A 49,509-nucleotide genomic window follows, 5' to 3' on the forward strand; every position below is an offset into this window, starting at 1 on the left:
GTACATAGCCGATATTCCATCTCAATTCATGTATATTGTAATCTTTTATGTTTTTATCATCTATGTAAATTGCTCCTGATGATGGCTCGATAAGCCGGTTGATCATTTTCATCGTAGTCGTTTTTCCGCAGCCGCTTGGTCCAATTAGCGTTAGGATTTCCCCTCTTTTGACCTGAAGTGAGAAATCTTTTATTGCCTGTGTACCATCAGCATATACTTTAGATACATTCTTAAATTCAATCATAACTTTCCTCCCTGTTAATTCTAAACTACCCTATGATAATTTATATTAAACCAATTTACCAGGGAATGCCTGTAAAATGGATTGGCTAATATTTTGGTTCTTTATCTTAGTAGTTCGTGCTAAAATAACGATAGAACTTCACATCGCTTAAAAATGTTAAGTATCCAAATTACTAATCATGAAAGTAGGAAAATCGATGGAATATATTTTATTTGGAATCATTGCTTATTTGTTAGGATCCATCCCTTCAGCATTAATTGTCGGAAAGGCTGGTTACAAAGTTGATATACGGGAACATGGGAGCGGGAACCTTGGAGCAACAAATACCTTCCGGGTACTCGGTATGAAGGCAGGTATCATCGTGACCCTTGCAGATATCTTAAAAGGGACTGCAGCTACATTGATTCCTCTGCTGTTTGATGCAGATGTTTACATACTTGCTATTGGTCTATTAGCCGTTGTCGGACATACATATCCCATTTTCGCCAGATTTAAGGGCGGAAAGGCAGTCGCAACTTCATCAGGGATAATTTTAGGAATATACCCGCTATTGTTTGCCTTGATGATTGCAACCTTTCTAATAACGTTATATTTATCTAAGTATGTATCCCTCTCATCGATAATTACCGGGATTATAAGCCTGTTCATTTCATTCTTTTTTCATGACATTGGACTTATTATCATTATTTCCCTGCTGACTGCCTTTGTCATTTATCGGCATAAGGAAAATATTAAACGTATCAAAAATGGAACCGAACCCAAAATAACTTGGATGTAAAACCGCTTAAGGGTAATTATATAAATTGAATAATTAGCTTGCATTCAGTATACTTAAAGTCAGTCAAAAAGCCAAAAGATGCAGGCTACTGATTAGAAATTTTAATGTTAGAGAGGGGACTCTGCCTTGCAAACTAAAATACTCCCGCTTAAACAATTGCCGACCAAAAAACAGCGGCATGAATTGTTTGGTTCTGTCCAGCCTGCTGAAAAAACCAAACCAATTGAAAAAAATCAAATGGCAGACATACAAAATACTAAAAAAGACTTTCTATTTCATTTGGATGCTGTTGGTATTTCGAATGTTAAATATCCGGTTATCATTACAAGTAAGGTAAATCCAGAATTCCAGACAAGTATTGGCACATTCAAGTTCTCCTCCAGCTTGTCCAATACGAGTAAAGGAACCAACATGAGCCGTTTTATGGAACATCTGAACCATTTTCATGAACAAGGGAATGCCGTTAACGTGGCAAATCTCAGTACATTTGCTAAAGAATTGTCGGAACGTCTTGATCAGAAAGATGCTACCATAGACGTTTCCTTTCCATGGTTCTTCGAAAGAAAGGGGCCGAATTCAGGTTTGTCAGGTTTAAACCATGCTGAAGCAGGAATTCGTGTTACCTATCATCAAGAAGATGGGTATACAGCTACCGTATCGTTATCTGGACAAATTACTACACTTTGTCCATGTTCAAAAGAAATCAGCGAATATAGTGCCCATAATCAGCGTGGTGAAGTAAGCATGGAGGCGACCTTAACCGAGAACTTTAATGAGGAAGAAACGGATTGGAAAGAAATGCTTCTCGAAGCTGCCGAAAGCAATGCCAGCGCAAGACTCCATCCAGTCCTCAAGCGGCCGGATGAAAAAATGGTAACAGAACAGGCTTATGAAAATCCTCGATTTGTCGAGGATATTGTCCGGCTGGTGGCTGCTGATTTATATGAAATGCCTTTTGTTGCAAGGTTTAAGGTTTCGTGCAGAAATGAAGAATCCATCCATCTGCATGATGCAATTGCATCCATCAGCTTTGATAAGCTGAACGACACAATCGAGTAGAAACAATGAAATTTATCTTTATTGGACTCATTAAATTTTACCGGTTGGCTATCAGTCCATATACTCCATCAACATGCAGATTCTACCCGTCATGTTCGGAATACGGTCTGGTGGCATTCCGGAGATTCGGAGCAATTAAAGGGGCTTATTTAACGATTAAACGAATCAGCAAATGCCATCCATTACATCCTGGTGGCGTGGATTTCGTTCCTGAGAAAACATCCAAGCATGATAAATAGTTTTTCTAACGAGAAAAGGAGCTGTCGTAATTGAAACTGGAGATAAGCAACGAAGCTGCAAAATGGTATAGAGAAGAATTGGATGCTGAAGACGCCACATATTTACGTTTTTTTGTACGTTATGGAGGAGTTGGAGGCAAGATTCCAGGGTTTTCTCTCGGAATAAAAAAAGATGATCCAAAGACCATTCATTCAACCGTAAAAGCAGAAAACATTCATTTCTATATTGAAGAATCGGATATATGGTATTTTGAAGACAGTGATTTGGTTATAGACTTTGATAAACAGCAGCAAGAACCTGTTTTGAAATATGTATAAGGAAAAGGCGTCCCCCTTGGACGCCTTTTATAATTTGAATTTTTCCAGTTGGTCCCATTTGTTTTCCTTTTGCAATACCTCTTTTTGGAGATCGCCAAACAAGTCATAATGCGGATATTTTTCATCTTTATGAATCCATTGTTCCTGCAGGCCATAAGTTTCACCCCAGGCTATCAATTTATCGATATCGCTGCATCCCGCCTTTGTAACTGTATTGCATCCCGGGAAACGGTCGTCAAGCCAATAATGCGTTAAAAAATCAATATTGCCATTCGCCACATTTCTTTTCCATGCGACTAACTCATTTCTCTTTAATCCAAAGGCCATCTTTAATCACCTTCAATCTGACTCATATACGCTTGATGCCATTCTGGAAATGACCTTCTTAAGGAAATTGGCCGGAATGAATCTTTCTTTACTACTGCATGCTTTGTAGTACCGCTCACGGCAGTTTCACCACTGGAGTTCAGAATTTGATAGCCATATTGAGTCCGAATTCCATCATATTGTTCGAGCCAAGTTTCAACAAAAGCTTCTTCACCATAACGAATGGGCTGTTTGAACGAAAGCTGTGCGTCGAGTACCGGTGAGACAACTCCTTTTTCCTCTATACCTGCATAGCTCAATCCCAATTCTTCAATATATTTCGTTCGGCCAATTTCAAACCAGACCAAATAATTCGCATGATAAACAACACCCATTTGATCTGTTTCCTGGTATCTTACTTCAATTGGAGTACGTACTTTCTTCACTTGCATTTCCCCCTAGTTAATTACTTCCATAATCGTATCATAAAATGGGCAGGAAACCGTAAATACTGCTTAAGCTGAAAAAAATACCTCAAATCATGTCTGGATTTGAGGTATTGTCTTCAATTTATTCATGCTGGTTGCGATATTCATCCTTAATTTCTTCACGAAATCCTTCAATGGCCTCTTCTCTTTGCTTGTTTTTCGCCATAATTTGCTCTTTCTCCTGCCCTGAAGCGGATTGCAGCGTATCATGGGACTTTTCGATATTTTGAATGGTGTCCTGTACCATACTTTGCAGTTTTTCTGCATTATCACTGCGATCATCCGGGTTTGGCTGAAATGGTTTGTCTGTCATTCATTACGCTCCTTTCTATTCCTTATATTCGTTTATCTTTTCTTAAAATCAAGATCCTATACAAAAGTAGTTAAAGTCATGGATTGAATTATAAGTCCATGTATCAAAAGAAAGATGCTGTTTCTCCCCGTATTGGAGAAGCAGCATCTTTCTTATTTTTCGTTTGCTCTTCTAACTGTTTGTTGCATCTTCATATCCATGTTATTCTCAATTCTTTCCAGGAGCATTCTATCCTGCAATATTTGCTTCCTATTCTCAGCTACCAACTCGTCAAAACTAAGCTTCTTTTTAAGAGAAATGGCAATCCACTCCTTTTTTTAAGAAGTATTGCCATTTTATTAAAAATTTATAATTAAGTATTTCTAAAAGTCAGCCAGAAGTAATAAATACAGTTATCGTTCATCAGTATTTACCTGTCGACATTAGTTCAATTTATGGAGCATCTCTTCCATAAATTCATAGTCCATCGGGCCAATTTTCCTGCTCTGCTGTACGATTCCATCTGTGCCAATGAAATAGGATGTTGGGGCAGCATATATATTATATTCTTCTGATACGGTTGCTTTCCTGTCCAGTGGAACCACATATGTAAATGAAAATTCAGCGATAAAGTCAGCAACATCCTGTACATTCTTCTCCTTATCTGTCATGTTCACTGCAACAATTTCCACCTCATCACCATATTCCTCGTAGAACTTCTGCATTTCAGGCATTTCTTCACGACAGGGCGGACACCATGTATACCAGAAGTTGAGGATTACTTTTTTACCCTGAAGGTCTGATAACCTGAATGCTTCTCCGTCCAGGGTCTCTAGTTCAAAATCAGGTGCCGGCTCCCCAGGCTCGATGCCAATACTCTCTATAGGAGCGATTGCTCCACCTTCCGCATTAGAATCACCTGATTCATTATTTATATTTGTTTTAGAGTCACCTTGTTCCTCGGTTTTTTGCTCAATGAAGTTGCCAATGACAACTCCCGCTAAAACGATAAGTATCATTAAGCCAAACATCTTTTTAAACAACTGTTTCTCCCCCATAGCATTGCTGCACATTTCATTAAGATAAATGTATTCCACCCTATCGTATGTATTAAAGAGGCGTTTGTAAAGATACATGGCTCAGTTTTCATAAATTATACACTTTTGCAGAATAGTGTTTCGATATTTGAAAATCATTGCAGAATATCAAAAAAATTGCCCCGGTAAACTAGACCGGAGCAATTTCATGACATATTATGCTTTCATTTTCTCACGAAGTACCATACGAAGAATTCCACCATGGCGATAGTAATCAATTTCCACATCGCTTTCGAATCGGGCAACAGCGTTAAATTCAGTTGTCTTCCCAGATTCGTCGATAGCAGTTACTTTCACTACATCACGAGGTGAAATCGTTTCATCGATTTCAACATTGAATGTTTCTCTACCAGTTAAGCCAAGTGTTTTAGCATTTTGACCTTTTTCAAATTGTAATGGCAGTACTCCCATCATTACAAGGTTAGAACGGTGAATGCGTTCAAAGCTTTCTGCAATAACTGTTTTAATCCCTAAAAGATTTGTGCCTTTTGCAGCCCAGTCACGGGAAGAGCCCATTCCGTAATCCTTACCGCCCATTACAACAAGACCTGTTCCATCCTGTTGATATTTCATTGCTGCATCATAGATTGGCATCACTTCGCCAGTTGGCCAGTATGTGGTATAGCCACCCTCTGTACCAGGTGCCAGCAAGTTACGAATCCGAATGTTTGCAAATGTACCGCGCATCATAATTTCATGGTTACCGCGACGGGATCCATAAGAGTTGAAATTCCTTGGTGAAACTCCTTTTTCCTGCAGATATTTCCCTGCAGGCATATCCTTTGCAATTGCCCCGGCTGGAGAAATATGGTCTGTTGTAACAGAATCCCCAAACAGTCCAATGGCACGCAAATCATGGAGCGCATCAACAGTACCCGCTGCTTTACCCAATCCTTCAAAGAATGGTGGATTCTGAATATACGTTGAATCCTGATCCCACTCAAATAACGGTTCATCTGTCGTGTCGATTTCATTCCACTTTTCGTTGGAAGCAAAAACATTTTCATATTCTTTACGGAAGATTTCAGGAGTAACAACACTATGGACTTCCTGTTTGATTTCTTCCATTGTTGGCCAAATATCATTCATAAAGACATCATTGCCATCTTTATCTGTACCAAGCGGCTCTTTCGTCAAGTCGATATCCACTGTACCGGCTAAAGCATAAGCAACAACGAGCGGTGGTGATGCAAGGTAGTTGGCTTTAACAAGCGGATGGATCCGTCCTTCAAAATTTCGGTTACCCGATAGAACAGAAGAAGCGATCAGATCACTGTCCATGATTGCTTTTTCAATCTCTTCACGTAATGGACCGGAGTTGCCGATACATGTTGTACAGCCGTAACCGACGAGATTGAAGCCTAACTGATCTAAATACGTCTGTAATCCGGCGTCTTCCAGGTAGCGTGTAACAACTTTGGAGCCTGGAGCCAGCGATGTTTTTACATAATCCGGTACTTTAAGCCCTTTTTCTATAGCCTTTTTCGCTACTAAGCCTGCACCGAGCATAACATATGGATTTGATGTGTTTGTACAGGATGTAATAGCTGCTATAGCAAGCGCGCCCGTTTTCATTGATGATGTCTTACCATCCGGATGCTGTACGATAGCCTGCTTGTCAAACTCAGATTTGTCCATCCCAAATCCCTGGTTTCCTTCAGGTGCCGTAATCGCCTTGTTGAATTCTTTTTTCATATTTGAGAGCGCAATAAGATCTTGAGGACGCTTTGGTCCAGAAAGATTTGGTTCAAGCTTTGAAAGGTTCACTTCGATTACCTTTGTATAATCAGGATCTTTTTGATCAGGTGAGTACCATAAGTCATTTTGTTTACAGTATGTCTCTACCAGTTTGATTTGATCTTCACTGCGACCTGTCAAACGAAGATAGTTCAAGGATTCTACATCAACAGGGAAAAATCCGCATGTTGCTCCGTATTCCGGTGCCATATTGGAAATAGTTGCACGGTCTGCAAGTGGCATATCCTGTAACCCTGGACCAAAATATTCTACAAATTTCCCTACTACATTTTGTTCACGCAGTACCTGGGTTACCTTTAAAGCTAAATCGGTAGCTGTAGTTCCATTTGGAAAGCTTCCTGTAAATTTGACACCGATAACTTCCGGTGCAGGGAAGTAGGATGGCTGACCAAGCATTCCAGCTTCTGCTTCGATTCCACCTACACCCCAGCCAAGGACACCTAGACCGTTGATCATCGTAGTGTGGGAATCAGTTCCTACCAGCGTATCCGGATATGCATCATATTCTCCAGCTTCATTTTCCACCCCGTGCACAACATTTGCCAGATATTCCAGGTTAACCTGGTGGACGATTCCTGTTGCAGGCGGAACAGCACGGTAATTATCAAATGCTTTCTGCGCCCAGTTCAAAAATTCATAACGCTCTGCATTACGCTCAAATTCTAAATCCATATTTGCTTTCAGCGCATTTGCTGTACCATATTGGTCAACTTGTACAGAGTGGTCAATAACAAGGTCAACCGGAACCTCCGGATTGATTTTATTTGGTTCTCCGCCTAAATCAACCATTGCCTTTCTTAATGATGCAAGGTCAACAACGGCTGGTACGCCTGTAAAATCCTGCAGAATGACACGGGAAGGTTTGAACGGAACATCTTCAGCCGTCCCCTTCTTTGTTCCCCATTTTGCAAGTGCTTCTACGTGCTCATCCTTAATCTGATGTCCATCATGCTGGCGCAGTAAAGATTCCAGCAGTACGCGGATAGAGAACGGTAAACGCCCTACTTTACCGAGCCCTGCTTCTTCGAGATTTTTTAAACGGTAGTAATTATACTTCTTGCCGTTTAAGTCAAACTGTTTTTTAGCATTGTAAGCATTGTTGCTAGTCATGTTTGTTACCCCTTTCATTTGTTTCTCTGTCTGTCACATTATCAATCAAAAAAAGGATTTCTGTGACTGTATTTCTTTCCAATTTTCAAAAAACCTGCAAGCAATAATTAATCATTAGACCTTCAATACTAATAATATAGGATTCTATCATTTAAAACAAATGATTCTTGCTATTAGCTATATACAAATATATTATGTAAATTGATAACTATTGCTTATCGGAAAATAAAAAGGTTCTTAAAACAAGTTATCATCATTTGAAGTCTCTTAGATGGTTTGTGGAAACGCAAGCTGAAATGTCGTGCCTTTTAGTGAGTTAGACTGGATGTTCAGGGTAGCATCATGTGCATCTAGAATCTGCTTTGTGATGACGAGGCCAAGCCCTGTTCCGCTTTGCTTAGTAGTAAAAAAGGGCTCTCCAAGCTTATGCAGAATTTCCTCGGGAATCCCTTCCCCTTCATCTGCAACCAATATTTCAACTCTATCATCAAAAGAGTAGACTGATAATGTTATCCTGCCACCTGAGTTCATTGCTTCGATAGCATTTTTCACTAAATTAATTAATACTTGTTTAATTTGGGAACGGTCACAAAGTATTTCCGCATGTACCGGACGTTCAAACGTTAATTCAATATTTTTTAGCTTTGCCTGGGGCTCTAGTAGAACTATGACATCTTCTATCATCTTATCTACTTGTTCTTGCTTTCGATTGTTGGTTAGCGGTTTTGAAATAAACAATAATTCTGAAGTAATTGATTCGATTTTATCGATTTCCTCGATCATTACATTGAAATATTCTTCTTTATGGCTCACTCCCGCCTGTAATAATTGCAGGAACCCCTTTAATGAAGTCAGCGGATTCCTTATTTCATGAGCAATCCCCGCTGCCAGCTGCCCTGCAATATTCATTTTTTCCGATCGAACCATCATCTCTTCTGTCTCCTGTTTATATGTCACATCTCTTAACAGCACCAATATATAGGCCGTATCATCACTGACGTCTACATAATGCTCATATGCGCAGTCCAGTCTTACATATCTTCCATCGTTATTAAGAACGTTAAAGCTCACATTTGTACTCTCTCCGTTTTTTTGATTTCTTACATAATTAATATCATCTTCTGGCACCTTCTCATACCAGTATGTTCCAATCAGTTCGGATGGCTTGTATCCCATAATCTTTTCAATGGATGGTGTTGCAAACAGCAATTTTCCTTTTGAATCCACAAGTAAAAATGCAGCATCGGTGTTTTTGTCAATCCATTCAATTATTTCTGGGGGTAGTTCCGCAACTTTCTCTATATGACGCAAATTATTACGATGTTTAGCATATTTTGCAGGTATATCATCACTGTTATTAAATTCCATAACTATGCCCCTTCCAGAATTATTTATTCCATACTGTTGTTATACTACTATGATTATCATGAATAGAATATGACACTTGTGTATATGGTTTGGTCACATTATAATTACTAAAGAAGAGATTCTAAGAAGGCTTATAATTAATAGTAATCTTACTATAAATATAACAAAAAATAAATTAATTATCATAATATTATCAAAAATTCATAAGATTTTATCCAAATTTTAATAGAGAATCAGGTGAAATTATGTCAATAATAATTGTACTTTGGGGGTTTCTGCTAATCAGCCTTATGGCAATCGGCGGATATTTTATGTTTCGCAAATTCCTGAAAAAGCTGCCAAAAGATGATGGAAAATCGGTTATGGATTGGGAAGAATATTATTTCGAACAGACCATACATATGTGGAACACTGAAGAAAAAGCCTTGCTTGAAGAATTGGTGTCACCGGTACCTGAACTGTTCAGAGATGTGGCAAGACACCGTATCGCAAGCAAGATTGGAGAGCTTGCGTTAAAGAAAGAACAGAACAGCATCTCAAAGTCTACTCTAATTGAAGGCTATATTCTTGCTACACCGAAAAGAGATCATAAATTCCTCAGGAAGAAGCTTAAGCAGAAGAAGATCGACAGCTCTCCTTACGAGCATCTTTTCAATCAGTCAAAATCCGATTATATGGAAGACTGGCGATCCAAATACAAATAAAATAAGACTGTAGCCAATCGTTTAAAACGAATTGTGATACAGTCTTATTAAATTTACATGATATACAATTTCGTAATGCCTAAAAATCCATCCAAAAAATCGCCTTAATCCTCCTGATTGTATCCACACAGACTACAATGAATGAAGAAGACGATTATTTCATGGACGGTTCTGCAGCTGAAAATCGATTAACTGAAGCTCACCTTTCTTAATTGAAGATATCGATAGAGCATTGCTAATCTCCAAGTGATGATCATGCCAAAAGCCAGTATAAAGAACATTCCGCTTGTCTCTCCCACACTGATCTGACTGCCGATGATTAATTTAATGATCAGCCTTACGACCAGCAAACTTATCAGTATTACCGGAAATGCCTTTGATGGTTTTAAATAAATATCACTGCCGCGCACTTCGAATCTCGATGCTTTAATAAGAAATAACGAAAAAAACATTCCTACCAGAAAGGCCTCCAGTACCTGAATCCAGGCAACATGGAATTCCGGGAAAACAAACATCAGTGCCCCGGTGCTCATAAAAACAGGTGGCAAGATTATCTTCTTGACTGAAGCTGGTTTTTTGGATGCTCTTAAACGCACAACAATCATTGCAGAAGCCATACATGCTGCAATAATAGTGCTTGCCACTAATAAAAACATATTGGATCACTCTCTCATAAATATGTATCAAGCATGTCTCACTATTAGCGATTCAGTACTCGATTGACCGTGTCTAAAACCCGATTCTCATCAAATGGTTTCACAATAAAGTCTTTGGCTCCTGCTTCAATCGCTTCCACTACAACTTTTTGCTGCCCCATTGCCGAACAAACGATGATTGTTGCCCTATCCTCTATTGATTTGATGCCTTTAATCGACTCTATTCCATTCATTACAGGCATCGTAATGTCCATCGTAACCAGGTCAGGTTTCAGCTTTTTATATAATTCAATCGCCTCCTGGCCGTTCTCAGCCTCTCCGACAACATGATGTCCGTTGCTTTCAAGCATTGAGGTGAGTGTAGTCCTTATAAATTTTGCATCATCAACAACAAGTATGTTTGCCATCTAAAATCTCCCCCTTTTATTGGTCATCTGCAATGGTCAAAATGATGGTCATCATGACACCGACAACTGTAAAATAAACACCGAAGTCAAATAGCATGGCCGTTGCCAGTTCCACTTCACCAAATACAGGGAAAGTGAAATAACCGAAAGTATGTGATAGGAATGGTACATTAAAAATGAACGAGCCGATACCGGTTCCCACAGCCAAAAGCAATCCGATTGGGATGAGCATCGTATAATTGACCGGCAGCATTTTTTTTACGGTTTCGATACCATATGCCATATATAATAACAATATTGCGCCAGAGGTCATCAATCCTCCGACAAATCCTCCTCCGGGTGAGTTATGCCCCGCAAGAAGCAGGTAAACTGCAAATCCTAGCAGAATAAAGGCGATTAAAGATGTGGTCGTCTGTAAAATCATATTGTTTGGTTTGTACATAGAAATTCCCCTTTATGCTCCAAATGTCTAATTCAATAGTAATATAACACCTGTTAAAAATCCATTAAAATCCTGTAAAACCAAACCAGCCTGCCAAAAAGGCAGTAAGCTTCGTCATCCAATCAAAGAAAAGGGCGATTCCCATAAAGATCATTACCCATCCACCGATTTTTACCATCAACGAACTGTGTCTTCTAATCCATTTCATTTTACCTATAAATAGGGAGAGAACTAAGAATGGGATAGAGAATCCAAGTATGTAGCTGATCATCATGACCATCCCTAAATCCGGATTTGTGGCAGCCAATGATAGGACAATAGCTAAGATCGGACCAGTACATGGTGTCCAGCCAAGCGAGAAGGCCATTCCTATAACGAATGAACCAACAAAGCCTGCAGGACGGTTCTTAAAGTGAATTTTTCTATCCTTCATCAGAAAATCGAAGTTAAGCACCCCTACGATTACCAATCCAAAAAAGATAATCAGGATTGCCCCTATTTGTCTGATGATATCCTGATACGTTATCAGGAATCCAGAAATATAGGTGGTTGTGAATCCAATCATTATAAAGATGCTTGAAAACCCTAAAAGAAAACAAATCGTATGTATCAATGCCTTTTTACTCATTTTTTTATTATCATCTTTTAATTCACTTACACTCATACCCGTAATATAGGACAAAAATACCGGGTAAAGCGGTAATACACAAGGCGAAATAAATGATAGGAACCCCGCTCCAAATGCGAGAAAAATATTTATCTCTGACATAATAATTTCATCCTCCTTAACATTCCTTTACTATTTTAACAGAACTAAACGCAAAAGAAACCAATTCAATTTGATAAAAAGAAGAATATTAGCAGGATGGAACCAACTAAACATGTGATGCTCCTTCTGCTCTTCATTTTTCAGAAGAGCATAACAATCAAAGTGAAAATAATATAATAAAAAAACCACTTCATTCTGCTATACTCTTACAGAAAAAGTGGTTTTAAGAAAAATTGCCTAATTGATATATAATGGCTAAGAAATATTAATCAAATACCTTTATGTAGAATGAAATATATGTTAACGTCCCTCAAACCCTTATGTATCAAAGGTTACTTCTCGTTTTGATTACTCATTGCACGCATCATTTGATTGATCTTCTTCTGGGATGGTTTTTGTCCCATTTGCATCATTAATGTCCGAAGCATTTGCTCATTGATTGGTGGATTCTTCTTCAAATAATTCATCATATATTTTCTCGCAATAAAAAATCCAAGAGCAACACCAACAATTAACGCGGCTATAGCAATTAGTACGATCCAAATTGTGCTCATTTCTAGAACTTCCTCCTTCGTGTTGTCTCTTATACAGTATATTAAATTAGCGGTAAGAATACAATCCATTAAGAAAAGAATGTTATAAAATTAATCAAAGTCCATTTATGTCAATGATTGTATTTTAATTTAATGGTTATATAATATTAAAAATGAAAGCTCTGCAAGTATGGTATCTGCAGTTAAAAAGATAGCCCAGCAAATACAGTACGCAGCATGAAAATAACCCAGTATAATCTTCACACTGGGTTAGGGAGGTCCTACTTCTCTGTTTCAGTTAAATGACTGGCTGCTCAAATATTAATATAGCAGTATTACTAATTTTTTCCGTTCCAAAATTCCCCCCTTGAAAAACAGAGTTGAACTTAATATCTCTTAATGTGACACCATTTTTCGTTTCATCAAAAATGGCTTTGTTCATTTTTTCTTCAAGGTCATATGTATTTTCGGCATATACTACTCTTGTAAACGACAAATCAATACCTCCTTCCTGTCTACATATTTCGACAGGAAGGTTAAAAGTCCTGCTTTTTATTCGGTTAAATATATTCCTAGGTTGCTGCTATGGGATATCAGGTTACCTGTATGAATACAATACCTGAGTCCGATCATTATTTTTTTGCGTAATCGGAGAGATCCATCCATAATCATTTATGTTCTTCCCTTGAACGAACAGGTTAGGGTATGAACTATAGAGCATCGGGAAAAGCAGCATAACTGCTTCCTGCAGATTTTGACAGCGAAAATTCAATATGCCGTTTTCCACCTGAAGTAGCATGAATTGGTTTTTTCTGTATATATAAATCAATTTCCCAACCGAATAGACCGTAATATTATCTGGTGCATGCTTTTTCAAGTGGGAATAAATACGCGGAAAAGAAATTTGCCGAGTAACATAACGATATTGGGCTTTCAAATCGTTTCTGACAGGATTTGCTTCATATTCTTTTAAGAATCTCATGAGAATGTCACTTTTATGGAAGTAACGGTTTGCTACTTCTTCTTTTATCCAATAGATAGAGTACTCGTTCATATTAAATCCTCCCTCTTGACTCTATTATAAGAAAAGGCGGATCAAAAACTTGTCATATTATAAGGCAAAATAAAACTATTTTTGTCGAAACTGCATAAATGTGTACAAAAATACATCTATTTATAGCTCTATCAAAAAAAGATGGCTCCCAAAAGGGGAACCACCTCATTAAATCATTTCATCAATAGTCATAAAGATAACCATATTATTTTAAAACTTTTTCTACATGTTTTACGACATTTTCTACAGTAAAGCCATATTCTTCAATTACTTTATCGCCATTTGCAGAAGCACCGAAGCGGTCAATGCCGATAACAGCACCTTCATCCCCAACATAACGCGCCCAGCCAAATGATGCAGCCATTTCAATTCCTACACGAGCTTTCACTTGTGGTGGAATAACTTCATTTTTATAAGTTTCGTCTTGCAATTCAAAACGGTCCCATGAAGGCATGCTGACTACACGAACATCAATACCTTTTTCTTTAAGAGCATTTTGCGATGATACAGCAAGCTGCACTTCAGATCCAGTTGCAAGTAAGATTGCATCCGGTGTTTCCTTTTCAGAATCACTTACCACATAAGCACCTTTTTTAACACCCTCGTAGGCATTCTCACTTGTTCCTTCCAGGTTAGGAAGGTTCTGTCTTGTCAAGACCAAAGCAGTAGGCTGGCCTTTTGATTCTACCGCAAGTCTCCAAGCTGCCTGTGTTTCATTTCCGTCAGCAGGTCTGATCAGGGACAATCCAGGAATTGCCCGTAAAGCTGCCAGATGTTCAACGGGTTCGTGGGTAGGGCCATCCTCCCCAACTGCAATTGAATCATGTGTGAATACATAGGTAACAGGAACATTCATAATGGACGCTAAACGGATTGATGGTCTTAAATAATCGCTGAATACAAAGAAAGTACCACCGAAAACTTTCAATCCACCATGCAATGCCATACCGTTAAGTGCTGCTCCCATCGCATGCTCACGTACGCCAAACCAGATATTTCTCCCAGCATAATTGATACGTGAGAAGTCGTCCTCGCCGTTCATCTTTGTTTTATTGGAACCGGCTAAATCTGCACTTCCCCCAAAGAAATTAGGGACTGATTTTGCAATCCCATTTAACACTTCACCAGAAGATGCACGTGTTGCCAATGCTTTATCTGTCGGCTGGTATACAGGAAGATCCTTTTCCCAATCAGCTGGCAGCTCATCCTTCAATGCCAATTCAAATTCTTTGGCTAGCTCTGGATATTTTGCCTTATAATCATTCAGCAATTTATTCCATTCCGCCTCTTTTGCAGCACCTTTTTTAACGATTTTTTCATCAAAATCTGCATAGACCTCTTCCGGAACGTGGAAATCCTCATGTGTCCATTGATAGAATTCTTTTGTCAATTTAACTTCATCCAGCCCAAGTGGTGCACCATGTGAGGATGCTGAAGCCGATTTATTAGGTGAACCATATCCAATTATTGTCTTCACTTCGATCAATGTCGGCTGGTCTGTATTTGCCTGCGCTTCCTTGATAGCACTTCTGATTGCATTTAGATCATTGCCGTCTTCCACTTGGATAACCTGCCATCCATAAGCCTTGAAGCGCTGATCTGTATTATCAGAGAACGATTGGTTCAATTCCCCATCTAGTGAGATATCATTTGAGTCATACAATGCAATTAATTTACCCAGACCTAAATGTCCAGCAAGGGATGCCGCCTCATGGGAAATGCCCTCCATTAAGTCTCCATCACTTACAAGTGCATATGTATAATGATCCACGACAGCGATGTCGTCTTTATTAAATTTAGCCGCAAGATGCGCTTCTGCCATCGCCATTCCAACAGACATTGCAATTCCTTGTCCCAATGGTCCAGTTGTAGCTTCTACACCATCCGTGTGATTCACTTCGGGATGTCCCGGGGTTTTTGAATCCCATTGACGAAAGTTCTTAAGATCATCGATTGTAACATTATATCCCGATAGATGAAGAAGGCTATAGAGAAGCATCGATCCGTGTCCAGCGGAAAGGACAAACCTGTCTCGATTAAACCATTTTGAACTTTTCGGATTATGATTCATAAAGTCGGTCCACAATGTATATGCCATAGGAGCAGCCCCCATCGGGAGTCCCGGGTGACCGGAATTGGCATTTTCAATCGCATCTATAGCCAGTGTACGTATCGTATTAACTGAGAATTGTTCAATATTATTTGACATCATTATTACCCCTTTCAATTTGGAAACCTAGTATCCACATTCATTCTATAATGAAACTTCTCTTGCAACAAGTAATTTCACCTTGTTCGTTTAGCGGCCAAATTACAGTCTATCCTCAAAATCATTTCTAATGTTTTTTGTTTCTCTCCTGAAGATCACGTACTTTTTGCGGGGTTACATCATTGCCGGCAGGATCAATGACAGTCATTGTTTTAAACTGATTTTTGAAAGAGCTGCGTACATTGTTCAAATATTGCTCCCTCAGTTTCTTTTGTTCCTCTTTTTCCTTATCTGTTAGTCCTTCATTTTTGGCCTTTTTAGCCAATATATTAATGCGCTCCAACTTTTCTTTAGATAGCATTTTTTAGCCTCCCGGTTTGTTTTAATCATATCAAAAAGGCAGGAATATGATCATCCCTGCCTCTTCATCGTACTCTACCGCCATTGGTTATTCAAGTATTTTGAAACTCCCTGTATCTCCTGTGAACGGTTGCTTTTGAGACATTATAGCCTAATCCATTTAAAGTCTTTGTTATCTCATCATATGTAAGTTTATTTTCACGAAGCCGCACAACCTCTTCGATTGGAAAGGAAATACGCTCCCTTCCAGGCGCCTTATCAAGATTGGATAAGTTTTGCCTCGGATCATAGCCCTCGCTTATTGCCTTTTTCATGCCTCTTTTAATTTTCATATTATGAATCTTGCGCTGGTATTCTTCCACTATCCCAACAATCTGCAATACCATGGAATCTGATTCCGTCAATTCCAGCTCTCCTTCATGTATCGCAGAGTAGATAGGGATGTTTAATTTTTGAAGTTGATGGAACAGGGCAATTTTCGTATTCCCCCTGCCCAGCCTTGTTTCATCCTGTATCAGGAGGCACTGTGCTTCCTCCCGGGAAAAACAATCAAGCATTTGAAATATCCCATCCCGTTCAATTTCATATCCGCTTACCTGTTCTTCGATACATTTGACTACCGTAAAGCTATATTTCTCAGCAAGCTGGAGCAATTCATTTTTCTGCCGTGCCAATGAAGTCTCCTGCTCTTTTTTGTCTGTACTGACACGACAGTAAATTACAGCATTCAATCTAAGAACCTCCTGCTCTGAACTAATTATCCACTTGTTACCATGGAGAAGTATAGAAAAGCTAATGTTAACGCAAAAGCAACTAAATAAAAAGCATCCGATTTTGAAATTTTTTCAAACATGTAAAGTCCCCCTCAATATTTTTTAGAACGACTGTTCGCTTAATAAAAAGTATACTACCGAACATATGGTCTTGTCAACATTTTTTAGAACGAATGTTTGCTTATTCATATGTACAATGGTAAACTATCATTAATAAATCCTATGTGAGAGGTGAACACTAGATGACAAAACTTTCAAATAGACAACAATTGATTCTTGATTTTATAAAAGATGAAGTTAGACAAAAAGGATATCCACCTTCCGTTCGAGAAATTGCCGTTGCTGTTGGCCTTGCTTCCAGTTCTACTGTCCACGGACATCTTGAAAGGATAGAGAGCAAGGGGTTTATCCGTCGGGACCCTACAAAACCAAGAGCAATTGAAATTCTTGATACAGATGAGGATAACCACATTCCAAAGGATGAAGCTCGCTATGCCCCGGTAATTGGGAAAGTTACAGCGGGTCTTCCGATAACTGCTGTCGAAAATATAGAAGAATTCATTCCTCTTCCAAGTTCCACTTCAAGTCCTGACGATAATCTTTTTGTTTTGGTCATTGAGGGAGAAAGTATGATAGAGGCAGGTATACTTGATGGTGATATGGTAATCGTCAAGCAGCAGAATACCGCTGATAACAGTGACATCGTTGTTGCAATGACAGAAGACAATGAAGCAACAGTAAAACGATTCTTCAAAGAGAAGGGACATATTCGCCTGCAGCCTGAAAATGCAACGATGGAACCTCTAATCTATGAAAATGTAAGCATCTTGGGGAAAGTAATCGGCCTATACAGAAATATCCATTAAAAAAGAGAAGCTATGACCAGTTAATCGGGTCAGGGCTCCTCTTTTTTAATTGGAATATAAACAAGAGATCCATCACTTTAAGTGGTGGATCTCTTGCTATAGGTTTATTGTCACATGCTATTTAGTTGAATCATTGATTTCCTTGATCTTTCCTAACTCTATCTTAGGTGTTCTATCTTCTTTCAATAGCCCATTAACTTCCTGCTGGACATCCGTTATTTGTGTGTAACAGTAACCAGTTATATAAGGTATGGATTTAATAGCATCTGTGATACTTCGATATCTGCTGAGGAATTCCGCCTCTGTATTGACTTGATTCCCATATCCCCAGCCGCTTTCATCGTTAAAGGCAATTCCCCCGTATTCAGTAATCATTATAGGCTGCCCTTTATATTCGTAGCCATTCGCAAATGCATACCTCTTATTGTTATGAGGTAATTCATTATTTATTATACTATCTTTGTCTTTATAGCGTTCCAGGAACAATTCCCCAAGTTCTTCGTAATCATGAAGTGCAATAATATCTGAAACCGTGTGTTCCCAACCATCGTTCACGATAACCGGGCGCTGTGAATCAATTGACTTTGTTAAATAGTAAATTGATTCCGTAAACGCTTGCTGCTTTTTATTGGATGAGATATTTGGGACGCCCCATGATTCATTAAATGGTACCCATGTAATAATAGATGGATGATTATAATGCTGTTGAACGATATTCAGCCATTCTTTCGTAAAGTTCTCAATAGCCTCATCCGAAAACTCATACGTAGCAGCCATTTCCGACCAGACCAGTAACCCTTTTCTATCACACCAATATAAAAAGCGTTCATCCTCAAGCTTTTGATGTTTACGGACTCCATTGAAACCCATCTCAATTGTTTTTTCTATATCCTCCAGTATGGCATCGTCCGATGGCGGTGTAAGCATCGTTTCCGACCAGTATCCTTGATCTAAAAGAAGTTTCTGATAGAAAGGTTCATTATTAAGAAGCACCTGTCCATCCTTGATTGAAATTTTCCGCATACCAAAATATGAATCTACTTCGTCTAGTAATCTCCCATTTTCATATAGTTTAAATGTAACATCATATAGATTGGGGTGCTGAGGAGTCCAGTGCATAACTTTCCACTCATGTAAATCGGAATGAATATCCACTCCAAAACTCACACTCGAACGATCTGGTGTAATAGAAAATTGTTTTACTGTTTCACCTGAAAAACTGATTGTAGTTTCTAAAGTCAAATCTTTACTAAATGAACCGCTCAATGCATAATCAAATTGGACAGAATGCGCATCGAAATCAGGAGTGATTTTTACATTGTCAATACTTGCTTCATTCAAGAATTCAAGCCAGACTGTTTGCCATATCCCTGTTGTCTGCACATACCAGCACCCGAAATTTTCATCTCTCCAACGTTGTTTCCCTCTTGGCTGGTAGCAGCTCATACTATCTTCTGCTTTTACAACAAGTTCGTTCTTCTTTTTATAATCAATCGCATCCGTAATATCAAAAGAAAAAGAAGCGTTCCCACCAATATGATTACCGATGTATTTACCATTAACCCATACCTTTGTTGAATAATCCGATGCCTGAAATCTCAAGATTGTCCTTTTTCCTATTTCAGCTTCTGGAATTTCAAATGTTCTTTGATACCAGACATAGGGATGGAAAGCTTCTTCGCCAATTCCACTTGCTGTCGTCTCATACGTAAACGGTACCTGTATATCCGTTGTAAAGCCCGGCTTGTTCGTCCATTGCTCTTTCTCCCCTATATTCTCATCATCAAATGCAAACTTCCACGTTCCGTTCAGGTTTTTCCATGAAGTTCTTTGAAATTGAGGACGTGGATATTCTGTGCGTTGATAGGTTGCAATTGTTTTTGTCATGTGAATCTCTCCTTATTTATCGTTTTAAATGATAGAAAACAAATATAAAATAATCTATTACTAGGCGATGCTATTGTTTAAAATCAATACACTTTAGATCGTGGATACACGTCCGTTCTAGCAGCCCAATCCCCCCACTTTTGCTTCATCTGTTCTACCAGTTCAGGATATTCATTTGCCAAATTATTCATCTCGGTCCGATCATTATTCATGTTGTAAAGTTCCCAGTCTTTTTCTTTTATTTTCACAAGTTTCCACTCACCATCGCGAATGGCACAATGGTCCTCATGTTCGAAACACAATATTCGAGGTTCGGTAGGCTCTCCTTTGAAAGCTGGCATCAGGCTCCTTCCTTCCATCGGGAGTATCTTGTGCCCTTTAAATTCCTCTGGATATGAAGCTCCGGTAATATCGATAAAAGTAGCCATAAAATCAATAAAGTGACCTGAATAGTGCTCGATCTCTCCTCTTCGTTTTACCTCTTCTGGCCAGTGGGCAATTAAGGGCGTACTAATTCCGCCTTCATGTGCATAGTGCTTATACATACGAAATGGCGTACTGCACGCATTTGCCCATCCGGATCCATAACTATGATAGGATTCGGGTCCACCCATCCGATCCAAATCTTCTTTTCGATGCAAAAAGTTTGAAGTTGTTATCCAGTCGTCAAATCCCCATGGATCCCACTCCGCACATGCCCCATTATCGGAACAAAACAGTATCAATGTATGATCAAGTTCATTATGGTCCCGAAGATTTTCAATTACGCGGCCGACATTCTGGTCCATCCGGTCAACCATGGCGGCATAAATAGCCATCCGCCGTATCAAATCTTTTTTTCGGTCTGGATCAATGGATTCCCAGGCTGGATTGACTCCGCTAATGTTACGGTCCCGATTCCAATATTCTGAGCGTGGCGTCAATTGCATATCCTTATCCATTGTCTGTAATTGTTTCATTCTTTCTAACCGTTCTTCCCGTATCCTATCCCATCCTTTTTCATATATTTTTTCATATTTTAAAATGTCCTCTTTCGGTGCCTGCAATGGAAAATGTGGCGCATTATAGGATAGGTATAGAAAATAAGGCTGTTCATCACTGCGAGACTCCTCGATGAAATCCAATGCATGATCAGTAATTGCGTCTGTAGCATAAAATTCACCGTCGGAATAGCTTCGTTCTGGCCGCCCTTCAGGTAAGCGAACATAATTCTCCTTGTCCCAAAAACTCGCAAATCCTCCCAATAATCCATAAAAGTCATCAAACCCACGTTCAGTTGGCATACGCTCTCCAACATGCCATTTGCCTGATAAGTACGTGTGATAACCACCCTCTTTTAAAACTTCTGCAAGCGTGACACACTGGTTTTTCAAATAGCCGCGGTATCCTGGTGTTTCTCTATCCTCCGTCATTTCCCCTATACCAGCTTGATGCGGATACAAACCGGTTAATAGGGAAGCACGGCTCGGACAACAGCGCGCTGAATTATAGAATTGAGTGAAGCGTAATCCATTGTTAGCCAGTTGATCCAAATTTGGTGTGCTGATTTCACCTCCATAACTGCTTAAATCAGAAAACCCTAAATCATCCGTCAAAATCAACAAAATATTCGGATTGTTTTTCACCGTTTTCGCCCTCCAAGTATGAGTAATATTACATCTATCATTTAATAACCAAATTTTTTGCTTTGAATTGTCTGCTGCAGACAATTCATTTTTCTATCCAAAACTTGCACTCCCTCACTAAATCCCGAGGCAATCAGTAAGCTAATCTTGAACTCTATCTATTCTTTCTCCACCAGTCCAGCCATTTTAACAGCCGTTTGGATGGATTATGCACTGGAATCCCTGTCTGTCTACGTCATCCATCACGTACACAACGAAAACCTATATTCCCCGCTGAACTATCCATCGTATTTGAACTCCTTGCCGCTACACGATAACGATTGCAATAGGATTGATGGCATAGATAGGATCCACCGCGCATGCTCTTCTGCGTCTGGTTGTCTTGATTGAACCAATCTGAACACCATTCCCATACATTTCCCGACATATTATAAAGCCCATAATTATTTGGCGGAAACGACTTTGCGGGGGCTGTGCCTAAATAGCCATCTTCTTTTGAATTATATTGCGGAAACTTTCCCTGCCAAATATTGCAGAAGTGCTTTCCATCCGGAGTTAGCTCATCTCCCCATGGATATTTTTTCTGTTCAAGTCCTCCGCGAGCAGCGAATTCCCATTCACGTTCTGTCGGCAGACGCTTTCCAGCCCAATCACAAAAAGCCGTGGCGTCATACCAGGATACGTGTACAACAGGATGGTCCAAACGCCGCTCAATCGTCGACCCTTTCCCTTCAGGCTGATACCAGAAGGCATCTTTCACAGCATACCACCATGGCACATCCTGCAATTGCTCTTCATCATTCAATTGCTCGAGGGTCAAAAATTCATAAAACACAAAGGACCAGCCAAATTTCTCAGCCACTGTCTGATAATTCGTTTCATCAACAAAGCGTTTGAATTCCCTGTTGCTAACGGCGTGATTATCAATGTAGAATGGTTCTACTTTAACGTTTCTTATTGGGCCTTCCCTGTCAGATGGAAACCCCTCTTTATCCTCCGTTCCCATTAATAAATCACCACCAGGTAGATGCACCATTTTGTCTTGATACCTGACGTTTCCCGTCTGAATATCTGAAGGGGCTATTCCATTACGGCTTCTTCTGGAAATATCCGATCTCCTTACTGAGCAACATGAACGTGTTTCCATCTCCTTATTACGCATAGACCACACCCCCTTTAATTAATTGGTTCGATATGAAAAATGATGTGGATTCGATTCATGGATCAGGATCTACTGGTTTAAATTGTTCTTTGAAATTGCATCAATTGCCGCAGTGGTGGCTTTTCGGAATATATGTCCGTTTTCTATCGATTACCCTTTTAGCCCTGTAAAACTAATTCCTTTAATGATTTGTTTTTGAAAGATCAAGAACACGATAATAACCGGAATGGAGGCGATAGCATTAGCTGTCATTGGCAACACATATGCCTGTGAGTAGCTGGAATTAAATACTGGAAGACCTACTGGTAACGTATAGAGTTCTTCAGATAAGATTGACAAGTACGGCCATAAGAAATTATTCCAAGACCCAATAAATGTAAAGATAGCTATCGCCGCTAAGGCTGGCTTGGCAAGAGGCAAAGCGATTTTATAAAACAGTTTAAAATTTGAACACCCATCCATTTTTGCACTTTCAAATAGTTCTTTGGGTATGCCATCGAAGAAACTCTTTAATATGATTACACCCAGTGGTGAAGCGATCATCGGCAGAATTAGTCCTGCATAACTATCAATCAAGTTTAAACTTTTCGCTGTTTCATATAGTGGAATAATGGTGGCTTCCCCAGGAATCATTAAGCCTATTAGAAAGAATATAAAAATAGTATTTTTGAAACGGAATTTCATTTGAGATATTGCAAAAGAAGCTAATGATGTCACAATTAACGTTAAAATTGTTGTAATAAGGGCTACGATAAAACTATTGAATGTCCATCGAAGTATTAACGTTTCGGAAATAATATTTGTGTAATTTGAAAATGTAAATGGTGGCAAAAACCATTCTATTGCATTCGCTGTACTGTATCCATCTGGTTTTATGGAAACAAAAATCATCCATATGATAGGAAAAACGAACAGGACTCCCGCAGCAATCGCTATCGTAATTTTGACAGGAAGAAATGGATCACGATTCCTGTTCAATTGTTTAGATTGTTTCTTTTTATTATTTGTTTCCCGCCCATTCCTTTTCTTGATTGGTTTTTGTTCATCTATAATTGGAATTGGATTCGGTTGTCCCATCTTACCTCTCCTCCGATCTATGTGGCCTTAGCTGGATTATCGACAAAATCAGCAGGATAAAGAACAGTGCAAAAGACATGGTAGCAGCATACCCTAAATTATTTTGTGTGAAGCCAGTTTCATAGATATATTGAATGAGAGGTCTAGTTGCTCCGCCAGGCCCACCGCCAGTGATTAGCATAATTTGTGCAAATACTTTATATGAAGCTAAAACCTGCAACAGCAAAATCACTTTGGAAATTGGCTTAAGCTGCGGCAAAGTAATATACCAAAACTGCTCCCAGCGACTTGCTCCATCTATTTCACTTGCCTCGTATAATGCTTCTGGAATATCCTGCAGTGCTACAAGGAATAAAATCATATTTGTCCCAACCGTCCACCATAATGTAACAACTACAATCGTAATCCAAGCAAGGAATTTATCGGCCAGCCAAAAAGGCTCGGCTTCCATTCCTATAGTATGGAGGATGGTATTAACGAATCCGTTATATGGCTGCAGCATAAAGATTGCCAGAAAGGAAATAACCGCGACAGATAAGATACTCGGAATAAAATAAGCTCCTCTGAAAAAGGTTTGAAGCTTCGTATTTAAGTTAGCAAGCAATGCTAGTCCTAGTGCCAGCAGCATCATTGTTGGTGTTGTTAAAACAACAAATAGTGTTGTATTTCCAAGACTTCTCCAGAAATAAGGATCACTGAACATGGCCGTAAAGTTTTCCAACCCTATGAAGTCCACTTTGCCAATTAGTGACCAATCATAAAAGCTCATTTCCAACCCTTTGATAACAGGGAATATAGTGAAGATTAGGTATACGATTAAAAACGGCAATAGAAAAGGAACGGCCTTCATATCCTGTATCCATAACTTATTTTTCATAAATAGACTCCTTCCCCTCAAAAATCAAGAGCTCCTAAAGTAAATTAGGAGCAATGACCGTTAAAATTATTCTCCTATTAGCGCTTTTACTTCATTTTCAATTAGGTCAAACGCTTCCTCAGGAGAAGCCTCATCTGTCCAAATTAAATCAAGGTTGCGAATAAGTATGTCCTGAATACCGCGAGCATGAATGGTTTGGTCTGGAAAATTAACATAGTTTGCTACTTCTGCATAATCACTGCGATACGGAAGTTCAGCATATTCTTCCGATTCGACAATGGATGTTTTTGCGGGAATATGACCTGCCTCGGCCCAATTTACACCTTTATCTGTAGCGTAGTCCATAAATTCAATGGCACCTTTTTGAACTTCCGGATCTGCATCTTGATTAGTAGGAATCACAAAGGTATGCGAATTACCAAATGCACTGTCCTGACCAAATATATTTGGCGCAGGCATTGCTGAAAAATCTAAATCTTCAGTAGCCTCCCAGGTACCTGTTGCCCATACTCCAGTAGAAATAGTGGCTGCATTGCCAGACTGGAAATCAGCATAGAAATCCGCTAAGTTTAATGGAATAACCTCATACTTATGCCATAAATCATGCATATAATTTGCAGCTTCAATTGCTTTTTCAACATCAAGTACATATTCTGGGTTATCCAAATCATCCGTTACGATATTCTCCCCGCCTAATTGGCTATAGAAGGAGAACCATAATCGATAGGAATCGACACCAGCCGTAGAAAACGCCATTGGAAATTTACCTTCTGGCAATTCTTCTTTAAGTGTTGTCAGAAACTCAACAAACCCTTCTGGAGTCTGTTCCATTTTTACACTTCCATCTTCATTCAGAAGTCCTGCATCACCGACAAGCTGGTTATTCACGAAAAAAATATGCGGGTGTGTATCGATCGGTACAGCAAAGTGCTCTCCATCGAAAACTGTCGATTCCAAAATGTTTTGATTGAAATCTTCCCAGTCCAACCCAACTTCTGTACCATATGTGTCCAATTCCTGGACAAGCCCCTGGCTAACTAATTCCGGCAGCACATTCGTATGAGATACAGCCAAATCCGGTCCTTTGCCTGCAGAAACACTTGTAATCAGCTTGGTATAATACTCTTCAAATTCTTGTTGAACATTGTTTATGAAAATCTCTTCCTGACTTGCGTTATATTCATCAACAATCTCCTGCATAAAATCCGCATCACCGCCACCAAACAGGTTCCACATGACAACCTCTGTAGCACCCTCTGGCACCTTAACCTTCCCACCAGCATCATCTGTTCCGCCGCTACATCCGATAAGTGCGATAGCAGTTAAAACTATCCCAATAAATAACACTAACCTCATCTTCATCATTGAATCTCCCCTTTACATTTCAATAATTATAAATTAATGGATACTGTTGTTCCTTCCTCCTTTCATTGTTTATGAACAAAGCAGACAGGACATCCTTCAATGTATTCGCTTTCATAAGAAAGAAAAAATAAAAAGGTAAACATGTATTAATTAAATTAATTAACTAATTAAATAATAAACACAAACTTTTAGCTTGTCAATGGTAATTGTTTGACTAATTAAAAAAACTTAAAATTGTATCGTTATAAAATTTACTTGATTTGTATCATAACCATTAAATATTCTGATAATAAACATTAGTTAATTAATTTAATTAAAGCTTATTATAAACATGGATTTTATGTATGTCAATTAGGTTTTAATACTTTGGGGAGGATTCTATCTACCTTGAAATAAACGAACGTATCAGGTTTATTTAAAGCCCTAGCTTTCCCCTTGTGCTCATATCTGTCGGATTGCACTTTCTTCATTTAGGTTAGTTTGGTGTCCAATTCCTTGCTACCCCCAACACTTCTGGATGATTCGATTTTGCTGAGCATAAACTTTACGGCATTGATGTGTTTCCGCGAAATTCAGCCGGCTTTTGCAAATCAATCTTATTGAACCAATATCCAAATTTATATACAGATCCATCCCTCCCCAAGCAGCACAAGATTCGGTAGTATCTTCCATTGATTAATTTGCTCCTTTCTTTTTACTTTGCCGGTAGACTGTTTTGACCTGTCCCATCAATCGCGATCCGCATAATTTACATAAATATTTTATAAATGACTTCTATCCTGACAGTTCACTCTCATATCCTCTTTCAATTAATCCTTGTTTTTATAAAATAAATATAGTACCATTAAGTTAATTAAATTAATTAACTATTATAGTTTTTTATTAATATTTAAAACATTTTATGTACGTATTTCTCTTTGAAATTCCACCTAATACAGATAATATAGGAGGTTATTATGAATACACAGGAACTCGCAAACGTATTCCAGGAAAAATTTGGAACCCCCCCACTACCTCGGTCCTTCTTTGCCCCAGGAAGAATCAACTTAATAGGTGAACATACAGACTACAATGGTGGGCATGTATTCCCTGCATCAATCTCTTTAGGAACATATGCCATAGGGAATAAACGAAACGATAAACGATTGCGGCTTTATTCGATGAATTTTGCTCAGATGGGAATCATGGAATGTGATCTATCTGATTTATCCTTTAATGACAATCATGATTGGGCCAACTATCCAAAAGGAATGCTTCTATACTTACAAAAATCCGGATATGACATTTCACATGGCGCTGATATTTTATTTTTTGGAAACATTCCAAGTGGTGCGGGTCTCTCTTCTTCTGCTTCGATTGAAATGGTAACGGGAATTCTTTTGGAAGGAATATATGATCTAACCATTGACCGTTTGAAAATTATTCAACTCGGACAAATGGTTGAAAATGAGTATATTGGTGTGAATAGTGGAATCATGGATCAATTTGCAGTCGGGAAAGGAATGAAAGACCATGCCATTCTATTAAACTGCAAAACATTAGAATATCAATATGCACCAATTTCACTAAAAAAACACGCTGTTATTATCATTAATTCGAACAAACAACGTACGCTTTCAGGTTCCAAATATAATGAACGGCGTAAACAATGTGAACTTGCCCTTAAAGACTTGCAAACGGAATGCCATATAGACAGTCTTGGAGAATTGACTATAGAAGAATTTGAGAAGCATAAACACCTTATCACGAACATAACGAATCGGAAGCGAACTAAACATATCGTATACGAAAACGCCCGTACTTTAGAAGCGCTTGATAAATTACGAATGGGTGATCTGCAAGGATTTGGGAAATTAATGAATGAATCCCATATTTCACTTAAGGATGACTATGAAGTTACCGGACTCGAACTTGATACCATTGTGCAAGCCGCCTGGAAACAGGAAGGTATATTAGGGGCACGAATGACCGGTGCTGGTTTTGGAGGATGTGCGATCGCAATTGTTGAAAAAAATAAGGTTGAAGACTTCAAGAAAAAGGTAAACGCAATCTATCATCGTACTATTGGCTACGACGCAACTTTCTATACTGCATCAATCGGTGATGGTGCAAAAGAAATTTCAAAGGAAGTGGTACAATGAGTGTTCTAGTTTTAGGTGGTGCTGGTTACATTGGCTCCCATGCCGTATATCAACTGATTGATCAAGGGGAAAATGTTGTTGTCGTCGATAATTTGGAGACAGGACACAAAGAATCACTACATCCAAACGCGACATTTTATCAGGGGGACATTCGAGATATCAAATTCCTCCGCAGTGTATTCGAAAAGGAGTCCATTAATGGCGTTATTCATTTTGCAGCAACCTCTCTTGTGGGTGAATCAATGGAAAACCCTCTTAAATACTTTGACAACAATGTTTATGGAACTCAAGTTTTGTTGCAAGTTATGGTTGAGCACGATGTAAGGAATATCGTATTTTCATCAACGGCCGCAGTCTACGGGGAACCTGACTCGCTCCCACTTACGGAAACAATGGCAACAAATCCAACAAGTACTTATGGTGAAACAAAATTAACAATGGAAAAACTAATGAAATGGACCGAGCATGCACATCGCCTAAATTATGTTTCTTTACGTTATTTCAATGTTGCTGGTGCGCGGGAATCTGCTGAGATTGGTGAAGATCATCGTCCAGAGACTCATCTTCTACCGATAATTTTACAAACTGCACTTAATAAGCGCTCCCATGTCACTATTTTCGGTAAAGATTATGATACACCAGATGGCACATGTATCCGCGATTATGTCCATATAGAAGATCTAATCGATGCCCATCTATTAGCATTGAACTATTTATTAGAAGGTGGTTCAAGTGATATTTTCAACCTAGGAAGTAATCAAGGGTTTTCCGTGAAAGAAATGATTGAAACAGCGCGAATTATAACAGGCAAAGATATACCAGCTATCGTTGGCAAGCGTCGTTCCGGAGATCCCAGCACATTAATTGCAAGCTCAGCCAAAGCCAAGCAAGTGCTAAACTGGAAGCCAAAACGCACTTCGTTAAATCAAATCATTCAGGATGCCTGGAACTGGCATTCCCTATATCCTGATGGATACGGCAAGGGCGTGGGAAAATGATTCATGAGTACATTACTGGTCTCATCGAAAAAGGAATTGAGACAAAACTCATCGAGCATGCAGACAAAATTTATGTACGAAATCAAGTTATGAATCTACTGCAAATAGAATCATTCCCAGATGAAGCCGACCGGATTATAAATGACTCTATCCCAAATATACTTGAAAAAATAATTACCTATGCCATTGATCACGGCGTAATTGAAGATGTTTTGGATGATAAGGAAATTCTATCAGCGAATATCATGAATTGCTTTGTTGCAAGGCCATCTGTTATTAATGCAAACTTTAACAGAAAATATGAACAATCACCTAAAGCAGCGACTGATTATTTCTATCAGCTCAGTATAAACAGTAACTATATTCAGATGAATCGGATCAAAAACAATATATCCTTTAAAGCTGAAACAATCTATGGGGAGCTAGATATTACCATTAATCTGTCAAAGCCTGAAAAAGATCCTGATCAGATTAAACGCGAACGGGCAATGAAAGCGAATGTAAATTATCCAAAATGCCTGCTATGCTACGAAAATGAAGGATATGCAGGCAGAATCGGTCATCCAGCGAGAGCAAATCATCGTGTCGTTAAGATTCAAAATGCAGGGGAAAATTGGTACCTGCAATATTCCCCGTATGTCTATTATAATGAGCACAGTATTTTGCTATCACAAGAACATCGTGCCATGAAAATTGACAAAAGGACATTTGAAAGACTACTGACTTTCACAGAAAAATTCCCTCATTATTTTATTGGATCAAATGCAGACTTACCGATAGTAGGCGGCTCGATATTAAGTCATGATCATTATCAAGCAGGGCATTACGAGTTTGCGATGACAAATGCCGCAGAAGATTATTCATTCAAATTATCCGGCTATCCAGAAATTAATGCGGCTATATTGAAATGGCCACTATCTGTCATTCGTTTAAAGGGGGAGCAAATAAATACGCTTGCTCAAGCAGCTGACCATATTTTACAAACATGGAAATATTATTCAGATGAGCTGGCAAATGTGATTGCATTTACCGGGGATACGCCACATAACACGATTACACCAATAGCCAGGAGTCGAAATGGTGGCTTTGAGATCGACCTTGCGTTGCGGAACAATCGCATATCAGAGGAACATCCACTGGGCATCTTCCATCCGCATGCAGATGTACATCATATTAAAAAAGAAAATATTGGTTTAATTGAAGTGATGGGGCTCGCTGTCTTACCTCCAAGATTGAAGGATGAGTTAATAGAAATCAGAAATTTTTTGATTGGCGCAACAACTAAGGTTGAAGCATACCATCAAGCATGGGCTGATTGGATAAAGCATGAGTATGGAACACTTTCTTCCCCCAAGCAAGCTGAAATGATTTTAAAAAAAGAGCTCGGAAGGAAATTTGTAAAAGTGCTAGAAGACGCTGGTGTATTTAAGGAGCAAATTGCATTTGAACGATTTATTGAAACATTAAATAGGTAGGTGGCTGAAACAATGAGGATAGATATCAAAGATATTTTAGGAAAATGGAAGGAATACACTTTATTCAATGATATGGGAATGACAGTCAGTGTCCTCGATTACGGTGGGATTATTACAGAAATTATGGTTCCCGACCGTAATGGAAAATTTGGGAATGTCGTACTTGGATTCAAAAATTATACTGAATATGAGCAGAATCATTCCAATTATTTTGGTGCCATTATTGGACGTGTTGCAGGAAGAATTGAAGATGCTTCATTCGAAATCAATAATCAGCCCTATCACCTGGAAGCTAATGAAGGACATCATCAACTCCACGGAGGATCCAAAGGATTTCACCAGGTTAAATGGAGTGTCACACCATTTCAGAACAAAAAAGCTGTCGGGATTAGACTGGACCATAAGAGCATTGACGGAGAAGGAGGATATCCTGGAAATATAGATATTACTGTCACTTACACGTTAACGAATGATAATAAACTCACACTTGAATATTCAGCGACTAGCGATAAAACCACTGCGCTTGCGTTAACAAATCACTCTTACTTTAATTTGAATGGCGATTTGAAAAATACGGTTGAGAATCATCACGTCACTATTGACAGCGGGCATTTTGTCGAACTTAACCAGGAACTGATTCCAACTGGCAGACTGATAAGTGTTGATGAAACCTCATTTGACTTTCGTGGTGGAAGATTACTAAAAGAAGGATTCGAAGATGTTTCCGTTCAAAATAAAATTGCTGGTAAAGGTTATGATCATTATTTTGTTTTTGATCATCATTTAGAAAATAATGCTGTTGTACAAGAAAGCAGCAGTGGACGCATTATGACTATGAAAACGGACCAGCCAGGTATGGTCATGTATACTTCTAATACCCTGATGGATGGATTGGAATTGAAAGAAGGTCCATCAAGAAGATATCTTGGTGTATGTTTGGAAACCCAAAGCTCGCCAGCATCGTTACATCATGAAGGCTTTCCAAGTGTTATTTTGCCAGCAGGAGAATGCTATCAAAAACAGACCGTATTTACTTTTGGTTTGCAATCGTAAATTTAACAATCATAAATTTAAACCAAAATATAAAAGCTGAAACACGGATGTGTTCAGCTTTTTTCAACTGGATCAAATAGTTCTACGAGAAGTAAGGATACTGCTCCAAGCAATGTTGCATCTTCACCAAGCTTACTTATAGAAACCTTGGTTTGCTTTGCTTTTAAGATTAGTGCGCGTTGTTCAATTGTTTGCTGGATTGCGGGCAAAATATACTTTTCACCTTTCATCACCCCACCACCCAAAATAATCTTACTTGGATTGATTAGATGAATTAAATTCGTTAAACCGATTCCTATTATTTTCCCTGTTTCTTGTAGAATGTTTCTATAGAAGTCATCTCCATTTTGAGCCAACTCAAAGACGTCCTTACCGGTCAAACCTTCCCTATGCTGCCTATCCGGCGCTTGGTTACTTGCTCTCTTTGCAATCGCTTCACCACTGACAAAGGTTTGCAGACACCCGACATTTCCGCACTCACAGGTTTCCCCATTCATATCAACTGTCATATGACCAACTTCCCCAGCGATATCATGTTCACCGTGGTACAGCTTTCCATTGATAACTAATCCCGAGCCAACACCGCGGCCAATATTTACAGCAACCATACTGTCCTCGTCACCATATCCGCCAAACCACGATTCTCCTAATGCCATTGCCCGTGCATCATTTTCAACCTTTATTGTTAGGTTAAATTCTTGCTCAAGCTCCGTTTTAATAGGAATATTTATTAAGTTCAGATTAGGCGCAATAACTGATGTTCCTGTTTCAACATCAACAACACCATGCATGGCTACACCAATGCCTAATATTTTTTCCTGATTTACAGTTGAAGAATGCAGGATTTTCCAAATGGTTTCTTTTAATATCGTTAAAAATTCATTGTTTGTTATCGGTTTTTTAAGCTTATTATGCGCTCTCTCACAGATTTCTCCTTTTAAATCAGTGAGAATACATTCTACTGTTTCCGGTCCAGCATCAACACCAATCACATAAAATGCTTCATTATTGATATGTAACATCGTGGGCTTCCGGCCGCCCTGAGATTTACCCAGACTGCTCTCTCTTACTAATTCTTGCTCAATCAATTCTTTCACAATACTGCTAACTGTTGGGGGAGTAAGTTCTATCTCTTTTGCAATTTGCGCTCGTGAAATCGGCTCTGCTGTACGAATCTTGTTTAATATGTTTGATTTATTTACTGATTTCATTAATTGGAATGTACCACGCTGCATGAAATTTCCTCCATTTATCTTCTATCTTGAATATATTATATCATAGTTAGTTAATTTAACTTATGATTGTACTGCATTACAATTTCATTTTCGGTGATTATTCGAAAAGTCTATATTGCTTTTTCGATATCTAAAGTAAAAATCAATCAAAAAAATACCGCTCAGTTTGAATCATACCTGAACGATATTTTATAGTAAGACAGTTAATCAAATTTTTGCCGATTTTGTGGGTGCGGACCTATTAATATACCTACCACCAACAGAACACCCACATTACCGGCAAATATCTATTACTCTTTGCTTAGTAGTTAGATAGATACTGTTCGCGCTCCCAAGGATGTACGGTTGTGCGGAACATATCCCACTCAATTTCTTTTGCTTCAATAAAGTGTTCGAACAGATGTTCGCCAAGTGCACTAACAAGGACTTCATCCTGTTGTAATTCCACTAGCGCATGCATTAATGTAGCCGGCAGATCTTGAATGCCGTTTGCTTCACGTTCTGCTTTATCCATAACATAGATATTACGGTCAATTGCAGCAGGTGCCTCAAGCTTGTTTTCAACACCATCCAGTCCTGCAGCCAATAATACTGACAATGCCATGTATGGGTTTGCAGCTGGATCAACACTTCTTACTTCGATACGTGTGCTTAGTCCTCTTGAGCTAGGAACACGAATCAGCGGACTGCGGTTTGAACCGGACCAGGCAACATAACATGGTGCTTCATATCCAGGAACCAGACGCTTGTAAGAGTTGATAGTAGGGTTCGTAACAGCTGTAAAGCTTGTTGCATGCTTTAGAATACCAGCAAGGAAATTATAGGCTGTACCACTTAATTCCAAATCGCCGCTTTCATCAAAGAATGCATTTTTGCCATCCTTAAATAGGGACATATTGGTATGCATACCAGAGCCGTTCACTCCGAATAGTGGCTTAGGCATAAATGTCGCATGCAAGTTATGTTTTCTGGCAATCGTTTTTACTACTAATTTAAATGTTTGAATATCATCTGCATGTTTTACAGCATTTGAATACTTAAAATCGATTTCATGCTGACCTGGAGCCACTTCATGGTGGGAAGCTTCAATTTCAAAGCCCATTTCTTCCAGTTCAAGGACGATATCTCTACGGCAGTTTTCACCTAAATCAGTTGGAGCAAGGTCAAAATATCCGCCATGGTCATTCAGTTCAAGAGTAGGTTCGCCTTTTTCATCTAATTTAAACAAGAAGAATTCAGGTTCTGTACCAATATTGAATGCATCAAAACCTAGCTCTTCCATTTTCTTCAGGTTGCGTTTCAAATTATATCTTGGGCAACCTTCAAATGGAGTGCCATCAGGATTGTAGATGTCACAAATGAAACGGGCCACTTTTCCTTTTTCAGATGTCCAAGGAAATACAACAAATGTATCTAAATCAGGATATAACAGCATATCAGACTCTTCAATGCGTACAAATCCTTCGATGGATGATCCATCAAACATCATTTTGTTATCCAGCGCTTTGTCCAGCTGGCTTAAAGGAATTTCAACGTTCTTAATGATTCCAAGCATATCCGTAAATTGCAGACGGATAAATCTCACATTTTCCTCTTTAATCTGTTGAATGATTGCTTCTCTTGTAAATCTCTCTCCCATTCATATTCCTCCTAAAAATTTATTATAAGTATTAAATTAGAAAAAACGGCGCATCATTATGTATGAAGCTCTATTTTTCCAATACTTTATCAATTTTTTACGAAAAACCTTGATAGTTCACCCTGTCTAATACTTGTTCTTCCTAGTCTTCCAGCATTGTTCAGTTCATTTCTGAGAATGTTTCTGAGCTCTTTATCAGATAGGCTGGATTCCTGCTCTTTCTTTTTTTCTGCTTCCTTCACTTCTTCAGCAAGCAGAAGCTTAATGCCGGCCATATTCAAGCCTTTATCAAGAAGGTCTTTGATCTCGAGCAGTTTATCCACATCATTAAAAGAAAACAACCGCTGATTTCCCGAAGTTCGTTCAGGCTTGATCAGTTCATTTTCCTCATAATACCTGATTTGTCTGGCGGTTAGTTCTGTCAGCTTAATAACTATACCAATTGAGAACAAGGGCATCGAACGACGATCTTTATCATTCAAAAGATAACCCCCTTAATCATTTATACACCAAGTATAAAATATGTAAATTTATATGTCAACAATATGTTAGTGTTTCTGACATCGAAATCTCTAAAATATCAGACTTTAGTACTCTACCCTTTTTCACTGGATAAGAAACCTTTTTGAATAAGGTATTTCACAGACTCCTGCAGGGCAATTTTCACATGTGCATAGGTAAGTCCGCCTTGCACAAAGGCTGTATATGGTGCCCTGATAGGTCCATCTGCCGATAGTTCAATGCTTGCACCCTGAATGAATGTGCCGGCCGCCATAATGACTTTATCTTCGTAACCAGGCATTTCGCTTGGGTATGGAGTGACATATGAATTAACTGGAGAATTCTGTTGTATCGCTTGGCAAAATGCAATCATTTGCTCTGGTTTAGCGAATGTTACCGACTGGATAAGATCTGTACGTTCCTCCATATAGCCCGGTGACGTGCTGAAACCAGAAAGCTCGAGAAATCTTGCAGTTAGAACAGCACCTCTCAGCGCTTCCCCCACAACATTCGGTGCAAGGAAAAAGCCTTGGTACATTTCCTGCAGCATATTAAAAGTTGCCCCGGTCTCTTTGCCAAGACCTGGAGCTGTCAATCGGTTTGCGCAATGATTGATCAGATCATGACGGCCAACAATATAGCCTCCAGCCCGTACAATTCCACCACCAGGATTCTTGATTAAAGAGCCAGCCATGATATCTGCACCTACGTGAAGCGGCTCCTTCTCTTCTACAAATTCGCCGTAGCAATTATCGACAAACACAATTATTTCCTTGTTTATTTCTTTTATAAAGCGAACCATTTCAGCGATTTGCTCCACGGTAAATGATGGTCTGTTATCATATCCCTTTGAGCGCTGAATGCCAATGACTTTTGTCTTTTCATTAATGGCGGCATTCACTCCAGGATAATCGATATAACCCTCTGTATTCAAGGAAACTTCATTATACTGAATCTGAAAGTCGTGCAGAGAACCGGCATTGTTTCCGCGTTTTCCGATTACTTCCTCCAATGTGTCATATGGTTTTCCCGTTATATATAAAAGTTCATCCCCTGGTCGCAAGAGCCCGAACAGCACGGTTGTAATGGCATGTGTCCCAGACACAATCTGCGGTCTGACAAGAGCATCCTCTCCACCGAAGACATCGGCATAAACCGATTCCAATGCTTCTCTTCCGGCATCATCATATCCGTAGCCGCTCGTGGAATTGAAATGACTATCACTAATTCTGTTTTTTATAAATGCATCGAGAACACGCTTTTGATTTGTCTCCACGATGGTGTTGATTCTTCTATGCTGTTCACTGCAATCAGCTTCAGCCTGCTGTATCAATGTTTCAATCATGTACCTTTATTGCTCCTTTAATAAACTATTCAATGAATGATCTTTTCTTATAAAACCTTTAAGAATATAATGATTTTCATCTTCATCAAACGCTTTGTTTTTTACAATCGTCTCTTTCGTTATTCTATTCATTAATTTCCCTTCATCTGGTGTCAGTACAACGTGATAGCTGTCCCATTCACTGGTTAAAATCTCTTCTATTTTCTGCAGCACCCGCTGGATATCCTCTTTTTCATAGGCACTGATCAGCATGTATGGGTGATTAAGTGGGATAAAGTCATCCTGGATCAAATCCTTTTTGTTATATAATGTCAGCATTGGCAGATGATCTGCATTCAGCTCCTCCAGTAGTCTATTAACCGTATCTTGCTGTTGGGTCTGATCGGGATGGGAACCATCGACTACATGAAGCAGGAAATCAGACTCTGTAACTTCCTCTAGTGTTGAACGGAAGGAAGCTATCAATGATGTCGGCAATTCCTGCAGAAAGCCTACGGTATCGGTTATCAGGCACTCATACCCAGATGGCATTCTAATGTTTCTTGTAAGTGGGTCCAAGGTAGCGAACAGAAGATTCTCCTCCAGAGACTCGCTCTGTGTCAATCGATTGAATATGGTAGATTTCCCTGCATTTGTATAGCCTACGATCGCAATCTGGAACACATCATTGTTTTTTCTGCGTTTCCTGTATTGCTCCCTTTGCTTTACAACCAGCTGCAGTCTCCGCTTCACATCATAGATTCTGCGGCTGATATGGCGTCTGTCCGTTTCCAATTTTGTTTCACCGGGTCCTCTTGTCCCAATTCCTCCACCTAGCCGGGACATGGCAACACCTTGACCGTGAAGTCTTGGCAGCATATACTCCAATTGGGCAAGTTCAACCTGGAGCTTGCCTTCCTTCGTTCTTGCCCGCATTGCAAATATATCAAGAATAAGCTGGCTCCTGTCAATTATTCTGACACCCAGATAATCGGTCAGATTTCTCATCTGCCCTGCTGAAAGTTCATCATTGGATATGACAAGATCTATTTCTTCTTCATCTACCAGTTCTTTTATTTCAGCAAGTTTCCCTTCCCCTATATAGGTTGCGGGATGGATTCGATTCCTTTTTTGAGTGATGACCTTTGCTACCGTCCCCCCAGCTGTTTTCCCGAGTGAAATCAATTCATCCAAAGAGGATTGAAATCGGTCATCTGTTTGATTGTTCTTCTTAACTGCAATTATTAAAATCTTTTCCTCGGACATAGACAGACCTCTTCCTTTAAAAGCTAAACAAAAGATAATGTTATATGGCGGTTCAGCTGCAATATACACCTAATATCAAGTATTTTCCTATTCCATCATACCAAATAAAGCAATTGAAAGAAAATTCCTTGTGCCATGTTCATTCCAGCTGCAGGTCACTTCCTGTCAGCAATACAAGGTCTTTATTGGTGTAGCTGCTTTGGCTTAATAACCTTACAGCCTGCAGCCTGATGGCCCGTTCTATCACATTCCTTACATACCTTGCGTTGGAAAAATTCCTTGTCTTCTCATTCAGTTTTTTGAACAGATGATTCCTAAGTTCCCATTCTGCTTCTCTTGATAGTTTATATTCCCGCTCATCTGCCATTCTATGCGCAATCTCCATCAGCTGGCCAACTTCATAATCATCGAAATCCAAGATAAACGGGAAACGGGATTCCAGCCCGGGGTTGAATGTGAGGAAGCGGTCCATCTCGTATGGATATCCTGCAAGAATCAGGACAAAATCATCGTGATTATCCTCCATATGCTTTACGATCGTATCAATTGCTTCCTTGCCGAAATCCTTTTCACCTCCACGGGCAAGCGAATAGGCTTCATCAATAAAAAGAATTCCCCCCATTGCCTTCTGAATGATTGCCCGGGTTTTCTGAGCGGTTTGGCCAATATATTCTCCCACCAGATCAGCTCTTTCCGCCTCGATAAAATGGCCCTTGGACAGGATATTCATGTCATAATAGATTTTGGCAAGTTTCCTGGCGACAGTAGTCTTTCCGGTACCCGGATTGCCTTTAAAGAGCATATGCAGTACCTGCTTTGAATCTCTTAGCCCCATGTCTTTTCGCTTTTCATTGATTAAATAGTTCGCATAGACTTCTTTAATTGATTTTTTTAGAGTTTTCATCCCTACAAATGAAGCGAATTCATGGTCTATATGCTTAAAAGGACTGCTGTCAATGGATTGTACGGAATGAGTTTCTATTTTACTCCGGTCCTGCAAAATAATATTAATTTTCCCATTCTTATAGCCTTGCACCTGTGCCACTATTAAATCACCCCTCACTCAACCACAGTATACGCAGGAGCCCATTAATGGGTGACAATAGCCCATAGCTCTGCTCTGCTATGGCGCCAATTGACGCTATAGATGTTCGGCAATCTAAAATGCAGGCAATCTAAAAAACGGACGCCTTTACAAGCGTCCGTTCGGCAGGCTATTCTTTTTCAAGTGTAACATTTTTGACAGGAGCGAATGTGGATATTGCATGCTTAAAAATCAGTTGCTGTTTCCCATCTGTTTCCAGTAAAACCGTAAAATTATCAAAAGCTTTTACAATGCCCCTTAATTGAAAACCATTTGTAAGGAATACAGTAACCGAAATATGGTTTTTCTTAATTGATTTAAATACTGATCCTGAATATTTACTGTTTGAGCCATGGAAGTTCCTCCTCTTTTCTATCTGTATTAAACTAATTCTACTTTTATTTCAAAATTCCTGCTAAATCGTTAAAAATAATTCTCAATTTTTCATCAATTGGACCGTTCGTCATATCATACCATCGAACATCCAATTTGTTTTTAAACCAAGTTAACTGTCTTTTAGCGTATCTTCTGGAGTTACGCTTAAGTAAATGGATGGAATCTTCCAGGCTATGTTCACCATTGAAGTAAGGAATAAACTCTTTATACCCAATTGCACTCATGGATTGGCTATCTGAATAGCCATTTTCATACAAGTTCCGGACTTCTTCAACAAGGCCATCTGCAATCATCTGATCGACACGTTCATTAATTCGCCCATAGAGTATTTCCCTTTCCATTTCGAGTCCAATAAGTATAGGCCTATATGGAGATTCCATGGTTTGGTTTTCCTGATATGCCGTCATCGTCATTCCGGTTGTTTCATAGATTTCCATCGCACGAATTACCCGGCGATGATTATTGGGATGAATTTTGGCAGCTTGCTCCGGATCAATTTGTTCCAAGCGTTTATACAATGGCAAAATCCCTTCTGCCGCAACTGCTTCTTCCATTTTCCTGGTAGCTGCAGCATCCCGTTTCACATCGGAAAAGTTATAGTCATAAAGGGCAGATTGAATGTAAAGTCCACTTCCTCCAACGATAATAGGCAATCTATCTCTTGCTGTAATTTCGTCTATGTATTGCTGCACATAATCTTTAAAATCCGCAGCAGAGAAGTCCTGATCCGGATCCCTGATATCTATCATATGGTGGGGAATACCCTCCATTTCGGAGGGCTTGATTTTTGCTGTTCCAATGTCCAATCCCTTATAGACCTGCATGGAGTCACCGCTGATAATCTCACCGTTAAACTTCTTTGCAAGCTCGATGCTTAGCCTTGTTTTGCCTACAGCTGTCGGTCCCATTATTGCAATTACGTTTTTTTTCATTAGTATTTCCCCTAAAATGCTTTTTTATTCATATGCAGAATAAGCTTTCAACATCCATATATCTTTTTCCAGCTTCCCTTGCAGAGCTGTTAGCATATCCGCTGTAGGGTCATCTGCAAATTCTTCTGCTAGCGGCATTCCTGTATGCTTGATCTCTGAGATAATCTGCGAGAAATCCTTGATCAGCTGCAATATGATTTCCATTTCCTTATCATCTGCACTTGCCTCTACCAGTGTTGCCTCATCAAGGTACTTGCTCATCGTCGCAAGGGGTTTGCCATCAATCATTAATATTCTTTCCGCAATTACATCAAGGTCCATTGCAATTCGACCGTACATTTCTTCAAACTTTTCATGAAGGATAAAAAAATGCTTCCCTTGCACAAACCAATGGTAACGGTGTAATTTCACGTACAGCACAAAATAATTGGAAAGCATTTGATTCAAAAAATTAATCAGTTTCTGATTTTCCAACTTCAACACCTCGATTTTTAAATGCTGTGTGTCTACAGGCTTGATCGGACTAACCCTCTCTAGCTTTGTCGGCATGCGATTGTTTTATACATGGCCTACATAATCCGTTTGAACATTTTTTCAAGTTCATAAGTGGAGAAATGGACGATAATTGGCCGGCCATGCGGGCATGTAAATGGATCGGTCGTCTTTCGTAAATCCTCAAGCAAACGGAACATTTCATCTTGATTCAAATAATGATTCGCTTTAATTGACCTTTTACAGGACATCATAATGGCTGCATCTTCTCGGATGGATTCGACATTGACGCTTTCCTCATTCATGATCTGATCTACCATTTCCCGGATAACTTCTTCTTCAAAGCCGGCTGGAAACCAATTAGGATGTGAACGGATAACATATGTCTGATTACCGAATTGCTCAAAAAGTAAACCTACTTTGGCAAAATCTTCTTTATATTGGTCAATGAAAATGGATTCCTGCTTCGAAAATTCAAAAGTCATTGGCAGCAATAATTCCTGCGATTCATTTATTGGCTTGCCTAATTTGTCCCTAAAGAACTCATATTTGATTCTTTCCTGTGCAGCATGCTGGTCGATCATATATAAACCATTCTCATTTTGCCCTAATATATAGGTCCCTTGGAGCTGACCAATCGGGTAAATGGTAGGCACCCTTGGTTTTTCTGTTCCCTTCATAAATGTTTTAACTTCATTTGCCTCCGTCTCGCTTGACTGTGGAGCTGATTCATCAGTTACCACCTTGATGTCATCAGAGGGTGCTAGTTCCGCTTTCTCCGTTTGTGAAAATGCTTGAGCCGACTCGAAAACCACTTTCGGATCTTGCTTCCATATATCCATATTTTCATTCGGGCGTTCATTAAATTCAAGCGAATGCTGGAACGATTTCTCTTTTACTCTCGGTTTTTGTTCCATTTCCGGAATCAGGGTAATCTCGCGAAACTTATTTTTAATGGTTTGTTCAATTGCTCCATACAGCTCTCTGTCTTTGCTGAAACGCACTTCGAGTTTTGCCGGATGTACATTAACATCCACAAGTATTGGATCCATATCGATTGCCAGAACGACAATTGGCGAACGTCCTATCGGAAGAAGTGTATGATAGGCGCGAAGTATCGCCTGCGTTAAAGGGATATTCCTGATGTAGCGGCCATTTATGATTGTCGACACATATGATCTCGATGCCCTTGTAATTTCCGGTTTGGCAATATAGCCTTCAATTGCAAAGTCCAATGTATTGTGTTTGATCGGCAGCATTTTCTTCGCTACATTCATGCCATAGATCTGCGAAATAACCTGAAGTAAATCCCCAGTCCCGGTAGTCTTGAACAATCCTTTCCCATTATGTGTTGCCTCAAACCTTATTTCCGGATGCGATAGTGCCATTCGGTTCAGCACGTCTGTAACATGGCCCAATTCAGTATGAAGGCTTTTCATATACTTTAGCCTTGCAGGCGTATTGAAAAATAAGTCCGCTACACTGATCTCAGTGCCTTTTCGTGCATCACTTTTCGCCTGTTCCTTCACTTTTCCGCCTTCAAGGGATAAAAAAGTACCGGCCTTATCCCCTTGAGATGTCTTAATCTGCAGTCTGCTAACGGATGCAATACTTGCCAGCGCTTCTCCTCGAAAGCCTAATGTCGTTACATGAAACAGATCTGTTTCGTTCTTGATTTTACTTGTAGCATGCCTCAGGAAAGCTTTGTCGGCATCCTCTTTTGACATTCCGTCCCCATTATCGGTTATCCTGATTTCCTGCAAGCCAGCTTCCATAATATCAATCTTGATCCACGTACTGTTTGCATCAATACTATTTTCCACTAGCTCCTTGACTACAGATGCAGGACGTTCAACCACTTCCCCGGCTGCTATTCTATTGGCGAGTGCTTCAGACATTTGAACGATACTCATGCAAACAATCCTTTCTCTCTAGAACTATTTCTTAATGCTTTTCTGAAGCCGATGTAATTCATTCATCGCTTCCATAGGCGTCATTTCAAATAAATTCATGTTTGCCAATTCTTCTATGACACTTCCATTGCTTCTGTTTACCGGCTGCTTTTCCTTGACTGCTTTTGCATCGTCCACAAAGAAGGAGAGCTGTCCAGATTCTATTTTTTCGGTTATAGGTGCAGGCTTATCATCACTTTCAAGCTGCTGGAGAATAGCTGTTGCCCGCTCTATGAGAGCATCAGGAAGCTCTGCAAGCTTTGCAACATGGATTCCATAACTTTGATCTGCCGCACCCTCTTTAATTTGGTGAAGGAAGACAACATTCCCTTCATGTTCCTCAGCACGAACATGAACGTTTTTCAGACTGGACAGAGATTCTTCCAATGCTGTCAATTCATGATAGTGGGTAGAGAATAATGTTTTCGCATGGATATTATGATGAATATATTCAACTATCGCCTGTGCGAGCGCCATTCCGTCGTAGGTGCTTGTCCCCCGCCCAATTTCATCCAATAATATGAGACTCTGGTCTGTCGCATTTGCTATGGCATGTTTTGCCTCAAGCATTTCCACCATGAAGGTGCTTTGGCCGGATACGAGATCATCTGCTGCACCTATCCTGGTGAAGATTTGATCAAAAATGATAAGATCTGCTTCATCACATGGCACAAAGCATCCAATTTGGCCCATGATAACCGTTAGGGCCAGCTGGCGCATGTATGTACTCTTACCAGACATATTGGGGCCGGTAATCAGTAAAACACGCGTCTCTTCATCAAGAGATACATCATTTGGCACAAATGAACCTTGTTTCATTACTTGCTCTATAACAGGATGACGGCCATTCTTAATCGTTAGCTTGCCCTCGACAAATCGGGGACGCTTATAGTTATTAGCCTCACTGACCGTAGCAAATCCCTGCAATACATCAATTTTGCTGACGGTGTCTGCTAAATGCTGCAGCTCAGGGATATGATTTTTTATCTTCTCCCTTATTTCAAGAAAGAGAATATATTCCAGATCAACACTTTTTTCTTCTGCTTCCAATATAAGCGTTTCTTTCTCTTTCAGCTCCGGTGTAATGTAGCGTTCGGCATTTGTCAGCGTTTGTTTCCGCTCATATCTTCCCTCTGGCAGAAGATGAAGGTTAGCCTTGGTCACTTCAATGTAATATCCAAATACCCGGTTATATCCGATTTTTAATGATTTTATATTTGTTTCCTTTTTTTCCTTCTGTTCAAGCTCAGCAATCCATTGCTTCCCGTTTTTGGATGCATAGCGATACGTATCCAATTGCTGATTATAGCCATCTTTTATGATAGCACCTTCTTTAATCGAAACCGGCGGGTCGTCCACTAGACTCGCATCAAGCACTTGAACAAGATGCTCTGGCATAATCAGTTCATCTGCAAGTCTATTGATTTCAGGCAGATTGAATTGATATAACGTGTTTTTCAACTCAGGGATCTTCTGCAGGGATTGCTTCAATTGGATTAAATCCCGGGCATTCACATTTCCAAAAGCAATTCGGCCTGCCAGCCTCTCCATATCGTAGACTGATTTTAAAATTTCACGCAAGGTATCGCGTTCCATAAATCCATGGTACAGGCCATCCACTATTTGCAGGCGCTCTTCTATCTGTTTCCGATTCAGCAATGGCCGCTCCAGCCATTTCTTCAGCATGCGGGACCCCATTGCTGTAGCTGTCTTATCCAATACCCATAACAAACTGCCATGTTTTCCCTTTTTTATGATTGTTTCCGTCAATTCCAGATTTCTTTTCGAATACATATCCAGCGATAAATAGTCCTGCAGCTGGATGACCTCTGCCTTTTGAAGGTGATCAAGTGACCGCTTCTGTGTATGCTGGATATAATTTAACAGCCTGCTGAACGCCTTCATTAAACGCTCATCATTCAGATTTTCACTAAGACTGCGATATTCCGCATTGAAAGTGACTTCATCCTGATAGGACAAGGTTATGCCCAGCCGTTCCTTCAGCTGACCCTGAAGCTCGTCCGGCAGATTGGAAGAAATGACAATTTCCCGGATTGGCTGATTATATAACTCATGTATCACAGCATCCCAGCCATGTGAAATCAATGCAATCCGGTTTTCTCCGGTTGATAGGTCATTATACGCAACGGCATGTGTCCCATCCTTAAATTGAGAAAGGCTTGCAATATAGTTATTCTCGCCTTCTTTTAGCATATTGCTCTCCATTACAGTACCCGGTGTAATAAGTTGAACAACTTCTCTCTTAACTACACCCTTTGCCGTTTTCGGATCCTCCACCTGTTCGCATATGGCTACCTTGTATCCTTTTTCGATTAATGTTTTTATATAGCCTTCAGCTGAGTGATAAGGAACACCGCACATTGGTATCGAATCGCTTTTTCCTCCAGCCCGCTTCGTAAGTGTGATTTCGAGTTCTCTTGCCGCATTGATTGCGTCATCATAGAACATTTCATAGAAATCTCCCAAACGGTAAAATAAAAAAGCATCTTTATATTCTGCCTTTATTTTTATGTATTGTTCCATCATTGGTGTTAATTTCGCCATAGTAATCCTCCAACTGCCCATAATATTCTTCTGCAATTATAGCATAAAACAAGGTGGTAGCAGAACCGGTTGGTTTCATGCAGTCTGGAAGCACCATTGCTAATAATCTATCCTCGCAGCAGCAATCTTATTGTACTCTCCATAATATAGGGATCGAAAAATAGGGATATCTAATAAAAACCGAACCAATTGCACAAAAAATAACGTCTCCAAAAAAGAAAAAACGAGAGTGATATACTCTCGTCTTTAATCATTTTTATGAAGAAAGTCAGGATTTACATGTTTGACTTCATCTTCTGTCAGCTTATAATCCCATACATCATCGTCATCATCTTCTTCTTTTTCCCAAACCGGATTAACACGTACATAGACCTTTGTATCGCCAATTATTTGAACGACAAATTCACGTTCGATTTCGACTGTAACTTTACCGCCATTACTTGAAATTTTGCATTCCAGACAGTTCGGCTGCTGAATGACTTTGGCAATCACGTCATATTCGTCATTAACCGATTTATCATCCTTTACCGATAGTGGAATAATATCACTGTAAGTTACCCGCTCGGTAACCACTTCCGTCTTTGTGTTATCGTTATAGGAATACCAAATATTTATATCGTAGCTACCATTAATCTCGACTGTGTCTTCGGATTTTTTCTTGGCATTATATAAATGATTGATAACCCAGCAACCCAAAATGCTTGAAGGTCTATGTGACGGAGAGATGGAATGGGAATCCTTTGTGAATTTTCGCCCTTTACCACAGACAGCTTTGGTGATGATTTCTCTATATTCTTTATCAAGAAAAGTCATGATTACTTTTACCTCCTCTTTTTTCATAGTCATTTTATGCAAGACAAATACCTAAAGTGCATAGCATTTCATGAAAAGGACTAAGAGAAGGATTTTAACAGGTCTGATTCTTATTTATAATCAGGTGGTTTCTATAAGAGTGTTGCATTTGACGGAGAAGTTATAAGCTACGACGCAATGATAGCGGCAGCCGCTTTCTAGTCCGGGCAGTCGCTTTCCGTGCGGAATTCTTCAGGTGTTGCCTTTTCCACTGGAGTTCGACTGCCCTGCGCTCCAATCAATCTGCGAAAAAGCGAATGAGTAATGGTCAACCATGCCAAAAACTTTATAAAGCTGAAAAAGCATACAATCAGCGAGCGAAATACACGGAGACTCCTTATAGATATATGTCTTAATAAATACTTTTGGGAAGCAAAAACCGGGCAGTCTTGCTTTGCCCGGTAAAAAAAGTTAATTTAGTGTGCGCATCCTGATTGGTTTTGTGCTTTTGATCCTGTTTCCCCTGCGAGCAGATCGCCATCTGTTGATTCGATAACCTGATTGGTTACTTCACGTGCGATGGTTTTGGAAACAAGCTGCAATACATCATTTACAACAATCTGTGTCTCTTTGAATTCCTGAACAACGGGGATATCATCTATTTCTGCCTGAAGCCTGTCAATTTCCTCTTCAATTCGTTTCAATGCTTCTTTTTTATCGTATGCCTGGAAATTAACTGCCTGTTTCTGCAGGGTTTTGATTTTCTGGATTAAGCTTTGCACCTTTTTATTTTCATTGATCTTCGCTTCCACTTGTTTAAAACGGTCAATCTCTTCTGTGCCGGCAAGCATACTCGCCAGTTTTTTTGCTTCATCAAGTATTTCTTTTCGATTATATTCAGTCATTTTAGTTCACCTCAACTGTATTTTCCACCATAATCCCATTTAAGGACCATGTTTTGGCTTCTGTTATTTCAACTTCTACAATGTTTCCAATCGATGATTTAGGGCCCTTAAAGTTCACAAGTTTATTCTTTTCCGTGTATCCGGCGAGAACATCTGGATCCTTCTTGCTTTCGCCTTCCACTAATACTTTGACCGTTTGACCATCATACTTTTTCATCGATTCGGCAGATTGTTTATTTACCAATTCGTTCAGACGATACAAACGCTGCTTTTTGACATCCTCAGGCACATCATCTGTCTTACGGGCAGCTGGCGTCCCTTCACGGGGAGAATAGATGTATGTGTAGGCTGCTTCAAAGCCAACCTCTTCCATCAATGTCATCGTCTCCTCGAACTGTTCTTCCGTTTCATTCGGGAAACCTACGATAATATCTGTCGTAAGGGTAGCATTGGGAATTGCCTTCCGAATTTTACGGACTAGTTCCAGATAATCTTCTCTAGAGTATTTACGGTTCATTTTTTTAAGGATTTCCGTACTGCCGGATTGCACTGGCAAATGAATGTGATCGAGTAAGTTGCCGCCCTGTGCCAGGACTTCTATCAAACGGTCATCAAAATCCCGTGGATGTGAAGTTGTAAAGCGAACCCGGGGTATATCGATTTTATGGATATCGTTCATCAGATCACCGAGACCGTACTGAATGTCTTCAAAGTCTTTCCCATATGCGTTAACATTCTGACCAAGCAACGTGACTTCCTGATAGCCCTGTGCAACTAAGTGGCGAACCTCCTGAATAATATCCTCCGGTCTGCGGCTCCGTTCTTTGCCGCGGGTCATTGGGACAATACAATAGGTACAGAATTTATCACAGCCATACATAATGTTAACCCATGCTTTGATTTTACCTTTTCGGACTTTCGGTAGGTTCTCAATGACATCCCCTTCTTTGGACCAGACCTCAACGATCATTTCCTTGCCGAATAATGCTTCTTTAATAAGCTGTGGAAGACGATGGATATTATGTGTTCCGAAAATCAGATCGATATGCTGATGCTTCTTCAGGATACGGTCTACAACAGACTCTTCCTGTGACATACATCCACAGACACCAATAATAAGATCTGGTTTTTCCAATTTTAGCGGTTTTAAGTGACCGATTTCACCGAATACCTTGTTCTCTGCGTTTTCACGAATTGCACAGGTATTCAATAGGATAATATCTGCATCTTCCGTGTTAGATGTAGATTCATAACCCATCTCAGTCAGGATTCCGGCCATTACTTCTGTATCATGCTCATTCATCTGGCATCCATATGTACGGATAAGGAATTTTTTCCCCTTACCAACAGTAGCGACATCTTCTGGAATCGAAAAGTCGTAATGAAATTGCACATCCTCTTTCCGGCGTTTCCTTGCTTTCTTTATATCAGGCGATTGCGGTTCATAGTTTGTTTGGAAATATTTAGAAATCATATCATCACTAGATGTATTTTTAATTCTATCAAAGTTAGCTTCTTGATTGATCTGCGCCTGCTGCTTACGCTGCTCTTCGTTCATCAGGAATCTCCTTTCTGTATAAAACGAATTATATGTATAGTGTTCAATAGTAAAGTATAATGGTTCTTTGCAAATTTAACAATATTTCTATACGATACGCAAATAAAAACCTCCCTATCTGTAGCTAGGAAGGTTCCTGTAATACCTATTATCTTGGTTCAACAATTAGCTTAATGGCAGTACGTTCTTCATTATCGATTAAAATATCCGTAAATGCAGGGATACATATTAAATCCACTCCACTGGGTGCAACGAAACCTCTGGCGATGGCTACCGCTTTAACAGACTGGTTTAACGCACCTGCACCGATTGCCTGAATTTCTGCTGTGCCGCGCTCCCTTAATACATTAGCAAGTGCACCTGCTACTGAATTTGGATTTGATTTTGCTGAAACTTTTAATACGTCCATTACTAGTACCTCCTCATGCGCTATTGTAGTTATATTGCTACTATATTCTTGGAGATGTTAGCTTATTCCCTATTATGCAACAAAGATTCAAACAATTCAATCAATCAGCTGAAGAATGGATGATCATCATTAATGATAATACGCTCTACGTTTTTCGCTTGTCCCGTTTTGTCATTGATGGTAACCAAAATACCATTTAATTGTGTTCTACCCTTTTTGGTAGTTTCGAAACGTACAGGAAGTGATGTAAGGAAGCGTTTCAATACCGCCTCGCGTTCCACACCGAGAATCCCATCATACGGTCCGGTCATTCCGACATCGGAAATATATGCCGTTCCCTCCAATAAGATCCGTTCATCTGCAGTTTGGGTATGTGTATGCGTTCCGACCACTGCACTCACTCTCCCGTCAAGATACCAGCCCATTGCCTGTTTTTCACTTGTAGCTTCACCGTGAAAATCCACAAAAATGATATTCGTTCTCTTTCTGGCCTCTTCAACCAATTGGTCAGCTTTCTGGAATGGATCATCAACAGGCGGCAGAAATGTTCTGCCCTGCAAATTAATGACAGCAACTTCAGTTCCATTGATATTTATGTAGACAATTCCTTTCCCAGGATTATTTTCCGGAAAATTGGCAGGCCTTATCATATATTTTGCGCCATCAATAAAATCAAATATATCTTTTTTGTCCCATGTATGGTTACCCATTGTAATTACCTGGGCTCCCCATTCCAAAAACTGTTTATAGATTTTTTCCGTAATTCCCTTTCCTGACGCAGCATTTTCCCCGTTGATAATGGTCATGTTGGGGCGGTACTTTTCTTTTAATTTCGGTAAGTACTCCTGTACCATATCCCGGCCTGGAGATCCTACCACATCACCTATAAATAATATCTTCATTTTACTATCATCCTATCGTTTAATATAATATCAGTTTTCCACACTAGCTTTAGAATGTCAAAATAAA

The 49,509-nt window shown here is 39.5% G+C and carries 49 protein-coding genes and 1 pseudogene; 10 read left to right on the forward strand and 40 right to left on the reverse strand.

All coding sequences use genetic code 11. From position 1 onward, the window contains the following. The coding region (locus OMHG_RS05730; protein ID WP_010649105.1) for an ATP-binding cassette domain-containing protein at nucleotides 1-244 on the reverse strand (244 nt) is incomplete at its 3' end. Between the two features lie 196 nt (nucleotides 245-440). Here OMHG_RS05730 and plsY point away from each other — a divergent pair. The 4 genes from plsY to OMHG_RS05745 all read left to right on the forward strand — a co-directional run bounded on the left by plsY (nucleotide 441) and on the right by OMHG_RS05745 (nucleotide 2,638). After that, the gene (gene plsY, locus OMHG_RS05735; protein WP_010649108.1) at nucleotides 441-1,022 is read left to right on the forward strand and encodes a glycerol-3-phosphate 1-O-acyltransferase PlsY; all 582 of its coding nucleotides are present in this window, start codon (nucleotides 441-443) and stop codon (nucleotides 1,020-1,022) included. A gap of 126 nt (nucleotides 1,023-1,148) precedes the next feature. Next, nucleotides 1,149-2,081, forward strand: coding sequence for a GTP cyclohydrolase FolE2 (gene folE2, locus OMHG_RS05740; protein WP_010649109.1), 933 nt, complete (start codon nucleotides 1,149-1,151; stop codon nucleotides 2,079-2,081). A 5-nt stretch (nucleotides 2,082-2,086) separates the two neighbouring features. Continuing rightward, entirely contained in the window at nucleotides 2,087-2,320 is a 234-nt protein-coding gene (yidD, locus tag OMHG_RS17790; RefSeq protein ID WP_010649111.1) for a membrane protein insertion efficiency factor YidD, read from the forward strand. 30 nt (nucleotides 2,321-2,350) lie between these two features. Beyond that, a complete protein-coding gene (locus OMHG_RS05745) occupies nucleotides 2,351-2,638 on the forward strand; it encodes a HesB/YadR/YfhF family protein (protein WP_010649120.1) in 288 nt (95 codons plus the stop codon). Nucleotides 2,639-2,665: 27 nt separating this feature from the next. Here OMHG_RS05745 and OMHG_RS05750 read toward each other — a convergent pair whose 3' ends face one another. The 7 genes from OMHG_RS05750 to OMHG_RS05775 all read right to left on the reverse strand — a co-directional run bounded on the left by OMHG_RS05750 (nucleotide 2,666) and on the right by OMHG_RS05775 (nucleotide 9,057). After that, nucleotides 2,666-2,965 carry a hypothetical protein gene (locus tag OMHG_RS05750; RefSeq protein ID WP_010649122.1) on the reverse strand — a complete coding sequence of 100 codons (300 nt, stop codon included), beginning with the start codon at nucleotides 2,963-2,965 and terminating at the stop codon, nucleotides 2,666-2,668. Nucleotides 2,966-2,967: 2 nt separating this feature from the next. After that, nucleotides 2,968-3,390, reverse strand: coding sequence for an acyl-CoA thioesterase (locus OMHG_RS05755; RefSeq protein ID WP_010649124.1), 423 nt, complete (start codon nucleotides 3,388-3,390; stop codon nucleotides 2,968-2,970). A gap of 124 nt (nucleotides 3,391-3,514) precedes the next feature. Next, nucleotides 3,515-3,745: a small acid-soluble spore protein Tlp gene (gene tlp, locus OMHG_RS05760; RefSeq protein ID WP_010649129.1), complete on the reverse strand. Its 231-nt coding sequence runs from the start codon at nucleotides 3,743-3,745 to the stop codon at nucleotides 3,515-3,517. Nucleotides 3,746-3,897: 152 nt separating this feature from the next. After that, the gene (locus tag OMHG_RS19230; RefSeq protein WP_147629044.1) at nucleotides 3,898-4,050 is read right to left on the reverse strand and encodes an FbpB family small basic protein; all 153 of its coding nucleotides are present in this window, start codon (nucleotides 4,048-4,050) and stop codon (nucleotides 3,898-3,900) included. A gap of 117 nt (nucleotides 4,051-4,167) precedes the next feature. Next, a complete protein-coding gene (locus tag OMHG_RS05765; protein ID WP_049887936.1) occupies nucleotides 4,168-4,782 on the reverse strand; it encodes a TlpA family protein disulfide reductase in 615 nt (204 codons plus the stop codon). A 195-nt stretch (nucleotides 4,783-4,977) separates the two neighbouring features. Beyond that, nucleotides 4,978-7,689: an aconitate hydratase AcnA gene (gene acnA / locus OMHG_RS05770; protein WP_010649136.1), complete on the reverse strand. Its 2,712-nt coding sequence runs from the start codon at nucleotides 7,687-7,689 to the stop codon at nucleotides 4,978-4,980. A gap of 267 nt (nucleotides 7,690-7,956) precedes the next feature. Beyond that, nucleotides 7,957-9,057 carry an ATP-binding protein gene (locus tag OMHG_RS05775; RefSeq protein ID WP_010649138.1) on the reverse strand — a complete coding sequence of 367 codons (1,101 nt, stop codon included), beginning with the start codon at nucleotides 9,055-9,057 and terminating at the stop codon, nucleotides 7,957-7,959. A gap of 245 nt (nucleotides 9,058-9,302) precedes the next feature. Between OMHG_RS05775 and OMHG_RS05780 the strand changes: the two genes are divergently transcribed. Beyond that, the gene (locus OMHG_RS05780; protein WP_044476805.1) at nucleotides 9,303-9,761 is read left to right on the forward strand and encodes a DUF2621 family protein; all 459 of its coding nucleotides are present in this window, start codon (nucleotides 9,303-9,305) and stop codon (nucleotides 9,759-9,761) included. Nucleotides 9,762-9,949: 188 nt separating this feature from the next. Here the strand turns inward: OMHG_RS05780 and OMHG_RS05785 are convergent, their stop codons facing one another. The 10 genes from OMHG_RS05785 to OMHG_RS05830 form a co-directional block, all read right to left on the reverse strand. After that, a complete protein-coding gene (locus OMHG_RS05785; protein WP_010649142.1) occupies nucleotides 9,950-10,417 on the reverse strand; it encodes a CcdC family protein in 468 nt (155 codons plus the stop codon). A gap of 44 nt (nucleotides 10,418-10,461) precedes the next feature. Beyond that, nucleotides 10,462-10,824: a response regulator gene (locus OMHG_RS05790; protein WP_010649143.1), complete on the reverse strand. Its 363-nt coding sequence runs from the start codon at nucleotides 10,822-10,824 to the stop codon at nucleotides 10,462-10,464. A 16-nt stretch (nucleotides 10,825-10,840) separates the two neighbouring features. Further along, on the reverse strand, nucleotides 10,841-11,266 hold the full coding sequence (locus tag OMHG_RS05795) for a Na(+)/H(+) antiporter subunit B (protein WP_010649146.1): 426 nt from the start codon (nucleotides 11,264-11,266) through the stop codon (nucleotides 10,841-10,843). A gap of 64 nt (nucleotides 11,267-11,330) precedes the next feature. Further along, entirely contained in the window at nucleotides 11,331-12,035 is a 705-nt protein-coding gene (locus OMHG_RS05800; protein ID WP_010649152.1) for a cytochrome c biogenesis CcdA family protein, read from the reverse strand. Nucleotides 12,036-12,367: 332 nt separating this feature from the next. Beyond that, a complete protein-coding gene (locus OMHG_RS05805; RefSeq protein WP_010649154.1) occupies nucleotides 12,368-12,589 on the reverse strand; it encodes a YneF family protein in 222 nt (73 codons plus the stop codon). 277 nt (nucleotides 12,590-12,866) lie between these two features. Continuing rightward, on the reverse strand, nucleotides 12,867-13,064 hold the full coding sequence (locus tag OMHG_RS05810) for a hypothetical protein (RefSeq protein ID WP_010649156.1): 198 nt from the start codon (nucleotides 13,062-13,064) through the stop codon (nucleotides 12,867-12,869). A gap of 102 nt (nucleotides 13,065-13,166) precedes the next feature. Then, a complete protein-coding gene (gene sirA / locus OMHG_RS05815; protein WP_010649157.1) occupies nucleotides 13,167-13,622 on the reverse strand; it encodes a sporulation inhibitor of replication protein SirA in 456 nt (151 codons plus the stop codon). Nucleotides 13,623-13,827: 205 nt separating this feature from the next. Further along, a complete protein-coding gene (gene tkt / locus OMHG_RS05820; RefSeq protein WP_010649158.1) occupies nucleotides 13,828-15,831 on the reverse strand; it encodes a transketolase in 2,004 nt (667 codons plus the stop codon). 127 nt (nucleotides 15,832-15,958) lie between these two features. Next, nucleotides 15,959-16,192, reverse strand: coding sequence for a DUF896 domain-containing protein (locus OMHG_RS05825; protein WP_010649159.1), 234 nt, complete (start codon nucleotides 16,190-16,192; stop codon nucleotides 15,959-15,961). Between the two features lie 91 nt (nucleotides 16,193-16,283). Beyond that, nucleotides 16,284-16,922 carry a YneB family resolvase-like protein gene (locus tag OMHG_RS05830; RefSeq protein WP_010649160.1) on the reverse strand — a complete coding sequence of 213 codons (639 nt, stop codon included), beginning with the start codon at nucleotides 16,920-16,922 and terminating at the stop codon, nucleotides 16,284-16,286. Between the two features lie 284 nt (nucleotides 16,923-17,206). On the opposite strand from OMHG_RS05830, the gene lexA reads away from it, so the two are divergent. Then, the gene (gene lexA / locus OMHG_RS05835; RefSeq protein ID WP_010649161.1) at nucleotides 17,207-17,830 is read left to right on the forward strand and encodes a transcriptional repressor LexA; all 624 of its coding nucleotides are present in this window, start codon (nucleotides 17,207-17,209) and stop codon (nucleotides 17,828-17,830) included. 117 nt (nucleotides 17,831-17,947) lie between these two features. On the opposite strand, the gene OMHG_RS05840 is transcribed toward lexA, so the two are convergent. From OMHG_RS05840 to OMHG_RS05865, 6 genes are all read right to left on the reverse strand, one after another. Beyond that, nucleotides 17,948-19,717 (reverse strand): glycoside hydrolase family 2 protein, encoded by a 1,770-nt coding sequence (locus OMHG_RS05840; protein ID WP_010649162.1) that lies wholly within the window; start codon nucleotides 19,715-19,717, stop codon nucleotides 17,948-17,950. 83 nt (nucleotides 19,718-19,800) lie between these two features. After that, on the reverse strand, nucleotides 19,801-21,342 hold the full coding sequence (locus OMHG_RS05845) for an arylsulfatase (protein ID WP_010649163.1): 1,542 nt from the start codon (nucleotides 21,340-21,342) through the stop codon (nucleotides 19,801-19,803). 235 nt (nucleotides 21,343-21,577) lie between these two features. Further along, nucleotides 21,578-22,504: a formylglycine-generating enzyme family protein gene (locus OMHG_RS05850; protein WP_010649164.1), complete on the reverse strand. Its 927-nt coding sequence runs from the start codon at nucleotides 22,502-22,504 to the stop codon at nucleotides 21,578-21,580. A gap of 150 nt (nucleotides 22,505-22,654) precedes the next feature. After that, the gene (locus tag OMHG_RS05855) at nucleotides 22,655-23,581 is read right to left on the reverse strand and encodes a carbohydrate ABC transporter permease (RefSeq protein ID WP_010649165.1); all 927 of its coding nucleotides are present in this window, start codon (nucleotides 23,579-23,581) and stop codon (nucleotides 22,655-22,657) included. Nucleotide 23,582: 1 nt separating this feature from the next. Further along, nucleotides 23,583-24,458, reverse strand: a complete 876-nt coding sequence (locus OMHG_RS05860; RefSeq protein WP_010649166.1) for a carbohydrate ABC transporter permease — start codon at nucleotides 24,456-24,458, stop codon at nucleotides 23,583-23,585. 66 nt (nucleotides 24,459-24,524) lie between these two features. Then, the gene (locus tag OMHG_RS05865; RefSeq protein WP_010649167.1) at nucleotides 24,525-25,820 is read right to left on the reverse strand and encodes an extracellular solute-binding protein; all 1,296 of its coding nucleotides are present in this window, start codon (nucleotides 25,818-25,820) and stop codon (nucleotides 24,525-24,527) included. Nucleotides 25,821-26,779: 959 nt separating this feature from the next. Here OMHG_RS05865 and OMHG_RS05870 point away from each other — a divergent pair. From OMHG_RS05870 to OMHG_RS05885, 4 genes are read left to right on the forward strand one after another with little or no spacing between them, the layout of a single operon-like run. Next, nucleotides 26,780-27,964, forward strand: a complete 1,185-nt coding sequence (locus OMHG_RS05870) for a galactokinase (protein ID WP_010649169.1) — start codon at nucleotides 26,780-26,782, stop codon at nucleotides 27,962-27,964. Further along, nucleotides 27,961-28,962 (forward strand): UDP-glucose 4-epimerase GalE, encoded by a 1,002-nt coding sequence (galE, locus tag OMHG_RS05875; protein WP_010649170.1) that lies wholly within the window; start codon nucleotides 27,961-27,963, stop codon nucleotides 28,960-28,962. The genes OMHG_RS05870 and galE overlap by 4 nt, the downstream gene beginning before the upstream one ends. After that, a complete protein-coding gene (gene galT, locus OMHG_RS05880) occupies nucleotides 28,959-30,437 on the forward strand; it encodes a UDP-glucose--hexose-1-phosphate uridylyltransferase (RefSeq protein WP_010649172.1) in 1,479 nt (492 codons plus the stop codon). Before galE ends, galT begins: the two co-directional genes overlap by 4 nt. A gap of 12 nt (nucleotides 30,438-30,449) precedes the next feature. After that, nucleotides 30,450-31,490, forward strand: a complete 1,041-nt coding sequence (locus OMHG_RS05885; protein WP_010649173.1) for an aldose epimerase family protein — start codon at nucleotides 30,450-30,452, stop codon at nucleotides 31,488-31,490. A gap of 53 nt (nucleotides 31,491-31,543) precedes the next feature. Here OMHG_RS05885 and OMHG_RS05890 read toward each other — a convergent pair whose 3' ends face one another. The 16 genes and pseudogenes from OMHG_RS05890 to OMHG_RS05960 all read right to left on the reverse strand — a co-directional run bounded on the left by OMHG_RS05890 (nucleotide 31,544) and on the right by OMHG_RS05960 (nucleotide 49,442). Further along, the gene (locus OMHG_RS05890) at nucleotides 31,544-32,725 is read right to left on the reverse strand and encodes an ROK family transcriptional regulator (RefSeq protein ID WP_010649175.1); all 1,182 of its coding nucleotides are present in this window, start codon (nucleotides 32,723-32,725) and stop codon (nucleotides 31,544-31,546) included. A 301-nt stretch (nucleotides 32,726-33,026) separates the two neighbouring features. Beyond that, nucleotides 33,027-34,364 (reverse strand): type I glutamate--ammonia ligase, encoded by a 1,338-nt coding sequence (glnA, locus tag OMHG_RS05895; RefSeq protein WP_010649177.1) that lies wholly within the window; start codon nucleotides 34,362-34,364, stop codon nucleotides 33,027-33,029. 89 nt (nucleotides 34,365-34,453) lie between these two features. Next, a complete protein-coding gene (locus tag OMHG_RS05900) occupies nucleotides 34,454-34,822 on the reverse strand; it encodes a MerR family transcriptional regulator (protein ID WP_044476844.1) in 369 nt (122 codons plus the stop codon). Between the two features lie 137 nt (nucleotides 34,823-34,959). Further along, nucleotides 34,960-36,210 (reverse strand): methionine gamma-lyase family protein, encoded by a 1,251-nt coding sequence (locus tag OMHG_RS05905; protein ID WP_010649181.1) that lies wholly within the window; start codon nucleotides 36,208-36,210, stop codon nucleotides 34,960-34,962. Between the two features lie 6 nt (nucleotides 36,211-36,216). Continuing rightward, entirely contained in the window at nucleotides 36,217-37,455 is a 1,239-nt protein-coding gene (gene hflX, locus OMHG_RS05910) for a GTPase HflX (RefSeq protein WP_010649183.1), read from the reverse strand. Between the two features lie 139 nt (nucleotides 37,456-37,594). Then, nucleotides 37,595-38,503: a stage V sporulation protein K gene (spoVK, locus tag OMHG_RS05915; RefSeq protein WP_390621672.1), complete on the reverse strand. Its 909-nt coding sequence runs from the start codon at nucleotides 38,501-38,503 to the stop codon at nucleotides 37,595-37,597. Between the two features lie 166 nt (nucleotides 38,504-38,669). After that, nucleotides 38,670-38,893, reverse strand: a pseudogene (hfq, locus tag OMHG_RS17800) (RNA chaperone Hfq). A 44-nt stretch (nucleotides 38,894-38,937) separates the two neighbouring features. After that, a complete protein-coding gene (gene miaA / locus OMHG_RS05920; protein WP_010649189.1) occupies nucleotides 38,938-39,867 on the reverse strand; it encodes a tRNA (adenosine(37)-N6)-dimethylallyltransferase MiaA in 930 nt (309 codons plus the stop codon). Between the two features lie 24 nt (nucleotides 39,868-39,891). After that, nucleotides 39,892-40,341 carry a Dps family protein gene (locus OMHG_RS05925; RefSeq protein WP_044476807.1) on the reverse strand — a complete coding sequence of 150 codons (450 nt, stop codon included), beginning with the start codon at nucleotides 40,339-40,341 and terminating at the stop codon, nucleotides 39,892-39,894. Nucleotides 40,342-40,436: 95 nt separating this feature from the next. After that, nucleotides 40,437-42,272: a DNA mismatch repair endonuclease MutL gene (gene mutL / locus OMHG_RS05930; RefSeq protein WP_044476808.1), complete on the reverse strand. Its 1,836-nt coding sequence runs from the start codon at nucleotides 42,270-42,272 to the stop codon at nucleotides 40,437-40,439. A gap of 24 nt (nucleotides 42,273-42,296) precedes the next feature. Continuing rightward, nucleotides 42,297-44,876 (reverse strand): DNA mismatch repair protein MutS, encoded by a 2,580-nt coding sequence (gene mutS / locus OMHG_RS05935; RefSeq protein WP_010649192.1) that lies wholly within the window; start codon nucleotides 44,874-44,876, stop codon nucleotides 42,297-42,299. 246 nt (nucleotides 44,877-45,122) lie between these two features. After that, nucleotides 45,123-45,689, reverse strand: coding sequence for an outer spore coat protein CotE (locus OMHG_RS05940; RefSeq protein WP_010649193.1), 567 nt, complete (start codon nucleotides 45,687-45,689; stop codon nucleotides 45,123-45,125). A 455-nt stretch (nucleotides 45,690-46,144) separates the two neighbouring features. Beyond that, a complete protein-coding gene (locus OMHG_RS05945; protein ID WP_010649194.1) occupies nucleotides 46,145-46,573 on the reverse strand; it encodes a YlbF/YmcA family competence regulator in 429 nt (142 codons plus the stop codon). Nucleotide 46,574: 1 nt separating this feature from the next. After that, nucleotides 46,575-48,131, reverse strand: a complete 1,557-nt coding sequence (gene miaB / locus OMHG_RS05950; protein ID WP_010649195.1) for a tRNA (N6-isopentenyl adenosine(37)-C2)-methylthiotransferase MiaB — start codon at nucleotides 48,129-48,131, stop codon at nucleotides 46,575-46,577. Between the two features lie 148 nt (nucleotides 48,132-48,279). After that, nucleotides 48,280-48,540 (reverse strand): stage V sporulation protein S, encoded by a 261-nt coding sequence (locus OMHG_RS05955; RefSeq protein ID WP_010649201.1) that lies wholly within the window; start codon nucleotides 48,538-48,540, stop codon nucleotides 48,280-48,282. A gap of 104 nt (nucleotides 48,541-48,644) precedes the next feature. Further along, nucleotides 48,645-49,442, reverse strand: a complete 798-nt coding sequence (locus OMHG_RS05960) for a TIGR00282 family metallophosphoesterase (RefSeq protein WP_010649202.1) — start codon at nucleotides 49,440-49,442, stop codon at nucleotides 48,645-48,647. Nucleotides 49,443-49,509: the final 67 nt, after the last annotated feature.

The organism is Oceanobacillus massiliensis str. N'diop, assembly GCF_000285495.1.
GTDB classification, from domain to species: domain Bacteria; phylum Bacillota; class Bacilli; order Bacillales; family Amphibacillaceae; genus Oceanobacillus; species Oceanobacillus massiliensis.

Bases quoted from the DNA above. Each gene is read 5' to 3' on its own strand.
- plsY (WP_010649108.1), top strand. From the start codon at position 441: ATGGAATATATTTTATTTGGAATCATTGCTTATTTGTTAGGATCCATC.
- yidD (WP_010649111.1), top strand. From the start codon at position 2,087: ATGAAATTTATCTTTATTGGACTCATTAAATTTTACCGGTTGGCTATC.
- OMHG_RS05750 (WP_010649122.1), bottom strand. From the start codon at position 2,965: ATGGCCTTTGGATTAAAGAGAAATGAGTTAGTCGCATGGAAAAGAAAT.
- tlp (WP_010649129.1), bottom strand. From the start codon at position 3,745: ATGACAGACAAACCATTTCAGCCAAACCCGGATGATCGCAGTGATAAT.
- OMHG_RS05765 (WP_049887936.1), bottom strand. From the start codon at position 4,782: ATGGGGGAGAAACAGTTGTTTAAAAAGATGTTTGGCTTAATGATACTT.
- acnA (WP_010649136.1), bottom strand. From the start codon at position 7,689: ATGACTAGCAACAATGCTTACAATGCTAAAAAACAGTTTGACTTAAAC.
- OMHG_RS05775 (WP_010649138.1), bottom strand. From the start codon at position 9,057: ATGGAATTTAATAACAGTGATGATATACCTGCAAAATATGCTAAACAT.
- OMHG_RS05780 (WP_044476805.1), top strand. From the start codon at position 9,303: ATGTCAATAATAATTGTACTTTGGGGGTTTCTGCTAATCAGCCTTATG.
- OMHG_RS05785 (WP_010649142.1), bottom strand. From the start codon at position 10,417: ATGTTTTTATTAGTGGCAAGCACTATTATTGCAGCATGTATGGCTTCT.
- OMHG_RS05790 (WP_010649143.1), bottom strand. From the start codon at position 10,824: ATGGCAAACATACTTGTTGTTGATGATGCAAAATTTATAAGGACTACA.
- OMHG_RS05795 (WP_010649146.1), bottom strand. From the start codon at position 11,266: ATGTACAAACCAAACAATATGATTTTACAGACGACCACATCTTTAATC.
- OMHG_RS05800 (WP_010649152.1), bottom strand. From the start codon at position 12,035: ATGTCAGAGATAAATATTTTTCTCGCATTTGGAGCGGGGTTCCTATCA.
- OMHG_RS05805 (WP_010649154.1), bottom strand. From the start codon at position 12,589: ATGAGCACAATTTGGATCGTACTAATTGCTATAGCCGCGTTAATTGTT.
- sirA (WP_010649157.1), bottom strand. From the start codon at position 13,622: ATGAACGAGTACTCTATCTATTGGATAAAAGAAGAAGTAGCAAACCGT.
- tkt (WP_010649158.1), bottom strand. From the start codon at position 15,831: ATGTCAAATAATATTGAACAATTCTCAGTTAATACGATACGTACACTG.
- OMHG_RS05825 (WP_010649159.1), bottom strand. From the start codon at position 16,192: ATGCTATCTAAAGAAAAGTTGGAGCGCATTAATATATTGGCTAAAAAG.
- lexA (WP_010649161.1), top strand. From the start codon at position 17,207: ATGACAAAACTTTCAAATAGACAACAATTGATTCTTGATTTTATAAAA.
- OMHG_RS05840 (WP_010649162.1), bottom strand. From the start codon at position 19,717: ATGACAAAAACAATTGCAACCTATCAACGCACAGAATATCCACGTCCT.
- OMHG_RS05850 (WP_010649164.1), bottom strand. From the start codon at position 22,504: ATGCGTAATAAGGAGATGGAAACACGTTCATGTTGCTCAGTAAGGAGA.
- OMHG_RS05855 (WP_010649165.1), bottom strand. From the start codon at position 23,581: ATGGGACAACCGAATCCAATTCCAATTATAGATGAACAAAAACCAATC.
- OMHG_RS05860 (WP_010649166.1), bottom strand. From the start codon at position 24,458: ATGAAAAATAAGTTATGGATACAGGATATGAAGGCCGTTCCTTTTCTA.
- OMHG_RS05865 (WP_010649167.1), bottom strand. From the start codon at position 25,820: ATGAAGATGAGGTTAGTGTTATTTATTGGGATAGTTTTAACTGCTATC.
- OMHG_RS05870 (WP_010649169.1), top strand. From the start codon at position 26,780: ATGAATACACAGGAACTCGCAAACGTATTCCAGGAAAAATTTGGAACC.
- galE (WP_010649170.1), top strand. From the start codon at position 27,961: ATGAGTGTTCTAGTTTTAGGTGGTGCTGGTTACATTGGCTCCCATGCC.
- galT (WP_010649172.1), top strand. From the start codon at position 28,959: ATGATTCATGAGTACATTACTGGTCTCATCGAAAAAGGAATTGAGACA.
- OMHG_RS05885 (WP_010649173.1), top strand. From the start codon at position 30,450: ATGAGGATAGATATCAAAGATATTTTAGGAAAATGGAAGGAATACACT.
- OMHG_RS05890 (WP_010649175.1), bottom strand. From the start codon at position 32,725: ATGCAGCGTGGTACATTCCAATTAATGAAATCAGTAAATAAATCAAAC.
- glnA (WP_010649177.1), bottom strand. From the start codon at position 34,364: ATGGGAGAGAGATTTACAAGAGAAGCAATCATTCAACAGATTAAAGAG.
- OMHG_RS05900 (WP_044476844.1), bottom strand. From the start codon at position 34,822: ATGCCCTTGTTCTCAATTGGTATAGTTATTAAGCTGACAGAACTAACC.
- OMHG_RS05905 (WP_010649181.1), bottom strand. From the start codon at position 36,210: ATGATTGAAACATTGATACAGCAGGCTGAAGCTGATTGCAGTGAACAG.
- hflX (WP_010649183.1), bottom strand. From the start codon at position 37,455: ATGTCCGAGGAAAAGATTTTAATAATTGCAGTTAAGAAGAACAATCAA.
- miaA (WP_010649189.1), bottom strand. From the start codon at position 39,867: ATGAAAAAAAACGTAATTGCAATAATGGGACCGACAGCTGTAGGCAAA.
- mutL (WP_044476808.1), bottom strand. From the start codon at position 42,272: ATGAGTATCGTTCAAATGTCTGAAGCACTCGCCAATAGAATAGCAGCC.
- mutS (WP_010649192.1), bottom strand. From the start codon at position 44,876: ATGGCGAAATTAACACCAATGATGGAACAATACATAAAAATAAAGGCA.
- OMHG_RS05940 (WP_010649193.1), bottom strand. From the start codon at position 45,689: ATGACTTTTCTTGATAAAGAATATAGAGAAATCATCACCAAAGCTGTC.
- OMHG_RS05945 (WP_010649194.1), bottom strand. From the start codon at position 46,573: ATGACTGAATATAATCGAAAAGAAATACTTGATGAAGCAAAAAAACTG.
- miaB (WP_010649195.1), bottom strand. From the start codon at position 48,131: ATGAACGAAGAGCAGCGTAAGCAGCAGGCGCAGATCAATCAAGAAGCT.
- OMHG_RS05955 (WP_010649201.1), bottom strand. From the start codon at position 48,540: ATGGACGTATTAAAAGTTTCAGCAAAATCAAATCCAAATTCAGTAGCA.
- OMHG_RS05960 (WP_010649202.1), bottom strand. From the start codon at position 49,442: ATGAAGATATTATTTATAGGTGATGTGGTAGGATCTCCAGGCCGGGAT.